The sequence below is a fragment of the Nitrososphaerales archaeon genome (assembly GCA_032906765.1).
Classification (GTDB): domain Archaea; phylum Thermoproteota; class Nitrososphaeria; order Nitrososphaerales; family Gagatemarchaeaceae; genus DASPPF01.
On sequence record JAJTZB010000005.1, the window covers coordinates 56539 to 114209 of the forward strand.

The 57671-nt window shown below is 57.1% G+C and carries 55 protein-coding genes and 3 tRNA genes (2 of these 58 only partly in view); 32 read left to right on the top strand and 26 right to left on the bottom strand.

From position 1 onward, the window contains the following. The 5 genes from LYZ69_06560 to LYZ69_06580 all read left to right on the top strand — a co-directional run. Positions 1 to 483: the 3' portion of an amino acid permease gene (locus LYZ69_06560; GenBank protein ID MDV3278112.1), read on the top strand. Its footprint begins 1107 nt before the window's first position; the window shows 483 of its 1590 coding nt (coding positions 1108–1590); the start codon falls outside the window, past its left edge; its stop codon occupies positions 481 to 483. Between the two features lie 2 nt (positions 484 to 485). Next, positions 486 to 830, top strand: a complete 345-nt coding sequence (locus LYZ69_06565; protein ID MDV3278113.1) for a Rieske 2Fe-2S domain-containing protein — start codon at positions 486 to 488, stop codon at positions 828 to 830. A 138-nt stretch (positions 831 to 968) separates the two neighbouring features. Next, the gene (locus LYZ69_06570) at positions 969 to 1466 is read left to right on the top strand and encodes a hypothetical protein (protein ID MDV3278114.1); all 498 of its coding nucleotides are present in this window, start codon (positions 969 to 971) and stop codon (positions 1464 to 1466) included. A 58-nt stretch (positions 1467 to 1524) separates the two neighbouring features. Then, a complete protein-coding gene (locus LYZ69_06575) occupies positions 1525 to 3156 on the top strand; it encodes a molybdopterin-dependent oxidoreductase (protein MDV3278115.1) in 1632 nt (543 codons plus the stop codon). A 40-nt stretch (positions 3157 to 3196) separates the two neighbouring features. Next, positions 3197 to 3784 carry a nitroreductase family protein gene (locus tag LYZ69_06580; GenBank protein ID MDV3278116.1) on the top strand — a complete coding sequence of 196 codons (588 nt, stop codon included), beginning with the start codon at positions 3197 to 3199 and terminating at the stop codon, positions 3782 to 3784. Between the two features lie 21 nt (positions 3785 to 3805). Here the strand turns inward: LYZ69_06580 and LYZ69_06585 are convergent. Then, positions 3806 to 3895 (bottom strand) — tRNA-Thr (locus LYZ69_06585). Between the two features lie 89 nt (positions 3896 to 3984). On the opposite strand from LYZ69_06585, the gene LYZ69_06590 reads away from it, so the two are divergent. After that, positions 3985 to 4069, top strand: a tRNA-Leu gene (locus LYZ69_06590). Positions 4070 to 4077: 8 nt separating this feature from the next. Here LYZ69_06590 and LYZ69_06595 read toward each other — a convergent pair. Beyond that, positions 4078 to 4605 (bottom strand): hypothetical protein, encoded by a 528-nt coding sequence (locus LYZ69_06595; protein MDV3278117.1) that lies wholly within the window; start codon positions 4603 to 4605, stop codon positions 4078 to 4080. A 67-nt stretch (positions 4606 to 4672) separates the two neighbouring features. Between LYZ69_06595 and LYZ69_06600 the strand changes: the two genes are divergently transcribed. Next, positions 4673 to 4855: a hypothetical protein gene (locus LYZ69_06600; protein ID MDV3278118.1), complete on the top strand. Its 183-nt coding sequence runs from the start codon at positions 4673 to 4675 to the stop codon at positions 4853 to 4855. A 592-nt stretch (positions 4856 to 5447) separates the two neighbouring features. Here the strand turns inward: LYZ69_06600 and LYZ69_06605 are convergent. Together LYZ69_06605 and LYZ69_06610 are read right to left on the bottom strand one after the other, a co-directional pair. After that, positions 5448 to 5864 carry a type II toxin-antitoxin system death-on-curing family toxin gene (locus tag LYZ69_06605; protein ID MDV3278119.1) on the bottom strand — a complete coding sequence of 139 codons (417 nt, stop codon included), beginning with the start codon at positions 5862 to 5864 and terminating at the stop codon, positions 5448 to 5450. 209 nt (positions 5865 to 6073) lie between these two features. Then, positions 6074 to 7099, bottom strand: coding sequence for a prenyltransferase (locus LYZ69_06610; GenBank protein ID MDV3278120.1), 1026 nt, complete (start codon positions 7097 to 7099; stop codon positions 6074 to 6076). Positions 7100 to 7896: 797 nt separating this feature from the next. On the opposite strand from LYZ69_06610, the gene LYZ69_06615 reads away from it, so the two are divergent. The 3 genes from LYZ69_06615 (at position 7897) to LYZ69_06625 (ending at position 12315) form a co-directional block, all read left to right on the top strand. Beyond that, the gene (locus LYZ69_06615) at positions 7897 to 8445 is read left to right on the top strand and encodes a Fic family protein (protein ID MDV3278121.1); all 549 of its coding nucleotides are present in this window, start codon (positions 7897 to 7899) and stop codon (positions 8443 to 8445) included. A gap of 297 nt (positions 8446 to 8742) precedes the next feature. Continuing rightward, positions 8743 to 9339: a class I SAM-dependent methyltransferase gene (locus LYZ69_06620; GenBank protein ID MDV3278122.1), complete on the top strand. Its 597-nt coding sequence runs from the start codon at positions 8743 to 8745 to the stop codon at positions 9337 to 9339. 222 nt (positions 9340 to 9561) lie between these two features. Continuing rightward, entirely contained in the window at positions 9562 to 12315 is a 2754-nt protein-coding gene (locus LYZ69_06625) for a hypothetical protein (protein MDV3278123.1), read from the top strand. A gap of 15 nt (positions 12316 to 12330) precedes the next feature. Here the strand turns inward: LYZ69_06625 and LYZ69_06630 are convergent, their stop codons facing one another. Together LYZ69_06630 and LYZ69_06635 are read right to left on the bottom strand one after the other, a co-directional pair. Next, a complete protein-coding gene (locus LYZ69_06630; protein MDV3278124.1) occupies positions 12331 to 12618 on the bottom strand; it encodes a hypothetical protein in 288 nt (95 codons plus the stop codon). 422 nt (positions 12619 to 13040) lie between these two features. Then, positions 13041 to 13943 (bottom strand): hypothetical protein, encoded by a 903-nt coding sequence (locus LYZ69_06635; GenBank protein ID MDV3278125.1) that lies wholly within the window; start codon positions 13941 to 13943, stop codon positions 13041 to 13043. A 532-nt stretch (positions 13944 to 14475) separates the two neighbouring features. On the opposite strand from LYZ69_06635, the gene LYZ69_06640 reads away from it, so the two are divergent. After that, positions 14476 to 15048 carry a hypothetical protein gene (locus LYZ69_06640; protein MDV3278126.1) on the top strand — a complete coding sequence of 191 codons (573 nt, stop codon included), beginning with the start codon at positions 14476 to 14478 and terminating at the stop codon, positions 15046 to 15048. A 196-nt stretch (positions 15049 to 15244) separates the two neighbouring features. On the opposite strand, the gene LYZ69_06645 is transcribed toward LYZ69_06640, so the two are convergent. Continuing rightward, a complete protein-coding gene (locus tag LYZ69_06645) occupies positions 15245 to 15991 on the bottom strand; it encodes a hypothetical protein (GenBank protein ID MDV3278127.1) in 747 nt (248 codons plus the stop codon). 2 nt (positions 15992 to 15993) lie between these two features. Further along, positions 15994 to 16284: a hypothetical protein gene (locus tag LYZ69_06650; protein ID MDV3278128.1), complete on the bottom strand. Its 291-nt coding sequence runs from the start codon at positions 16282 to 16284 to the stop codon at positions 15994 to 15996. A 189-nt stretch (positions 16285 to 16473) separates the two neighbouring features. Between LYZ69_06650 and LYZ69_06655 the strand changes: the two genes are divergently transcribed. Beyond that, complete coding sequence (locus LYZ69_06655) at positions 16474 to 16647, top strand: hypothetical protein (protein ID MDV3278129.1); 174 nt, start codon at positions 16474 to 16476, stop codon at positions 16645 to 16647. Between the two features lie 190 nt (positions 16648 to 16837). Here the strand turns inward: LYZ69_06655 and LYZ69_06660 are convergent, their stop codons facing one another. After that, complete coding sequence (locus LYZ69_06660) at positions 16838 to 17149, bottom strand: winged helix-turn-helix domain-containing protein (protein MDV3278130.1); 312 nt, start codon at positions 17147 to 17149, stop codon at positions 16838 to 16840. A 102-nt stretch (positions 17150 to 17251) separates the two neighbouring features. Here LYZ69_06660 and LYZ69_06665 point away from each other — a divergent pair, with 102 nt between their 5' ends. From LYZ69_06665 to LYZ69_06695, 7 genes are all read left to right on the top strand, one after another. Further along, the gene (locus LYZ69_06665; GenBank protein ID MDV3278131.1) at positions 17252 to 17533 is read left to right on the top strand and encodes a hypothetical protein; all 282 of its coding nucleotides are present in this window, start codon (positions 17252 to 17254) and stop codon (positions 17531 to 17533) included. Positions 17534 to 17538: 5 nt separating this feature from the next. Further along, positions 17539 to 18462 (top strand): glycosyltransferase, encoded by a 924-nt coding sequence (locus LYZ69_06670; protein ID MDV3278132.1) that lies wholly within the window; start codon positions 17539 to 17541, stop codon positions 18460 to 18462. Between the two features lie 95 nt (positions 18463 to 18557). Beyond that, positions 18558 to 19382 carry a hypothetical protein gene (locus LYZ69_06675; GenBank protein MDV3278133.1) on the top strand — a complete coding sequence of 275 codons (825 nt, stop codon included), beginning with the start codon at positions 18558 to 18560 and terminating at the stop codon, positions 19380 to 19382. Positions 19383 to 19501: 119 nt separating this feature from the next. Then, complete coding sequence (locus tag LYZ69_06680) at positions 19502 to 21067, top strand: glycosyltransferase (protein ID MDV3278134.1); 1566 nt, start codon at positions 19502 to 19504, stop codon at positions 21065 to 21067. A gap of 106 nt (positions 21068 to 21173) precedes the next feature. Then, a complete protein-coding gene (locus LYZ69_06685) occupies positions 21174 to 22403 on the top strand; it encodes a methyltransferase domain-containing protein (GenBank protein ID MDV3278135.1) in 1230 nt (409 codons plus the stop codon). 116 nt (positions 22404 to 22519) lie between these two features. Further along, positions 22520 to 23713 carry a hypothetical protein gene (locus LYZ69_06690; protein ID MDV3278136.1) on the top strand — a complete coding sequence of 398 codons (1194 nt, stop codon included), beginning with the start codon at positions 22520 to 22522 and terminating at the stop codon, positions 23711 to 23713. 115 nt (positions 23714 to 23828) lie between these two features. Continuing rightward, complete coding sequence (locus LYZ69_06695) at positions 23829 to 25169, top strand: hypothetical protein (protein ID MDV3278137.1); 1341 nt, start codon at positions 23829 to 23831, stop codon at positions 25167 to 25169. Here the strand turns inward: LYZ69_06695 and LYZ69_06700 are convergent. The 4 genes from LYZ69_06700 to LYZ69_06715 form a co-directional block, all read right to left on the bottom strand. Then, positions 25122 to 26147, bottom strand: coding sequence for a hypothetical protein (locus tag LYZ69_06700; GenBank protein MDV3278138.1), 1026 nt, complete (start codon positions 26145 to 26147; stop codon positions 25122 to 25124). The two genes, LYZ69_06695 and LYZ69_06700, sit on opposite strands and share 48 nt — an antisense overlap. A 6-nt stretch (positions 26148 to 26153) precedes the next feature. Continuing rightward, positions 26154 to 26825 (bottom strand): hypothetical protein, encoded by a 672-nt coding sequence (locus LYZ69_06705; protein ID MDV3278139.1) that lies wholly within the window; start codon positions 26823 to 26825, stop codon positions 26154 to 26156. A 109-nt stretch (positions 26826 to 26934) separates the two neighbouring features. Further along, positions 26935 to 27450, bottom strand: coding sequence for a dual specificity protein phosphatase family protein (locus LYZ69_06710; GenBank protein ID MDV3278140.1), 516 nt, complete (start codon positions 27448 to 27450; stop codon positions 26935 to 26937). A gap of 47 nt (positions 27451 to 27497) precedes the next feature. Next, positions 27498 to 27785, bottom strand: a complete 288-nt coding sequence (locus LYZ69_06715) for an OB-fold nucleic acid binding domain-containing protein (protein ID MDV3278141.1) — start codon at positions 27783 to 27785, stop codon at positions 27498 to 27500. A 269-nt stretch (positions 27786 to 28054) separates the two neighbouring features. Between LYZ69_06715 and LYZ69_06720 the strand changes: the two genes are divergently transcribed. The 3 genes from LYZ69_06720 (at position 28055) to LYZ69_06730 (ending at position 30360) form a co-directional block, all read left to right on the top strand. After that, positions 28055 to 29011 carry a hypothetical protein gene (locus LYZ69_06720; GenBank protein MDV3278142.1) on the top strand — a complete coding sequence of 319 codons (957 nt, stop codon included), beginning with the start codon at positions 28055 to 28057 and terminating at the stop codon, positions 29009 to 29011. A 61-nt stretch (positions 29012 to 29072) separates the two neighbouring features. Beyond that, complete coding sequence (locus LYZ69_06725; GenBank protein MDV3278143.1) at positions 29073 to 30107, top strand: hypothetical protein; 1035 nt, start codon at positions 29073 to 29075, stop codon at positions 30105 to 30107. Position 30108: 1 nt separating this feature from the next. Further along, positions 30109 to 30360 carry a hypothetical protein gene (locus LYZ69_06730; GenBank protein ID MDV3278144.1) on the top strand — a complete coding sequence of 84 codons (252 nt, stop codon included), beginning with the start codon at positions 30109 to 30111 and terminating at the stop codon, positions 30358 to 30360. On the opposite strand, the gene LYZ69_06735 is transcribed toward LYZ69_06730, so the two are convergent. The 9 genes from LYZ69_06735 to LYZ69_06775 form a co-directional block, all read right to left on the bottom strand. Next, positions 30323 to 30817, bottom strand: coding sequence for an N-acetyltransferase (locus tag LYZ69_06735; protein MDV3278145.1), 495 nt, complete (start codon positions 30815 to 30817; stop codon positions 30323 to 30325). The genes LYZ69_06730 and LYZ69_06735 overlap by 38 nt on opposite strands. Further along, positions 30814 to 31335, bottom strand: coding sequence for a hypothetical protein (locus tag LYZ69_06740; GenBank protein MDV3278146.1), 522 nt, complete (start codon positions 31333 to 31335; stop codon positions 30814 to 30816). Before LYZ69_06740 ends, LYZ69_06735 begins: the two co-directional genes overlap by 4 nt. A gap of 246 nt (positions 31336 to 31581) precedes the next feature. Continuing rightward, positions 31582 to 32514: a Gfo/Idh/MocA family oxidoreductase gene (locus tag LYZ69_06745; GenBank protein ID MDV3278147.1), complete on the bottom strand. Its 933-nt coding sequence runs from the start codon at positions 32512 to 32514 to the stop codon at positions 31582 to 31584. A 44-nt stretch (positions 32515 to 32558) separates the two neighbouring features. Beyond that, on the bottom strand, positions 32559 to 33701 hold the full coding sequence (locus LYZ69_06750) for a hypothetical protein (protein ID MDV3278148.1): 1143 nt from the start codon (positions 33699 to 33701) through the stop codon (positions 32559 to 32561). A gap of 467 nt (positions 33702 to 34168) precedes the next feature. Further along, positions 34169 to 35311, bottom strand: coding sequence for an Lrp/AsnC family transcriptional regulator (locus LYZ69_06755; protein MDV3278149.1), 1143 nt, complete (start codon positions 35309 to 35311; stop codon positions 34169 to 34171). 419 nt (positions 35312 to 35730) lie between these two features. Beyond that, positions 35731 to 37083, bottom strand: coding sequence for an FAD-binding oxidoreductase (locus LYZ69_06760; GenBank protein MDV3278150.1), 1353 nt, complete (start codon positions 37081 to 37083; stop codon positions 35731 to 35733). Continuing rightward, positions 37026 to 38414, bottom strand: a complete 1389-nt coding sequence (locus LYZ69_06765; protein ID MDV3278151.1) for a hypothetical protein — start codon at positions 38412 to 38414, stop codon at positions 37026 to 37028. The genes LYZ69_06760 and LYZ69_06765 overlap by 58 nt, the downstream gene beginning before the upstream one ends. Further along, complete coding sequence (locus tag LYZ69_06770; GenBank protein MDV3278152.1) at positions 38411 to 39502, bottom strand: FAD-dependent oxidoreductase; 1092 nt, start codon at positions 39500 to 39502, stop codon at positions 38411 to 38413. Before LYZ69_06770 ends, LYZ69_06765 begins: the two co-directional genes overlap by 4 nt. Before the next feature lie 8 nt (positions 39503 to 39510). Next, the gene (locus LYZ69_06775; protein MDV3278153.1) at positions 39511 to 40692 is read right to left on the bottom strand and encodes a hypothetical protein; all 1182 of its coding nucleotides are present in this window, start codon (positions 40690 to 40692) and stop codon (positions 39511 to 39513) included. Positions 40693 to 40912: 220 nt separating this feature from the next. On the opposite strand from LYZ69_06775, the gene LYZ69_06780 reads away from it, so the two are divergent. The 3 genes from LYZ69_06780 to ade all read left to right on the top strand — a co-directional run bounded on the left by LYZ69_06780 (position 40913) and on the right by ade (position 43971). Further along, the gene (locus LYZ69_06780; protein ID MDV3278154.1) at positions 40913 to 41965 is read left to right on the top strand and encodes a DUF354 domain-containing protein; all 1053 of its coding nucleotides are present in this window, start codon (positions 40913 to 40915) and stop codon (positions 41963 to 41965) included. A gap of 38 nt (positions 41966 to 42003) precedes the next feature. Further along, positions 42004 to 42097 (top strand) — tRNA-Gln (locus tag LYZ69_06785). A gap of 101 nt (positions 42098 to 42198) precedes the next feature. Further along, complete coding sequence (gene ade, locus LYZ69_06790; protein MDV3278155.1) at positions 42199 to 43971, top strand: adenine deaminase; 1773 nt, start codon at positions 42199 to 42201, stop codon at positions 43969 to 43971. A gap of 176 nt (positions 43972 to 44147) precedes the next feature. Here ade and LYZ69_06795 read toward each other — a convergent pair whose 3' ends face one another. Genes LYZ69_06795 through LYZ69_06805 form a run of 3 tightly spaced genes read right to left on the bottom strand, consistent with a single transcriptional unit; the run spans position 44148 to position 47849 of the window. Beyond that, positions 44148 to 46496, bottom strand: coding sequence for a xanthine dehydrogenase family protein molybdopterin-binding subunit (locus tag LYZ69_06795; GenBank protein MDV3278156.1), 2349 nt, complete (start codon positions 46494 to 46496; stop codon positions 44148 to 44150). Next, entirely contained in the window at positions 46493 to 46948 is a 456-nt protein-coding gene (locus LYZ69_06800) for a (2Fe-2S)-binding protein (protein ID MDV3278157.1), read from the bottom strand. The genes LYZ69_06795 and LYZ69_06800 overlap by 4 nt, the downstream gene beginning before the upstream one ends. Before the next feature lie 22 nt (positions 46949 to 46970). Then, on the bottom strand, positions 46971 to 47849 hold the full coding sequence (locus tag LYZ69_06805) for an FAD binding domain-containing protein (protein ID MDV3278158.1): 879 nt from the start codon (positions 47847 to 47849) through the stop codon (positions 46971 to 46973). Positions 47850 to 48184: 335 nt separating this feature from the next. Between LYZ69_06805 and LYZ69_06810 the strand changes: the two genes are divergently transcribed. The 7 genes from LYZ69_06810 (at position 48185) to LYZ69_06840 (ending at position 56696) form a co-directional block, all read left to right on the top strand. Next, on the top strand, positions 48185 to 49249 hold the full coding sequence (locus LYZ69_06810) for a hypothetical protein (GenBank protein ID MDV3278159.1): 1065 nt from the start codon (positions 48185 to 48187) through the stop codon (positions 49247 to 49249). A 19-nt stretch (positions 49250 to 49268) separates the two neighbouring features. Further along, on the top strand, positions 49269 to 50303 hold the full coding sequence (cysK, locus tag LYZ69_06815) for a cysteine synthase A (GenBank protein MDV3278160.1): 1035 nt from the start codon (positions 49269 to 49271) through the stop codon (positions 50301 to 50303). Between the two features lie 60 nt (positions 50304 to 50363). Next, on the top strand, positions 50364 to 51575 hold the full coding sequence (gene thrC, locus LYZ69_06820; protein MDV3278161.1) for a threonine synthase: 1212 nt from the start codon (positions 50364 to 50366) through the stop codon (positions 51573 to 51575). A 100-nt stretch (positions 51576 to 51675) separates the two neighbouring features. Continuing rightward, on the top strand, positions 51676 to 52143 hold the full coding sequence (locus LYZ69_06825; protein MDV3278162.1) for a (2Fe-2S)-binding protein: 468 nt from the start codon (positions 51676 to 51678) through the stop codon (positions 52141 to 52143). Further along, positions 52140 to 53018: a xanthine dehydrogenase family protein subunit M gene (locus tag LYZ69_06830; protein MDV3278163.1), complete on the top strand. Its 879-nt coding sequence runs from the start codon at positions 52140 to 52142 to the stop codon at positions 53016 to 53018. Before LYZ69_06825 ends, LYZ69_06830 begins: the two co-directional genes overlap by 4 nt. Further along, the gene (locus tag LYZ69_06835; protein ID MDV3278164.1) at positions 53015 to 55378 is read left to right on the top strand and encodes a xanthine dehydrogenase family protein molybdopterin-binding subunit; all 2364 of its coding nucleotides are present in this window, start codon (positions 53015 to 53017) and stop codon (positions 55376 to 55378) included. The genes LYZ69_06830 and LYZ69_06835 overlap by 4 nt, the downstream gene beginning before the upstream one ends. A 322-nt stretch (positions 55379 to 55700) precedes the next feature. Beyond that, a complete protein-coding gene (locus LYZ69_06840) occupies positions 55701 to 56696 on the top strand; it encodes a hypothetical protein (GenBank protein ID MDV3278165.1) in 996 nt (331 codons plus the stop codon). 136 nt (positions 56697 to 56832) lie between these two features. Here LYZ69_06840 and LYZ69_06845 read toward each other — a convergent pair whose 3' ends face one another. Next, positions 56833 to 57671, bottom strand: the 3' portion of a protein-coding gene (locus tag LYZ69_06845) for an APC family permease (protein ID MDV3278166.1). It continues 757 nt past the right edge of the window; the window shows 839 of its 1596 coding nt (coding positions 758–1596); its start codon lies off the right edge, out of view — the gene reads right to left on this strand; it ends in the stop codon at positions 56833 to 56835.

Here is a 57671-nt window from a genome sequence, read left to right on the forward strand (position 1 = left end):
ATATCGAGGTACCTGCTCGCTCAGTCCTTCGACAGATTCCTCCCCTCAAGAATTTCGAACGTGAGCCCGAGGTTCGGGTCGCCTGTCACAGCGTTGGGAATCTCTCTCATCCTGACAGTCATCCTGGTGGCTCTGGCCGCGTTCTACTACGCCGGTACTGCGAGCCTCTTCGGAGCGATACTGGCCTCCATGGTCTACTTCATGTTCGTCGGCCTCGCGGCCGCCGTTTGGGGCGTCAGGAAGGAGAAGGGCGGAATCAAGGCGATACTCGTTGCAGCCGGAATCATCAACTTCTTCGTGTTCGGGTTCCTCTCGTACCAGTTCCTCGCCAACCCCGGTGTCTGGTCGCTGAACAGCCTGACGTTCACGTTCATCGGGCTCTCGGTTGTGTCGGGAGCCGTGATCTACTTCGCCTCGAAGGCCTACAACAAGCGCAGGGGAGTAGACATATCCCTGGCGTACAAAGAAGTGCCGCCAGAGTAGCGATGAGCTCTCCGCTACAGATAGACCCGATCGTCTTCAACGACTGGCACGTCGTCGCGCACTCCTCCTCCCTGCGGGAGAGAGAAATCTCGAAGGCGAGGGTTCTCGGGGAGGACCTCGTACTATGGCGCACGGGAGGGAAGGCCAAAGTCTGGAAGGACCTGTGCGTCCACAGAGGTTCCAAGCTTTCACTTGGCTGGTTCAACGAAGGGATGCTCACATGTTCCTATCACGGCTGGACCTACAACTCGGAAGGGCAATGCGTCCGTTTCCCAGCCCACCCCGTACAGAAACCACCGCCTACAGCCCATGTCAAGACGTACAGTTCCCACGAGAAGTACGGGTAGGTCTGGGTCAGCCTCGGCGAACCCTCTAGAGGAATCCCTGGATTCAAGGAGTGGGACGACCCGCGCTACAGGAAGATCTTCTGCGGACCCTACACCTATCACGCAAGCGCAACGAGGGCAGTCGAGAACTTCCTCGATGTGGCCCACTTCCCATTCGTCCACGCAGGCCTCCTCGGCGACCAGGCCCACCCCGAGATAGAAGACTACGAGGTCGAGACCAGCGATGAGGGGGTCGTGACAAGGAACGTGAGGGTCTGGCAGCCCGACCCGGACGGAACCGGCAAGGGAAAGAACGTGAACTACACCTACAGGGTGCTCAGACCATTCACCGCCTACTTCCTGAAGAGCACTAACGAGGGCAACTTCGCCATCCAGCTGAACGTCACACCGGTGGACGACACCAACTGCGTTGGCTGGATGTGTATAGCCCTCGACTACGCCCGTGACGTTCCAGACGCGGAGCTCCGCGCGTATCAGGACAAGATAACGGGACAGGACGTTCCCGTCGTCGAGTCTCAGAGGCCGGAGCTGCTCCCGCTCGACCTTCAGGCAGAACTCCACCTCCGCTCGGACAGAATCGCGGTCGCCTACAGGAAGTGGCTCAGGGACCTCGGCCTGACCTTCGGGACGTCCTGAAGAGGCCGTCTGAGGCAGCGCGCATTTTTTAAAGCGGAATCGAACGTCTTCAATCCGTTTGCAGAATACTCGGAAGAGGGCCTGGTCGCTGTTCTACGCAGGCTTCGTCGCTGGGTTGGCCGCCCTGGCTTTCAATTTCTTCCTCAGGATCGAGAGCCTCGCCCCCTTCCCTCCCGAGTCGGCCATTGCCGCGTTCATCAGCGTTGTTCCAGCCTCGATTGAAGAGCCCATGGTCCAGCACTTCGGAGAGCTGGCAGGGGAGCTTGGCCTCGGTGTCGCAACCGTCATCGCGGCGGCTGTCTACGGGGTCCTGTTCGTACTGTTCGATAGATATGTGGCACCTAGGTTGAAGTCGCTGCCGCTGTCGTCCTTCGAGGTTCTCCTCTCCCTGTCGCTCATGCCGTGGGTCCTATTCGGGATCGTGCTCTTCCCACTGACCGGTGGCTCCCTCTTCGGCAGTTCCGTCGCCTCCGCAACCGCGTCGAGCATCTGGACCTATCCGCTGACTCTTCTGCTCGTCCAAGGGGTCTTTGCCCTCGTACTCGCGCCGAGGTTCAAAGCGGAATTCCGCGCCCCATCTCCCATGGCCGCCGGTCCTGCTCCCGTCTTCGGCAAAACGAGAAGGGAGTTCATTGAGAAGGGAACGATAGGTTTCCTCGCGGTCATTGCTGGTTTGCTCGGCCTGTCGAACCTCGGGTCCATCTTCTCGAGTCAGATTCAGCCTTCGGGCGGCAGCCTTCCTATAGACCTCCAGAACTCTCCCGCGATATTCAGCGACCCGCGACTGAAGCTGTTGGTCGACTCGGAGGTAACGCCCAACGACAGCTTCTACAGGGTCGCCATTGACATCATAGACCCAGCCGTCGACGTCGCAGGCTGGTCGCTGGCTGTCGACGGGCTCGTCAACGCTCCCAAGAAGTACGGCCTGCAGGACATCCAGGCGTTGCCTGTGTCAAGTCGGTACACCACTCTGGAGTGCGTCAGCAACCAGATCAACGGGGCCCTGATCAGCAACGCGAACTGGAAGGGGGTGAAGCTCTCGGACCTCTTCGCGGATGCAGGCAGCGTGAAGGCAGGCGCGCAGTACGTCGTGTTCTATTCAGTCGACGGATACAGCGTGGGGATACCGCTAGAGAGGGCGATGTTGCCCGACAGCATCATCGCATACGGGATGAACGACCAGCCTCTGCCCGTGAAGCACGGCTACCCCCTGCGTGGCGTCATCCCCGGCCTATACGGCATGATGAGCGCGAAGTGGGTCAATCGGATATCCATCCTGGGCTCTGACTACCTTGGCTACTGGCAGACGCGCGGGTGGACGAACGACGCGGAGGTGAACACGGTCGCCTTCATAGTGATACCCGAGACAGGGAGCCAAGTGAGCGTATCCAATGGCGGAGGCTCGATACTCCTGGCAGGTTACGCGTTCGCGGGCGACAGGGGCATTTCTAAGGTCGAGTTGAGCTTCGACGACGGCAAGACGTGGCAGCAGGCCCAACTGAAGAAACCCCTGTCGAACCTGACGTGGGCGCTCTGGGCTTACGAGTGGAGCCCCCCGACCAAGGGCGAGGCCTTCATCTACGTGCGCGCCACCGACGGGAACGGACAGCCCCAGACCTCGGACGTCTCCGACACCTTCCCCAACGGCGCGACCGGCTACGCTTTCGTGACAATCAACGTCGCCGACTGACCCATAACACTAACAAGCGGCGCTTTCGCCTCTCGGCGGGTTGGAGTTCGAGAAGGCTGTCCTCCGCCGCCGGATGGTCAGGCACTTCACTGGTGGACCGGTCTCCGCTAAGACCGTCGGCCGCATCCTGCAGCTGGCCCAGCACGCACCGAGCGCCGGCTTCAGCCAAGGGAGCGCTTACGTCGTTGTGACTAGGCCCGAGATGAAGAGGAACGTAGCCGAGATTCAAGGCGAGAAGGAGTACGCGGCCGGCGGCTTCCACAAGTGGATTTCAGAGGCGCCTCTCGACATAGTTGCGTGTGTGAGCGAGAAGCTCTATCATGACAGGTACAACGAGCCCGACAAGCTCGACAACGGGAAGGAGATTGAGTGGCCCACCCCCTACTGGTTCTTCGACATAGGCGCTGGATGCATGATCATACTCCTCGCGGCCATGGACGCTGGCTTGGCGGCCGCCTTTACGGGTGTGCCGAACCCGAAGGCGATGCGGGACCTGCTGGGAATCCCCCCACACTTCCATCCCGTCGGCGTCATCTCGATAGGCCATCCTGCGAAGGACAAGCGCTCACCGTCGCTCAAGCGGGGAAGGCGACCTGTCGGAGACGTTGTCCACTACGAGAGATGGTAATTCCCACGGAAAGGTGAGGAGAGCCGGCGGCGAGCATCGATCTCGCGGCCCCTTGCTTACGAGGCAACTGAGCCCATAGTGGAGTGCTCTACCAGGCTGAGCTACGCCGGCACGAAGCAAGCCAGCGCAAGACGGGCGTTAAATCCTTGTTCCCCCACAAAAGGGTTTTAGGATTCCCGAAGACGGGCTGTCGATTGCGCGCGGGGGTCGCCCAGCATGGTCAAAGGCGTGGGACTGAGGCTCCCATCCCTTAGGGGTTCGTGGGTTCAAATCCCACCCCCCGCACTTGGTCTTTAGGCAGTAGTCACTTCAAAGGAAGAATGGAAGACTATCCCTTCAACCGTCACAGTTGCCTGGAAAGTTCCTGGCGTTGAGTTGCCGCCGATTGTCCATGAAGCCGAACACGAACCATCAGGATTGGTCACGCAAACGAAGTCCTTGGTCGTCTGACCCGAGGCATAAAGCACATGGATTGACACTTGGGTGTTGGAGACAGGACCATCAGAATCGCTTACCCCTACATAGATGGTCTGGGTCGAACCTCGTGAGATCGGGTTGTTCGCATATGAAATTGAGACATTGAGACCGTAGGCAGTTTGAGTCGAAGTGTAGGTGACAGTGGTTTCTGAGGAGATTGCCCATGAAGTTACAGGATGAATTTCCCAGCAAGTGTCTCCATGCCAACTCTCGGACTGGTGATAAGTGTCGCAGTAGGGAACCCCTGTCTCGTCTATGGTTGAACCCACCGATGGTTTGCTGACCGTGGATTGGTAGGTTGGCGTAATTTCCGTGATGAACACGCTGACCTGCCCGTCAGTCACCGCAACATGCCAATCCCCATCGCTTTCATCACGAACGTATAGAACCAGCAGGTTGTGGACTGTGACAATGACACCTCCTGTCCCCTGTTTGTCCGTGGCGCTCGGGGATTTTCCAGCAATTATGTCTTCAAGTGTGACGCCTGAAACTGAGGTCGTCGAAATTGAGGAACTTGATGATGTGATGGGCGCAGTTGACGTTGTGGTAGAAGAGGATGAACTCGTCATGCTGGAAGAGGAGCTCGATGGCTGAGATGTTGACGGAGAGGAAGCGGTGCTGGAGAACTCTGATGATGCGAACGACGATGACTCCGAAGCCGAGGACGTTGATGAATTTGTTGTCGGTTGATTTTGAGCAGGAAGTAACAGGCTCCCAACCGCGCCCAGACCGATCAGAACCAGAAAGGCAACCCCGACAGCAACGATTACTCTCTTGGTTCTCACAAACCGCCCATCTCCTAGTCAGATGCTAATAAGGACATAACTTCCGCCAAGTATGCTAGGTTGAATTGCCGCTTCTAGGCCAAGATTCTAATCCACTTATGTGTCAGCGAATCCCACCCCCTGCACCAATAATCGCATCTCATGGTTGGATGAAGCAGATAGTCCCCCACCCGGCTTCCCATCACATTGTTTCTTGTCCATCCCTCCTGTCCTGAATCTCAGAGATTCGAACTTTTGATTTCGAATATGACTTCTGCGAAATTGATACGGACGCCTTCTGGCCCGCGCGGAATCTATCGACTCCGGCTCAGGCTTGGAGCTTCGCTCTGCTTTCAGAGCCGATGTAGATCAAGAAGTCCCTGTTGGATTCCACGATCTCCTTGACCGTTTCCTCCCACTTCCTACGTTCGCTCTGTGACATTCTTGACCAGTCTCTTCATCACGTCGTGAACTTCATTTAAGGTTGCTCCTGCAACTCCTGCCTTGTCAGCGACCCGAACAAGCTCTTCGTCTGTTAGGGCGATGGTATAGCCATTCATCTTGAGGAACGCAGCCCCAGCCACCAGGGCGGTCCTCTTGTTGCCCTCGTGGAAGTGCTGCCCGCTGGCAATCCGGTAGACCAACAGGGATGCCTCCTGAATCACCGCCTCCTCGAAATCAACGTCGTTCGCCACGGACGCTACTTCCCTCACCAAATCCCTCAGCCTCTCATCATCGTACTCAGTGTGCTCATGGAGTTCTCCTGTCAGTGAAACAACCTCCTTGTTTATCATGACGAGCGTGGCGAAGTCTGGGTGCCGAATCTTCTTTCTCCGCAACGCCTACCTGATTCTAGGCTTCTGCTTTAAGCGGTTCCCGGTGCTTGTAGGGACTTCTCCAAGAGGTTCAGGGGAACGAGATTCGAACCCTCGGCCACGTTGGGCTGGAGCAGATTTGAACCCGAAGGTCCCTATTCCTGCCCCCGCGCTTCATTCTAGAGTTGTATTCCCGGCTACCCCACACTTTGAATCCCTACGTGAAGTCGAGTCTAGGCCAGCGGCAGGTAGTAGGGGAAGAGAACGCCAAGCAGCAGCCCAAAGACGAAGAGCGTCCCGAACCGCCTGTTGTGCGCGAAGACGAAACCAAGGTACCAGATGGGCCACATGACGTACCCCGCCGGAGGCTCATTGGGCTTCGGCTCGGAGAGATTGCGGAAGAGCTGATTGGCCTTCGGCAGTGCGAGGAGGCTGAGAAGCGACCAGACGGGCAGTAGCCTGATGAGCACCAGTCCGACCACTGCCGCGTAGGCGATGACAATTAGCGCCTTCAGGACGCTTTTCGTGGTCTTCTCGCCAAGGATCACCGGGAGAGTCTTCACTCCGATTTTGGCGTCGTAGTCTATCTTGTCGATGTGCTTTCCGAACAGCACAGTGGTGACGGAGACGGCGTATGGTATGGAGGCTATGATGATCCAGGCGGGCAGCGCGCCAGTGAGGACGTAGTAGCTTCCGCCGACCATCAGCGGCCCCCAGACAAGGAAGACGGCCGGCTCGCCGAGGCCGATGCGCTTGAGCGGCTTCGGGCCTCCCGCATAGAGCGTCAGGGATACCACGCCGAGACCAGCGAAGAGGATGACGAGTGGGCCCCTGACCACGACAAAGTATGATGCGATGGCAACCATGGCGACAAGGTGGACCAGGCCGAGGGAGAAGAGGCCCTTCTGGCTCATCATGCCGGAGATGGATGGGTGCGGGAGATAGGCGGGTCTGAAGTAGCCCTCGGTGGTGTCAATGCCGTGCTTTGCGTCCCAGTAGTCGTTGAACAGGTTGCTGGTGGCGTGCGCAAAGGTCAGGCCGAGCGCAAGAAGTATGAAGTATGGAAGCAGAACGGACGTCACGCCCACGGCGGTGACAGCAAGCAGGGTCCCAATTATCACAGAGTTGACAGTCATGACGAAGACGACCGACCTGGTGGCGACTAGCCAGCGGCTGAGAGCGTCAAGGCCTTGGACGGGCTGGGTCTTCGGGTTGTAGGTCCCGTTCAGAATCGAGTACCAGGTCCCGAGGGTGCCCATCGACTGACGCCCTTCTCTCAGGTCAAGTTCGTATTTAAGAAGCGAGAGAACGCCAGCGGCTCACACGCAGGTCTTCATGCATTCTTGCAAGACCATCTGCTATCGTCTAGGAGCGGAAACTTTGCCCTTTCGGCACAATGAATTGTGTTCTCGTCCCGGTGACCACACTGCAATCTGGGCTCAGAAAGGTCTCGCCTTGAACACAGCGTGCATAATCCGGGTCCCACCCCACGCACCAGAATCCGATAATCTACTGGTAAGCCGAAACAATTTCGGGTCTGATTCCCGCCTAGCCTACCATCTGCCCAATCCGACACGGATCCACGTAGTCACCCAGCGGTCAGCGACTTATTAGGGCGTAGTCACCAGATTGATAACCTTAAGTGCGTGTAGTCACCTATACGCAGAGGATGAATGTCGAAGTCCGGTTGTTGAGTGGAAGGAAGAAATACTATCTGGCTCATTCGTACAGACGAGCGGGCAGGCCAGAAAAGGTAAGGGTGTTCCTCGGGTACGACCTTTCGAGCGAGGAACTGCGGAACCGGTTGAAGACCGCACGCGTCCGTCTCAAGAACCAAGCAGATGCGCTCAAGCAGATTCGCGACCCGTACACGGTTAGCCTAGACAGTTACGAAACTGTGGAGCTGCGCGGTCTGGCTTCCGATGCCAAGATCAGGATGGTCCATTTGAGCGAGGAGGGCTGGCAAAGGTTCACCGAGGCTTTTGCTTACAATACCAACGCAATCGAAGGTTCCACAGTTACTGGCGACGAGGTCAAGGCGGTGCTCGCGGGAGGCATGTGGCCTGACCGGCCGAAACAAGAGATAGCCGAAACCTTAGGCGTCGCGGAAGCGGTGGAATACATTCGGAACACCTCGGAACACGTTTCGATTCTTCTCATCAAAGAGCTACACAAAATCGTGTTCGGGAATTCGAAGGAGTTTGCCGGGAAATTCAGACAGAAGGGCGTAGAGGTTTCTGTCGTTGACCCACTCGGCAACGTTGTCCACAGGGGAGCTCCTTCGACACAGGTCGTTCCTCTACTCCGGCGACTCGTGAGGTGGTACGAGGCGAACAAGGGCTCCTATCAACCGCTCGTCTTAGCGGCCGTGGTCCATAACCAGTTCGAGGCCATTCATCCTTTCAAAGACGGTAACGGAAGGGTCGGCAGACTCCTACTGATCAACGTCTTACTCAAACATGGTCTCCCGCCGGTGAACATCGACCTGCGGAACCGTGGGCAGTACTATCATGCGTTGAAGGAGTATCAGGTGAGGGGAGACATCAGACCAACAATCGAACTGTTGTTGAAAGAGTACGGAAGGCTCAGGGGCATCGTGGAATGATTCTCCGGTACGGCACATGTGAACTTGCTACTGACGCCAGAGTGCTTTTGCTTACAGGCCCAAGCCCCCGGACCCACCCCTTTGTTCCCTCGCGATTCTTGCCAGTAAATTAATGCGCGAATCCCGCCCCCCGCACCAAGATTCGATGATTTCCTGGTAGTGTTTTCCTGATTGCGATCATCCGACTAACAGACAATCCATTCTCACTCTGTAAGACATTTCACCCGAGGGTAGAATCGCAATCTCCTGCACGTTAGTTTATTTGGTGGACTAAGCGGCGAGCAGTTAGAGTAGACGATGTACCGGCTGGGTCCCGAAGACTATCAAAGCGACAGATATATTCGGAAAATACTGCGTCTCGCGCGGGCGTCGAAGGGGGATGTATTCTATGACCTCGGATGCGGGCGAGGTCGGCTCTGCATTGCTGCAGTTACTGAGTTTGGCTTGAAAAAGGCAGTTGGAATCGAGCTACACAAGGGTCGGGCGGCCAAGACGACAGAATCCATTCAAGAACTGGGATTGGCCGACCGGATAGAAATCCGGAATGAGGACTTCATGGAGTCGGACCTGGATGATGCAACGGTCGTGTATTCAGGTCTTGGGGAGATTGAAGAGGACGTCGAATTTTTCGAGAGGAAACTGAGGACCGGCTGCAGGCTTGTCAGCCTTTTCCTCCCTCTCGTCGGAGTCCTGCCGACGGCAGCGGATTATCCTTTCTATCTCATGGAGATGCCCTTCCGGAAGACGAGGGATGTTTCTCTCTGGATGTCAAGAGTACTCTTCAGGAAGGCCTCGATGGACGAATTTTACCGAGAGCTGGACACGGATAGAGAATATCGTTATGACAAGCGAACTTTCAAGCGCATGATGAAAGAAAGGTTCCCAAGTCTGTAACCAGACGCATGGGTTGGACCTTCAAATCCGCTACTCGAAATGTGAATCGGCCAAGTTTGGCGCCGGAATTCCGCAACATGCTGGGTCAAACTCCCACCCCCCGCACCAACCTAACTGACGGAACAGAACACTACTTGAATGGCGAAGTAACTCATTGATAGAGCACAATCTTCGACCCCCATACCAAGCGTAAATAGCACTGCCTCTTGCCGTTCCGAATGAATGGGCTCCGATGAATCCGAAGGTCGATTTAGGCTCGGCAGGAGGCTCGCCTGGGTACTCCTGGGCCTCATCGCCGTAATGGTTGTCCTCTCCGTTGTCTGGGTGATACTCCAATGGTCGATCGCAGAATCGGTGTACTCGGCCAAGGCCGGGCTCGACTGGTTCGGCATAACGTTCTACCACGGCGACCTCTTTGTCGCGGCCGCCCTCTTCTCGCTCCTGCTGGTCTATCCGAAGGTGGGAGGGAGCGACCTTCGGCGGTTCATCGGTGCGGTCGGTAGGTACGCCAGGCCCTACAACCCCGAGCAGGAGACGGAGCCGAAGGGCAAAGGCGGGATGAACGTCTGGCTATGGGCCCTCTGGCAGACGCTCAAGTGGGCAATCGGATTCTACGCGTTCGTGGCTACGCACGCCTTCGCCTTCCTGGGCGAGACGATGAACTCGATAATGATGCTGACGACGGGCCTCGGGAGCTGGGGAAGCGTGCCGAGGGTCTTCGTCCTTCCGCTGGTCCCCGCCTCAGGGCAGGAGCTCGTTGGGCTCATGCCGTCGATGTCGATTCAATACAACGTGCTCTCATACGCCGCCTCTGCCTTTCTCGTGGTCTTTACCGCGAGGATGGCTCTCCGTCTCGCCGCTAACCTGACGACAAGGAGGAGCGACGTGTGGCTGAGGAACATGCTCGCCATAGCCGCTGCGGTCATCTTCGAGATAATACTCGGAGCCCCATACTGGCTGATGAACATAGCCACTCCCTACGTGTACGGGCTGTTCTGGACTTCGTTCGTCCTCGCTTTGGTGGGCATCCTCTACGTTTCAAGAAGGAACGTCCAGGTACCGAGGTCGAACCTCTTCAAGGGGGTCGCAGTCGCGCTCGCCTTCATGTTCGTGATACAGGCAGGGGCAGGCGCGTACCTCTTCTTCAACTGGAACAACAACTATCTGGCGTATCAGTGGTACCCCCAGTCGCAGAAACAGATAACGGTGACGAGGTGGTCCGCGGGCCTGAACGGCATCAATGTAAGCAACGCCACCAACCTGCCCACGAGCAACCCCTCTACAACCCTCAACCTCGTCAGGCAGTGGGACCAGCAGGCGGCCGCGGTGACGAATACGAAGGAAATCGGGGCCTACAACTGGATGGGCCTCGCGAGTTCAGAGATTGTCTTCTACCACAACACGGAGTACTGGGTTTCTCCGACGACCCCCACCTTCCCGTCGACTGACTGGATAAGCGAGCACCTCATCTACACACATGCAGCCAAAGTCCTCGTGATAAACACCCACAACGGGTCCGTGATACCTACGACCAGTGCCTTCGGGATCCCTTCGGAACCCCTGATCTACTACGGTGAGGGAGCGGGGTTCGGCCAGAACGTGTACGTGCACGTCCCCGGCTATGACGAGGTCCAGAAAGTCTCCTATCCTGGAACGTCCGATTACTTGCTGAGCGGGTGGCAGAAGACCATGTGGTTCACCTTCGCCGAGGGACAGCTCGGCTTCGCCTTTTCAGGCCAATCTATAGACATGCTCTGGAACAGAAACATCTTCTCGAGAGTCGGGGACATACTCATCCCCGGCCTCACCATCGACCCATCGGCCTACCTGGTATCGGACGGGAAGAACCTCTACTACGCGGCGCAAGTGTACATTGACTACCCGCTCCAGTCGGGTTTCGCCGCCAGCCCGTACCTCAGATTCTTCGGCGTTGTCCTCGTCAATATCCAGGACGGGACGATGCAGGGCTATACGGTCTCCAACCTGATGGGGGCCACCAACAGCTCTGACTTCCTCACGAAGTACTACCAGAGCTACTACAGCAGCTGGACCTCTCCTCCCTCCTGGCTGGTGCCCCAGCTGAGGTATCCCGAGCAGCTTCTCGGAACCCCTACCGTCGCAGGCCAACTGGACTACAACTTCATCTTCCACGTGAGCGACCCGTTCGTCTTCAGGTCAGGCACACAGTACTACGAGCGCCCGACCAACAATACGGTGCAGTACATACCGTTTGCCGTGGGTAACGAGACGTACTTTGTCGGTTTGCAGCTCGTTCAGTACCAGGGCGTGGTGAGCAAGAACCTTGGCGCGCTTTACATAGCCTACGGCGGGGACAAACTCGGACAGATCTTTCTCTACCAGAACCCGTCAGCGTCCGCGCTGATAATCGGCCCCTCGGCCGCAGAAAATGCGCTCACCACTAACAGCCAGGTGAGGACGCAGCTGACTCTCCTCCCCAACTACCGGTTTGGTTCCTACCTTCTTTACTCGGTCGGAGGACAGCTCACCTACTTCGTGGCAGTCTACACCAATCCTGGGACGTCCGGGGTGGTCACCCAGCTCCCCTTCATGACCGCGGTCAACCCGAACACGGGCACGGTGGGAGTCGGCGCCAACGCCGTGGCGGCGTTTCAGAGCCTGGGCCTGAGCAAGAACCAAACGGAAGTGCTCAGCGTAGACAGGGGAACAATGATCCGCGAGGTGACGAGCCTGATCGCATCGCAGGGCTACAGCCTGGCGAACGTCACGTCTGTCAACCCGACGGTCTGGGTCAATGTGGGCACTATATCCTTCAGCGGTGCGGGGGCGAACCAAACAGTCGCTCTGGTTGCCAGTCTGTTTCAGAACTATGGGAAGGGAAGCGTCGGCAACACAGTCTACGCTTGGGCGGACAGCTCGGGGAACCTCAACTACGGCGTGTTCAGAGTTCCGGCCCAAGGCGTGACCGAGCTGTACTACGTCACCATCAAACCATAGCGGCTAGGAACCTGGCTAGCGCCTGGCAAGCAGTATGACGACCGCGAGGATGAGCGCTATGAGCGCCAAGACGATTACTCGAAGAGTTCCGTTCCGCTCCCAGATCATGACGCTGGCGTTGATCTGCGCGAACGGGTTTCTCGAGTTCAGCATTTTCACCAGCTGCAACGCCTCCTCGTAGACGAACTTCCCCCTGTCGACCAGGACGATTTCGTCATCCCTCATCACGAACGAGTGCCCCCTGACTGCGAGAGGCAGGCGCGACCTCTTGTTCACCCATTGACGAAACTGCTCTTCGCTCATCGCGCTGTCGCCACTGTCGGGAGGAGGTTCCTCTTCTTCCTTTCCTCTCCTTAATGATGGGAGGCTTTGGCATGCTCTCTGAAGCGAGGGAACCAGCCCGACATCGTCAGAAAGAGTGAAATCCACAGTCAGCGACTGAGATGGACGCCCATGCTCAATCCAAGTCCATCCGAAATGAGGTCCACGAGGCTGGTAGCCGACGGAATCTTTCGAGCATATGGCAAACCAAAGCTCGCAGTGCATGGGTCCAAGTCCCTTCGGGCCCGCCTTCCGCCAAAGTTGGGACCCACACCTGGACACCTGTACGTTTCGACTCCAGTCGGGCCCGCAGTCGGAACCCAGGAACACGTCCTGCTCATTCATGGTGCAGGACTGAAGGCGAACTTCGAGAGTAGATTCAGTACCGGCTGCTGAATCGTCTTTCATTGAGGTGTGGGTTCTTGTGAGCCCTCTTCCACCGTCGGTGCCTCTCCAGGGACAGGTTCACCCTCGGTCTTTTCAGCCCTCCTCGGCCTCCTCCTGCGAGCTTTTGAAGCACGCTTAGCACCCGGCCTCACCGCCTTGGAAACTTTTGCCTCAATCTTGGACACGCTCTTCTCAATCCTCGAAATCTTGCGCTCCGTCTTCGCAATCCTGGAGAGGCTCCCTTCAATCTTGGAGACGCTCCGTTCAATCTTCGAAATCCTTTCCTGAATCTTTGCGACTAGGGCTACCCTTCTCTCTATCTCAGACGAGCTCTTCTCCAGACCCACCACCTTTCTGTCTATCCCCGAAGTCGTCTCCTCCACCTCAGTGATTTTCTCCTGTAATTCGTTCAGACCCTCCTCTGCCTTCGAAACCCTCACTCCCACGCCCTCCAGCTTCCCATGAATCTCCGACTCTGTCGCCTCGATTCTTGAGAGCGCCTCTCCAAGGCCCGTCACTCCGCCCTCGATCTTTGACACCCTCTCCTCCACCTCTCCCAGTTTTCTTTCGACCTCTGATTCTATGTCGCTTATCCTGACCAGGGTCTTCTCATTGCCTGCGACTGCTACCTGAATGGTTGATACCTTCGCCCCGAGTTCCTCGACTCTCCCTCCCATATCCGACATCCCCTTCTCAATCTTCGACATCAGCCTCAGAACATCTTCGTCATTAGCCTCTGCCTTTGCAGATTCGTACGACACGTAGAGAAACAATCCTATCAGAATGGCGGAGCCGAGCCCGACGCTTGACGTCACTCCCAAGCCCCCGAACACCGGCAGAGGCAGGAAGAGGCCCAGAGTGTCTAGAGCAAAGAGCGCCAACAGGGCATAGAAGACCCAACTGATGCCGATGGTTCTCACCTCTTTGAGCCGGGCGAATACCGAGTCTGCAACCTAGTTCACGCTCGTCCCATCAGCAATGTACTATAAGTTAATTCACTGATTGTCAATCACAGGTTTTTGTCGAGGCTCTCAAGCCAACACATGTTGTATCGTTACCGAAGGCTTGCAAGGGATTGGAAGGAATACCAGTCTTCCGACTCGGTTTACGTCGAAGGAGACTTGAACTAACGAATCTCGATACTGCTTCCAGCACCAAGAACGTATCGAATCCCTTCCGGCCCATCTGTCCGGTCAGGCATTGTCAAGCTTGGTTCGAAGTCCACTGTCGCTCGCGCCTGTACTAAACTGAAAGCTCACCGAGAGCGCGGCGCTAGATAAACCGAAGAGTCTCCGGAAGGCTCTGGTAACTTAGCGTCATCCGAGGCAGATTCAGGTTCCCATTAACTCTCGTCAGCTCGGGTCGTTCTTGACTCCCTTCTATAAGCTGAAATGAGAGGAATCGGCCTCTCACGGGGGTGCATCCACTCTGGGAATCTTCGAAGAATGGGGGTTGACTCTGAGCGAGCTTGAGGAGATAATCAATGAACGACCAAGCCTAAGGGGAATCATCTCAGGGTTCTTGGCCGAATACAAGGTCAAGAAGATGTGGTTCTCCGACCCGAGAATAACCGAAGTCGGGAGGTTCAGCGATCATGACAGGGAACACAAGAGCGATCTCGTGGTGACCTACGGGGGTCATCCCATCACCGTCCAAGTCAAATCGCTCCAGTCCAATAGCGTCAAGTCCGATGGTGAGACATGGACTGGAAAGTTCCAATGCGATGCAAGCGACAAAAGAAATGTGAGGTTGCCAAACGGTAGCACCCTCGAAACGACCTGCTTAGTGATCGGCGGATTCGACCTCCTCGCCGTTAACTTGTTCGAGTTTGGGCGTGAATGGAGATTCGCATTCGCCCGCAACAAGGATTTGCCACGATCTACGTTCAAGAAATACCCGCCCCGACAAAGGAAGTATCTGCTTGCAACCTTGATGGATGTCTCTTGGCCTCTTGAGGAACCATACGAACCTGAGCCTTATCATCTGCTTGATGAGATAATTGGGGAGAAAAGAGGCAAAACCTGACTACGGGAAATTCTATCGGGTAGTATCTACTCGTAAAGTCGGAGGCCAAATCCACCAACTCGTTAAGTTCAGGATGCCTAAGGTGGGAAGAGACAAAAGACGAAGAATCATAGATAGTGCCTTCGAGAAGAGCGGGGCAGATGCCTTTGTGGAATGCTTCTGGACAAGAGGGAGTATTATCTACAAGAACAAGTGGTCATTCGACGCGATTCTGATTTTTGATCGAAGCGACCTTCCTAAAGACAAGAAAGTATGAGTGGTTCTTTCTCGCATGACGTTGCTTCACTATCCTGCTGACGCTCGGTTTGTTGGTTCTGACCACGACGAACAAGTCCTCGGTAACAAATCCCATGCTCTCGTATTTGTTGATGATCTGGACATGGGTAAGATGTTGCTTGTTCGCGCTCACCTCATCTTGGCATTTTACAATCAAGATGCCATCCTTCCGTAACACCCTGTTGGCTGCAGCGCCAGCCTTGAAGTAGAGGGCGGTCACTGCATCGTGCCACTTGGGACCTTCCTCAAGTGTGGCCTTGCCGTTGGAGTAATACTCCCTAAACGCGACGTGGCTTCCAGAGCCAGCCAAGTGTTCTGCTTGTTTTCGGTAGAGTCCTTCCATGTATGGCGGGTCTAAGACCAGACAATCAATCGCGCCGTCTTCATAGGGCAAGTTACGACAATCAACTCCCGTTTCGATATCTGTCGCCCTGAGCTTGTAAGCGCCTTTTGGAACCTGCCTCCAGAAGACCCCCTTCCCGTATGTCACATCTGCCACCACCGAACCCTGAGGCACAAACAGCTTCAGAATCTTCGGGAATACCTCGTCGTTATTCCCCACATAAGCCGAGAAGGTAAGGTCAGAGGTTGTCCTCCCTCCTTGCCTTCGCTTCCCCTTTACAGGATGTGCAGGACTCACGATGGTTAGCCCTCGATCATCCATCATCTTTAGCCCTTCCTCGAAGCATTCTGTATCAGCGTTCTCCACTTGTCCTCGCCCTCGACCCTGATTCCAGCCTTATCTGCGGGGGTCTCCCCCTTCAGCCCTTCATGCCGTCGGATGTAGTTGTGGTATATCTGCACCCCCTTCAGAATGGGTGTATCCATCCGCTTCAGCCCGTGCATGACCTTCCCTCTGTCGCGGACTTTGTAGGAGAACCCGTCTACCCTGCGAACCCATCTTGACTCGTGGACGATTGATTCGTCCCTCGCCTCTCGGAAGTCGGATGCGGGATTCATTTGTCCATTCCTTCACGCCAGCTCTGTAGGGCTCCGAGTCTCTCGAAGTATTCCCTGTCGCCCATTTCTGCGCGGAGTTCGTCTGGTTGCATGGCATACCATTATCTACGTAGATATATTAGGATAGCGGTATCTACGGAGATACCGTGGAGGCATAGCGTTATATACGTAGATAGCACGCGTCCCACCATGCCAAAGTGGCAGAAAGATGCTACGGAGTTCACGGTGGGAGTCAACTACCGCGAGGATAGGGGAGCGCAGTGTTCGATTCCGAAGCCAGTGTTCGAGACACTCGGCAAGCCTGATCGGATTACCTACGTGCTGAAGAGGAAGCGCGTGGAGGTGAAGCCTTCCCCAGACTGAGAGGGCGATAGCACAACGCGCAGGCCTATCGCAACTTCCTGAAATTCGAGCTCGACGCGCGCACATAACCTACTGAGCGCGACGCAACGAACCCTGTACATGGCAAATTGAAAGTTGCGTGCGAAATGATTTACCCGTAGATTGTCACCGAAATCCCATTCACCACTCCACTCTTTTTGCATCTACAACGCTATGTTGGTTCCAATTTGAATCGGAGGGAGTTGCAAACCTCGACAAGAATTTCGATTCCAGCCTCCAATCTTGGGCTGATGAAGTACATCGCGCCATACTTCTCCCCGCGGGTGACGACGAGCGAGTTCGACGCGAGCACCCCGACGTGGTGCATTATCGTCCTGTAGTCTACCGAGAGCTTCTCTGCCAGCTGGTTCATGTTCATGGGCCTCTTCCTCAGCTCGTTGATTATCCTCGCCCTGTTCTCCCCTCCCCTCGAGCCGCCCAGGACGTACCAGAGAACTCGCTTGAGCTCAGGGTCGTCTGGCAACGGGGTCAAGGGTGTGCCCTCGGCGATTTAGCCCTTGAAACTGAACAGATTCTGGCGAGATTCTGAAATACGCTTAAACCGCTTCAGCGAGAATGAAGGTCAATGAACCCGCTCCTCGTCTTCTCAATCCTCCTATACACCGTGAACGCCGTCCTGTTCACTGTTCTCGCCTACGTCTACGGCAGGACCGCGCTCTCGACCAAGGCGAAGTATCCTCTTGGCCTCTTCATCTTCGCCGTCCTCCTGCTGATTCACAGCGCCGGCACGGCGGGTGCCTACCTCTTCTTGGCTCCATACTTCGGCGACGAGGCAGTCCCCTTCATGTCAATCATGGGCGGGGCCGAGCTGGTCGGCGTCGCAGCGCTCCTGAGAATAACACTGTGATCGGAATGCAAGTCTCCAGACCTGCCTTAGGGTTCAGTATAGGCGTCTGCGCCTCCGACTCCTCGCCGAACCTTCCCTCCTTACTTTCCTTCCTCCTCGCGGAAGACTTTGGTGGCTTCGTGCTTCAGAGTTTGGTGGTAGTGGCCAGCGGCTGCGACAAGAACGTCGTCTCCGAAGCCCGAAAGATGGCCGACTCTGACTCCAGAATCCTCCTGATAACCGAGCCCGAGAGAAGGGGAAAGGCCGAGGCGATAAACAGGATAGTCGAGAACACAGTCGGAGAGTTCCTCGTCATGGTCAACTCCGACGCAGTCCCTGAGGCCGGCTCCGTCCGGAAGCTCCTCTCTGTGGCCTCAGAAGATGAGAGCGTCGGATGCGTATCTGCGATGCCCATCTTCGACTCAAGAGCCAATATGACCTCGTCGCTGATTGACCTGGTGTGGACGGCTCACAACGAATCCTCTCTGGCGCTGAATCACATGAACTTGTCCAACCACGCAAGCGACGAGCTCATTGTTATCAGGTCCTCGATAGTGACGAGGCTCCCTGCGGGCGTTGTGAACGATGGCGCTTTCATCGCTGGAACAGCCCGCCTGCGCGGATACAAGGTCAAGTTCTGTCCCCCGGCCAGGGTTCACATCGAGACACCCGGCAGGGTGGCAGACGTGATTGGTCAGAGAAGAAGGATCCTATTCGGCCACGCGCAGGTCTGGCGTCGCCTCGGGACGCCCCCGAGGACCATCGAGTCCTTGATACTCATTGCTCCCCTGACTGCCCTGCGCCTTCTCGCCAGAACGGTCGCGAGAAACCCGAGATCCATCCTTGTTCTGCCTGTGGCGTTGGTCACTGAAGTCTCGGCAGCAGTGCTCTCCATCTGGGACAGCCTGAGGTCTTCGAAGCGTCACACCGTTTGGAGGCGGTACACCTGACCATCTCGACACAGAGCGTGGAACGAATTTGCCTCTTGTACGAGGTGGCGAAGAGCAACGGTTCCCTCCTCTCGCTTCACGAGTTGCTTCCACTATTGCCTGAAAGGACGTCTGAACCCGAACTGGTCGAAGCCATCAACTCGGCCCCTTTCCTCCGGTCGAAGTTCGAGCTCCGGTCCGGATACCTGACCGAGAGAACCGCCGAATCCGAGAGTCCTGTCCTCTCCACCGAGCTCGGGAGCAGGAGAAGGGCAAAGACAAACCTGTCGTACGCGGAACGTTTCGCTCCTCTTCTAGGGCGGGAGGTGATGCAGGTGGTGGCGGTGAGCGGCTCCACGTCGTACCGGTCGGCCTCGAGGTCTTCGGACCTCGACCTGTTCTGCATCGCTAGCCGTGGAACGATGTGGCTCTCGCTGGCGAAATCGCTCCTGCTGGCCCGGGCCTTTCGACTGGCCAACCCGGAGTCGCCCCAAATCTGCTTCAGCTGCATCATGGACGAGAGCTTCGCCGTGAGCCTGTTCTCGGAGAAGCGCGACTCGCTCTTCGCCCGCGACGCCCTCGTGACTCTCGTACTGAAGGGGGAGAGAACGTACCATGACCTGCTCGGGAGGGCGCGTTGGATTTCGCTCTACTACCCCGCCCTCTACTCCTCCAAACTGGAATCAGGTAATGGCCTTCGCGGGACCGCTGCGCAGCCTTCGTGGGCCACAGCAGTGCTCGACAGGTTCCTGCACATTACGGTAGGCGCTTACATCAAGGTGAAGTCGAACCTCCTAAACAGGAAGCTGGCCAAACAGAGGCGCCAAGACGATGCCTTCGACCTCCGTATGGGATTGGACCATCTCATAGTCGAGTCGAACAGGTACACCAGGCTCAGGCGGGCGTACGCCACGCTCAAGGCCAGCCCCGGAGTTCAATGACGATGTCTCATGGCAGAGGCAACATCATTCGCTCTGAGACTGGCAAGAACCGGGACGAGATGGCCCAGGTTCCCCTCCGCTGAACCGAAGCCGGCGTTCCTAGTTCGGAGGGGACAGCGGTGCTGATCAGCTTCCCGGTCGGAGGCGTGCTCCTCGCGGTTTCAATCTGCTTGAGCGGGGCCTTCTTCGTGTACGGATTCAACACCCTGCACCTCACCATAAGGGCGAGGCGCTACAGGCCATCCCGAGCGGGGCCGATGTTGGACCGACCTACGGTCGCCGTTCACCTTCCCATCTACAACGAGCTCTATGTCGTCGGCAGGCTCTTGGCCGTATGCGTAGTGCTCGCGGAGACCTATGGCAGGGACCTGGTCAAGGTCTACGTCATCGACGACTCGACCGACGAGACGAGCTCGGTCATCGATGGACTGGTCGCAGAATACCGGGCCAAGGGCCTGGGGTTCGAGGTGATCAGGCGAGGGAGCAGGTCGGGGTTCAAGGCGGGGGCGCTGCAGGCCGCCCTAAACGCGACGAAGGAGAAGTATGTCGCAGTGCTCGACGCCGACTTCGTCCCTCCGCCCGACTTCTTGGACAGGTCAATCCCCCTTCTGGAGCAGGACCAAACCGTGGGGTTCGTCCAGAGCAGGTGGGGCCATCTGGACAGGCACTACAACACCGTCACAGAGTCCCTCGCCATAGGAGTGGACGCCCACTTCCTCCTCGAGCAGCGTGGAAGAAACGGGAGCGGGTATCTCATGAACTTCAACGGGAGCGCAGGGGTTCTGAGGGCGGAGGCCATCAGGGAGGCCGGGGGTTGGGCCGCGGATACGCTGGCGGAGGACTTGGACCTGAGCTACAGACTGCAGTTGACCAGCTACAGGGGGGTCTACCTCAACGACCTGGAGGTTCCGGGAGAGCTCCCCCCTACCATCGCCAGTCTCAAGCGCCAACAGGGGAGGTGGGCTAGGGGCTCGCTCCAGACTGCCAAGAAGCTCTTCAGTCAAATCGCAAGTTCGAAGAGGCTTTCGTTGGGCCAGAAGACTCAGGCCGCGGTCCACCTGACCTACTACCTCGTCCACCCCCTGATGATCGCCTCCTTTCTGATTGCTGTGGCCGCTGACTTCCTTTCCATTGACGTCATCAAGTACAGCGTGAACATCACCATACCCTCGGTCGTGCAGGGTAGCTCGTCCATCGGGCTCGTGATGGTCGGCCTCCAGGTTGCGCCCTGGGTTGTATTCTCCATACTCATCGCCATGTCGACATTCGCAGTTCTCTTCTACTGCGTTGAGGCGGTGAGGGTGCAGAAACTGGGGATTCTCGAGAACGCCAAGAAGATAATACTGCTCGTGATCCTCGGGTACGGGATCAGCATCAGCAACTCAGTCCAAGCTCTCAGCGGCCTCTTCTCGAGCGAGACGGGCACGTTCTCGCGGACTCCGAAGTACGCCATCAGCCGTTCCGGAGAGACCTGGCAAGACAAGAAGTACCAACTTTCCCTGAACACCACCACCGCTCTCGAAGCGGGAGCAGTGGTCCTCGCCTCCACCGCCTCAGTGTGGGCGCTCATTACCAAGAACCTGGGAATCCTTCCAATCCTTCTGGTCTACCTCACCGGTTACTCATTCGTGCTATATCTGACGCTGAGGGAGAAGATTGGCTCCGGGGGTCGGCTAGATGCTTAAGTTGTCGGACATTGTGGACGGTTCAGGGCGAGGACCGCTGCGTCTACGAGTCCGTCAGGCACGCCAAGATGAGGACAATGTACGACTACCTGAAAGTGAAGTAGGCATGCTCGAAGAGATTCCTGCGTTCGAATCGCCACCGACCATCAAAGTGGTGACCACCGGTAGGACGAGCAAACTGCCTCACGTGGTCGAGGTGAGGTTCATGGGTTCGAGCCGAGGATTCTACGTTTTCGGTGCAGCTCCGCGGAGCGACTGGGTGCTCAACGCCCTCTCGTCAGGCCAGGCCAGGGTCAGGGTGGGCGAACTCTCCTTCCCATGCAGTGTCCGGAGAGCCAGCCCCCAGGAGGCCGAGTCCACATACGACCTCTTCAAGAAGAAGTATGGCGACCGAATCGTGAACCGCTGGTACGGTGACGCAACGGCATGTCTCCTCCTCGAGTTTGCCGGCCGACCCGAGCGCAAAGGCGCAGGTTCAGGAGAATCGGACACCAAGGTGGACTACCGCAGTTGGAAATCTCTAGGGCGGGACTACTACACCGACGTCGCAGCAGCCTTCGACTCGGCCTCTGAAGAGTACGACTTCACGATATCGCGCAACTTCATCAACACCTGGATCAGGAGGCGCTCCCTCGAGGTCCTCGACAGATACCTCAGGAAAGAAGACGCCGCCCTGGAGATAGGTTGCGGCACCGGCGCCGAGACTCTTCAGATAGCCAAGTCGGTCCGCACCGTAGTGGCCACCGACATCTCCGAGAGGATGGTCTCCCTCCTCGGGACCAAAGTGCGGGCGAGGAAGGCCACCAACGTCATCCCTCTCAGGCTCGGGGCTGCCGAGATAGCTCTCGCGGCATCCTATCTCGAAGGTGGAAGGGCTTCCGTGGCTTATTCGCTAAACGGCGCTCTGAATTGCGAACCAAAGCTGGACTCCTTCGTGGCGGGCCTCGCAGAACTGCTCCCTCCTGGGGGTCACTTCATCTGCTCTGTGCGGAACATTCTGTGCCTCTCAGAGGTCGCCATCCACGCCTTCCTCCTCCAGTTCGACAGGGCGATGCTGAGGGTGCGGCAGCCCACGATGGTCTCTGTCGGCGGCATGGACATACCCTCGACGTACTACTCACCGTCGGATTTTGCGAGCCATTTCGAGCCCTTCTTCAGGGTCAGGGAGATGATGGCCCTGCCCGCCCTCCTTCCTCCCGCTTACCTGAGCAACTACTACGTCAGGCTCAGGGCCGTGCTCTCCCCCTTGGAGGCTCTCGAAAAGGTCCTCGCCGGGAGGCCACCCTTCAACAGGCTCGGAGATCAAACGCTTTTCGTCTTCCAGAAGCTAGCCTGAGGCGAGCTGACAGCCCCCTGTTCAGAATCTCGTTCCGCGCAGCCCTCGCTCTGGGCGTCGCCATCAGGGAAGCCTTCTCGTTCTGGACCGCCCACCCGTACGACTTCGAAATCTGGGTGAGGCTGGGCTACTACGTCTCAATGGGGAAGGACCCCTACGCCCTCGCCACGCAGCCCATCAACGGCCTGAGTATACCCGGCACGGGCATCCTGCCTTCGATAGGATACCCTCCCCTCTGGGCTTTGATCCAAGCTGCAGTCTACAGGCTCTACCTCCTCATCGGGGTCGACAACAGGTTCCTCTACTACTTCCTGATCAAGCAGGAGACGATCATAGGAGACCTCGTCGCAGCCTTCCTCCTCTACAAGATCATCCGACTACGATCCTCGGAGGGGGACGCCACCGCGGCCTTCGCTTTCTGGATGCTCTGTCCGATCACCATCGTCCTCTCCTCCATCTGGGGCATCTTCGACCAGCTCACCCTCGCCCTGGTGCTCTTCTCCCTCCTCGCGTTGTCCAGCACGACGAGAAGCTCGCTGTCCGAGGGGATGGGCGTCCTTCTGAAGGGAATACCGTTGATATTCCTCCCAGGGCTCGCCGCGGGCCAGAAGTCCACTTCGAGGCGGTTGGCATACCTCTCGATTGCCGTCATTGTGGCTGTCACGCTTTCGCTGGCCCCATACCTGGTCTTCCAGAACTGGAGCCTCGCGAGACTCTTCGCCACGGGGTTCAGCACGGTAAACAAGATATCCAACAGCGCCAACTTCTGGGTGATAGCCTACGTCTGGTCCCAATTCCTGCCGATCTCGCCCTCGGTCGCCCTTGCGATGACTTGGTTTGGATACGCCTGGATAGTCGGGATACTCGCAGGTTACGCATTCTGCTTGCTAGGGGTCGGCCGTGACAGGATAAACCAGCAATACCTGGTTATCGTCCTCCTCTTCTCGACGCTCATCTTCTATCTGACCAGAATAAGCATAAACGAGCAGTACGTCGTCTACTTCCTCGGTCTCGGGCTCATAGACAGGTACTGGAACGGGCCCAAGCGGTGGAGGCTCTTCAACGGTCTGTGGCTGACCGTGTTCGTCTTCTTCGTGTTCAACAACATCTACTTCACTAGGTTCCTGTCGCCACTCTCAGTCTACTACACCTACCTCAACAACACTCTCACATCGGGGCTCTCCGGGGATGTCAGGTACGGAGCCATGATAGCCTGCGGCCTTGCCTTCACCTCCTTCTGCCTGCTCTACCTCAGGTCGCTCTACTCCGAGATACGGGCGTACAAGGGCCAACGGGCGCTAAAGGCTTGAAGGTTGCACGGGCAACGGCACGCCAACGTCCCGTGACAGGCCGGCGGTCTTCGTATTCCAGAAGCATGAACTGGTCGGTGTCTGCACGGTGAGAAGAGCTGGGCTATGTCTCGCGTTGGTCCTACTCCTCGCCCCCCAGCTGGGCGTCTTCGACATGAACCCGTCAACTGGTACGGCCACGCCCATCAAGCACGTGATAGTCATCATGCAGGAGAACCATTCCTTCGACAACTACTTCGGGACCTATCCCACTGCGAACGGCACTCTTGTCAACAACGTCACGTCGAAACTCGAACCCGTAAATGGAATACCTGACCACGTCTGCGTCCAATACGGGAGAGGTTGTCTCTCGCCCCGTCTGACGAACACCACGTCTCCAGCAAACCCAGTCGAGGGTCAGCTGGCGTACGAGAACGACTACGCAAGCGGTTCTGGTTTCCCGAACACTTCGGGACCTCAGTCGATGGTCTACTTCGACTATCACTCAATCCCAGCCTACTGGGATTACGCTGAAGAGTACGGCCTCGCAGACAACTACTACGCCGCTGTACTCAGCGAGACCACGCCAAACCGCCTAATCACGTTCTCAGGAGACACCGCAGTTTCCGAAAACTACGGCCCCCCTCCGTACCTGGCGTACAACAGCACCATCATGAACCAGCTGACCACCGCCGGCCTGACGTGGGGCTACTATGACTTGTTGAACGTTCCAGCGGGGTCTCCTTCGGTGTACCCCATGAACTACATATCCGGTCTACCTGTCCCGGAACCGGGAATACGCAACATCTCCTCCCTGCTAAGCGAACTTGACGCAGGTTCGGGCCTGCCTTCGGTCAGCTTCGTCAACTCGCTCGGCAATTCAAACCTGACCGAGCATCCTCCCTTCAACCCAACCACTGGCGAAACGTGGGTCGTCTCCATCGTGAACAGGGTCATGCAGAGCCCGTACTGGGACACCACTGCCGTCTTCATCGCCTGGGACGAAGGGGGCGGGTTTTACGACCACGTGACCCCACCCGTGGAGTTCACGATAGACCACAACTTCTCCAGGGAGCTCGTCGGGCTTGGACAGAGGGTGCTTCTCCTCGCAATCTCCCCATACAGCAAGACCAACTACGTCTCGCACCTCCTGCTCAGCCACCTTTCTCTCCTGCATTTCATCGATTACAACTGGAACTTGGCCCCTCTCAACGACAGAGTGGCCAGCTCGAACCTGCCCCTTGATTTCTTCGACTTTGGCCAGCAGCCAAGGCTGGGAGTGCAGCTCACTGCGAGCGGACCGTTTTCAGAGTCTTCGTATCCCGTCCCGCTCCGGACCGCCGGCGGGAAACACACCGCGGAACCGAACGGAGCCCAACTCGTCCTCATCGTTGTAGCCTCTGCCGCTGTCGCCGCGCTATTGGGTTCGTTACTTCTTCTGCTGGTCGAGAGAAGGCGAGCTCGCAACTCTCCTTGACAATCGGTAGTACATCCAGACGACGCTCGCTGCCACGACCGCACCTGCGAAGACGTACAGGAGTCCCGGAGCCCCGGCTTGACCGCCCTGCGACGGTGCCATGACGCCCAACCACCAGAGCGTCGAATCCCACCTCACGTTGTAACCCTCGACGTTCAGATAGACGTAGGATATGACAGGCGGCTCTGACCCTTGCGTCGTCAGGCCCAAGCTCTGTAGAGTGTCCCTGAGGTAAGCAGACATGTCCAAGGTGACCGTCAGGTTGCCACTCTGAGAGAGCTGTAGAGGATGATACGTGACCAGGTTAGGGGGCGACACAGCCCTGGAAACTCCATCTGGGTAGGGTTTCACCACCGAGGAGCTGTTGGGGTCCATCCAGAAGTTCACTTCAGTGTAGGCCAGTTTCCCCGGGAGGCTCGGCACATATTGTGTTGCAACGATACCGACCGCGGCCCACTCGTTGCCTCTGTTCAGGAGGATGGGCTCCGTCCAGTTGAGGGCAAGACTGACTGTCCAGTTCCAGTCGGTCCTCAGGCCTACGTACGCAGGAACCCCGAAGTTTGTCGTGTAGTTCTGGACGTTGACGCCGGGAGGACCGAAGCCCGCCCTGACGTAGTAGTAGTCTCCCCATGCCGGCAGCCTGAATTGCTGGGTGTGGGGCACCTCGAAGAAATTGCAGCACTGCGGCCCCACGGCGAGATGAGGAATGGTGGATTCTGAGCGTGCCCAGGGCCCGACGGAATACCCTATCTTTGCGTATCCGTTTCCTGTCCTCCAGCCTATCGAGACGTTCTGCAGCCCCATCTCGAAACCTGGGATGAAGTTCGGGTCGTAGATTTGGTTGTTGAGGGGGGAGTTGATGTTTGGGTCGAGGTTCGAAGCCTGAAACCCGGAAGGAGGGGTCAGAGTAGCTCCGGGGGTTGCGTAAGCATAGACCGCCCCAGAAAGCAGCAGGTACCCAAGCAACACGCCTATCATGCGGGTTCAGCTCCTAGTTAGGCTCTGAACCGTCAGCGTCAGGTTTCCACCCAGGTACGATGACCCTGGGAGGCCGTAGAGGTAGAAGTCTGCGAGCGAGGCCCACGCGATTGGATAGTCAGAAACGACGGTCGTCCCTCCGACCGTTATCGTCAGGTTCCCGTTGGGCCGCGGTGCAATGGACGGGTTTATCGCCGAGGGCTGACCGAAGCTCACGAACCGAAGCGTTACGTTGGTTCCTCCACTCCAACTCTGAGACGTCGAATTGTAGAGGACCAACCCAAACGAGTTCGGCCAGCTCTGAGCGTAATACTCGACGCGGAGCAGGCCATCAGCTCGTTCTTGGACTATGATCGTCGGAATGGAAAGGTTCTCCGAAGGATAGGGTGGTGCGAAGGCAATTTGAGCCTCCATCGAGCGGCTCGGAGAAGAAGCAAGGAGCGTATTCTGCACCGTAACGAGCCACGAGCCGTTGAGACTTGACTTCAGTTCTTGCTCCGTGTCGTTCGAGATCGGCTGGTTGAACAGCCCGAACTGGAACGAGTGGGTTTCGGGGCTCCCCGCCTTGTACTGGACAGGCCTGCTGCCGAGGGACTGGACTAACGGAAATGAGATGAACGCCGACTCGATAACGACGACGACAGCCAGCGCAACCACCAAGAGCCGAAGTCTGTCCAATATCTCGGAAACGCCAGTCGAGCCATTAATGTGCTTTCTTCATGAAGTCTTCAGAATCAGCTGTTGAACCTCTTCACCGCCCGTTTGTGGCAGAGATGATCTAGTCCGGCTATCCGGTTTTCGAAGTTCTGACCACACTCTCTCCGAGGTGAGAAGCAAACTCGCGCAGGGACACCTCCTGGCGCCTCTCCACAGCTCCCGGCCTGATTCGCCTGAGAAAAGTAATCGCGTCGTCCGCGTTCATTCCCTTGCTTCTGATCAGGTAGGCCGCGACCGCACACATCGTTCTTCCGTTTCCAGCGAGGCAGTGCACAAGTATCCTCTTTCCTGCCCGGACGCTCTCGTCGATGTACGCTGACGCTTCGAGCAATGAAGCGTCGCTCGGAGGCTTGTGGTCTTTCATGGGCACGTGCTTCACTTCGAAGTCGGCGACCCACTCGCTCGGGAGAGGAAACTCGGTAAGTGTCAAGATTCTTTGGATTCCCTGTCCGCCAACCCAGGCGACCTGCCTCTTGGAGGCAAGGTATCCCGAAGCTGCCAATGCGTCTTGGACCCACACGAAGCCAGTCGGTCTGTCCGCTACTCCTGCCCGAATTCTGCGCAGTATGTACCCTGTAGTACCCATGTGCTCACGACCAGCAGAAAACGAGAATGCGGCTTTGCCTTTTAGCCTTACAGCACTTCTAGCTTTCCGTAGCGTCCGACGTTCAGGCGCAGGTCTCCCCTGAAGCTGTTGGTGTAGCCGTTCGTTATCCTCACCTTCGCGCCCACCCTGACCTGGTCGATCTGGTCGTCCCACAGCGAGAGCTTAATCTGCCCGCTTTCGTCCTTCAGCGTGCAGTCTGCAACCCTCGCCTGGTCCCCGCTCTTCAGGTTCACTGAACGCGGCTCGGCCATCTCGGCTATCTCGCCCTCTGCGTCTACCCTTCTCATGCCGTCGCGTAGGTCCTTGATGTTCATCTGTCTCTCCTCGGTCGGCCCGGTGGCATATTTAACGTTGAGCGACTTGAAGACGCGAGGTCATGTCAAGTCTCTGGGCGGTGGCCCGGATTGTGCTCCCAAATGATTGAACGAAATCTCAAATCATTGCCGACCGTGGCCAAAGACGGATGAGATTCCCGGCCTAAGCGCAGTGAACCCTATACACAGCTACCACTATCTTGCAACGCGGTAGATTCTGACACACCCACGTCGAAAGGTCAAATAGCTTCGCATGTGTCAACTCGGAGATGAAGTCGTCCAAGGGGGCCGCGGCCGTACTGTTCGCTGCGTCCCTCTTACTGGGGGCCGTGCTGGGCTTTCTCGGGCAGTATGAGATTGTTCAACACCTCGCCTATTCCACCCATTTGGCCATTGACTGGGCTATGCTGGCTGTGACCTATCCTCTGACTCTTCTTGTATTCTATTCATTGGGAAGGCGGCATCTCTTGCCGTTCGGGGTCGGCTTGAGCGTACTCGCGATATACGGCGGTGCGCTCCTCGGCAATGCCTTGGGTCGGACACTTTCCTTCGCCTTTCCACCGAACCACAGCTTCACCATCCCTTTCTCATTCGTCTACGTCCTGTCTGTGTTAAGCAGCTTCAGCTTCCTCTTCGTCGCATTCAGCGGGCTCGCACTCCCGAGCCTTTCACGGGCCGTTGCCCGTCCTCCGAAAACCCAAAGCAGAGGAAGCATCGCTGTCACGCTCGTGGCGCTTGGCTTCAGTCTGGTGGGGGGCTTCTCCTTCGGCGCCTTCCCGCTTTATTTTTTCTCGTTCCCCGGACTTCAGGTACCGACTCTCTTCTTCCTCCTGGAGGTGTCTGCGTCCCCCCCGGTCCAACTCGCCGTCTTCTATTATCTTGGTCGCAGGATTCCGGTCGACGGTCGGCCCTTCCGGTATCTCGGCTTGCTTTTTGTGGGCGCCTATGTCGGGTCGATAGCAGGGGTGGTCATGTCGGTAGCGCTCTTCGGCCAGTCTTTCTGGACCCTTCCTGCGGGGCAGACGGGAGTCACCATTTCCAATGGCGTCGTCTACCAGAACACGCCGTATTCGCTGCTCTTCATACTGGAGTCCATGAACCCAATCCAATCACTGGCCTTCCTGTTCTCTTCTTTCTTTGCGATGTCAATTTCCCGCGTGCACGCGCATGCCGGCGAAGTGCCGGATGAAACCAAGATCACCGACGGCCAGAAGCCGTGGACCTGACTGAACCGAGGCGCAAACGCTCGAAACGACTTAAGTAGAAAACACTGGCGGGTGGTCAAGTTTGCCCTTCAGCGGCGCTGACCTCGGCCTCCTCGCCCTGTCCTTCCTGGCACCCTTCGTCCTGATGCTGCTCGTCATGCCTTCCTACATTCGTTACCTCATCCGCAGGGGGAAGGTTGTCGACGACGTCCACAAGCAGCCTGCGACCAAGGTCCCGTCCCCAGTCGGACCGGTAGTCTTTGCAGCGGCCATCATCGGAGAGGCGGTCGTCTACCTGGCATACGGGTCGGTAGTCCCGCTCGCGATAATGGGTGTCGCGGCTGTCGCGTTCGCAGTGGGTATCTGGGACGACCTCTCTGAACTCGGCGGCATGGCGAAGCCGCTTCTCCTCCTGTTCGCCGCGGCCCCGCTGGTTGTATCCGTCATACTCAAACCCGACCTGTACGAGGCGAGGCTCACCCTCCCCATCCTCGGCCCGACCGGCGAGCACTTCACCATCTACACACTGCTCGTCATAGCTGCGTTCCCGATTGTAGCAAACGCGTTCAACATGATGGATGCGTTCAACGGAGAGGTGTCCGGGTTCGCCTTCCTGTCCACGCTCGCACTGACCTTCGGAGTCGTCCTCCACGCTTACTTCACGTCTGGCTTCTCTCTGGCCCGAGTAGCAGCGACCCTGCCTCTCCTAGCCATCGCAGCGGGGTTCTATGTCTTCAACAGGTATCCCTCGCGCGCCTTCGACGGGAACAGTGGAAGCCTTGTCTTTGGCGCGATGTTTGCAGCCCTCGCCATCACGGGCGGCGTCGAGGTGGCTGCCGTCGTAGCCATGATTCCGGCGATACTGAACTCGTTCTACATCCTCTCCAGCGTCCGCGGCTTCGTCGAGAGGAGGAAGATGGCAGCCAGGCCGACGTTCATGGGGAAAGACGGAAGACTCTACGCCACGCCCGATTCCTCGGCTCCGATCACGCTCGCGCGCATGATGCTCCTCGCAGGTCCCTTGTCAGAGAAGAAGCTCGTCGGCGAAGTATTGCAGCTCACAGCTGCGGCCTGCGTCCTGTCGGTGATGACCTCGATACTGACGTGGGTGTTCTGAATTGAGACTAGCGCTTGTAGGGATCGCCGTCGTGGCCTGGCTGCTCATCATCGCCGAGACGTACGTGTTCTTCGGTGTGATACTGCCGCTAGGGCCTCCCATCCACAGTCTCGGCGTCTTCACTGCAATCGCACTACTGAAGCTGGGTCTCACATTCGGCCTCGGCGTGCTCTGGTTCGTAGTGATAATCTCCCTGACAGAGCTCTACGTCAGGGCTATGACGAAGCGCCTTTCTCCCACTTCTTCATCTTAGCGTCGAACTCGCGCCGGGTGTACACCACCCTGGCCGGGACGCCCACGACGACCATTCCCGGGGGGACGTCCTTGGTGACCACGGCTCCCATGGCCACGACGCTCCCCTTGCCCACAGTCACTCCTGCCTTGATCACAGCTCGGGCCCCGATTACCGCGTTGTCCTCTATGGTTACTCCGATCATCCGCTTGCTCGGAGGGTACGGGTCGTTGGTTAGCACGGCTGCAGGCCCTATGAACACGTTCCGGCCGATTCTAGAGAGAGGCGGGATGTAAACGCTCCCCTCTATCTTCGACCCGCTCCCGACCCTGACGTCGTAGTCGATGTGCGCGAGCGACCCTATCTTCACGTTGTCGCCGATTACCGTCTTTGGGCCAACGTAAGTCAGATTCCAAATGATTACGTTCTTCCCTATCCTAGCCTTCTTTGAGACGACAGACCCCTCTCCTCCCCTCATTTCATTCCACCAAAAGCCACGAATTTCTTGGGCTCGGAAGAGACAAATGATTTCCTATATCTGTATTTCTTGAGAAGATACAATGCCTTTTCCCTTTTCTCTCCTGCTAGGTAAGGTAACACCAGTTTTAGAAGGTCATAAGCCTTCGTGCCGTGGACGCATACCTTCCACACATCGTTTCCCACAGAACTCTTCTGACAGAAATTCACTCGAGCGCCCCACATCCGGGCTAGCCGGTCCAATGATGCCTTGTCTTCCATCGATACTTGGACCTGGGGCATCGTGTAGTATCTATTTGGTCGAACTCCTCCCCCTTCAAGCTTGCTTCTGACACTCCCGGCGGAAATCCAACTCTCAATGACACTTCCATCTGCTATGATCATTCCAGCTGAGAATCCCACATCACCTGTGCGGAAAAGCGAGCTTGAAATGGGTTCTTTTTCGGGTCTTCTTAGACCCAACTGTCTTGCTCTGCCTTCAATTGACCACCAAGTCCTGCCCGGAAACAATTTCATCATTTCACGTCGAGACTCCCGCGGAAAGGTCTTTCCTAACTTCGTAATCTCTCGCTCAGTCCACCTGACGTTAGGAGCACCCCCTAGTTTGCTGCGAAGTCTTCCTGACTGATAGTAGTACCTTCTCGTCGGCTAGTCACTGGACGCAAAACACGACCATTACTTTTAGCTACCAATCTAATGTCTCAAATCCCGACGTTCTTTCCCAGCTTCGCATCAGGTGCGACGTAGTTTGTTGGTTTCAAACTCTCATCTTAGGTAGATTGGCGTCCCAGAAGTGCTGGACGCGAGTACCGCCTCAGCTATCCGCGTAGCCTTCAGCCCGTCCTCCCCTGTGACCAGCGGTTTCCTCTTCTCGCTCACTGCGGACGTGAACTCTTTGAGCTCAAGCGTCAGCGGCTCCTGGAACGCTCTCGTGGGCACGCGCGTCCCGCCCTCCTCGTGGATGCTGGTCTGCTGGCTCACGAAGTCGACATCGACCACCCCTCCGGAGAAGACTGCCGAGAGCGTCCTCACCCTGTTCGGGGTGACCCAGTTGGTCGCGATGAACGCCGTCTTCTGGCCGGAGAACCCGAGCACTATCGTGGCGAAGTCCTCGTTCTTCGACTTCACGGTCCCCACGCGCGCGAAGACCAGCTTGGGCTCTTCGTCGAAGAGCCACATCGCAGTGTCGATGTCGTGGACGGAGGCGTCCTTCACTATCCCCACGTCGAAGATGTTCTCGCCCCTCCTGTTCTCCCTGTGGAACTCAAGGAGTATCAGCTCCCCTAGCTCCCGCTTCGTAATCATCTTCTTCAGGTCGGCGATCGGCGGGTTGAACCTCTCGATGTAGCCGACGGTCAGCGTCCTGTTCGCCTTCTTCGCGACCTCGATCAGCTTTCCGGCCTCCTCCGAGTTGGTAGTCATCGGCTTCTCCACGAACGTGTGCAGGCCCGCCCCCAAAGTCTTGGAAGCCAAGGCGAAGTGAGTCGAAGCCGGCGTGCAGATTGTCGCCGCGTCCAACTTCTCCTTGCCTATCATCTCGTCCAGCGAGCTGTAGCCGGGGACCCTGTACTTTCTCGAGTACGTCTCCATCTTGGCCTTGTCCGTATCACATACGGCAGCGAGGCAGTCCAGCTCGTTCAGTACCCTGACGTGGTTCTTACCCCAACCACCCGTGCCGACGACGCCTACCCTGGGCAACTTCTATCGTTCGTCTCCCTCGGACTGGTTATAGGGATATTCAATCACTCCCTCTTCAGGCTCGGCGTCGCAAGCAGTGACGTCATCTCCACGTTCCTGCGCCCCTTCTTCACCTGCTTCAGGAACTCCCTGTCACCCGCGGAGCACACTACGACCAGGTTGTACTTCATCGGGTCGAGCACCTCCGAGCTCCCCACCAACTTGGAGCCCGGAACCAGCTCCACATCCGTCACGTAGTCCCTGAGCCTTTGCTGGATGCTCTCAGCCATCTGGAGCCTGTCGGACCTCATCTCGTACTTGTCGAGAGTCCAGAGCAAGTTGATCTTCGTCCTGCTCGCCTTCAGCTCCTTCTCCTTCAGGAACTCCCTCGCCTCGTCCACCACGTACCTCCCGAAGTTCTCCAGGCTCTTCACAGTCGCGCCCGCGAGGTACGATATCGACTCGCCCGTCTCCTCCCTCGCCTGGATTGCCTTGAGGTCGTAGAGGTATCTGGCGAAGTCGTCGATGTACACGTCCCTCCCCCTCTGCATGGCCACCCTCCCCTCCCTCGCCTTCTTCGCAAGCTCAATGTCGGTCACAGACTGGAGCCCTAGCTCGAGCACTGAGGCGACGTACTCCAGCTCCGCAGAGAAGATGTTCTGCGAACTCTGGGCGAACCCGAGGGCGCCCAAGGGCGACTTCTCCCCTCCCCCTGCTATCGAGACGGCGGCGGGCTTCGGGTCCGCCGGCCTCAGCGGCATGTACGCGTAAACGAACGAATCGCCTACCTTCAGCCCGGTCTGCTTCTCGAGCATGACGATGTTCTCAGAATTCCCACCCGGGCCCGTCGGCAGGGTGTTGACAAAGGTCACGCCCTTGGAGAGGTACTTCGAGAGGTCCCGAAGCTTCGAGGCGGCCTCAACGATTGATTCATCCGAGGGCCTTCGCAGCCGGGGCGTGAAGAAGATGAGCTGAGCGTCGCCCAGGACGCGTTCCAACGGCCTTACGTCGAGGAGGGGCTCCTCGCTCATCAACTGCTCCAAGTTCGGGTTCTTCTTGAGGAAGGCAGCGTCCATGTTCGTGGCCGTTTGGAGCGTCTCGTCTACTATCGTGACTTGAGACCTGTCTACAAGGTCGGAAGCGAGCTTGTAGGCCTCGCTCGTCAGGCCGTACATCGCGACCTTGGGTTTGGGCAAGAGAATCGGCAATGGTGACTGTTCGGCTCTTCGTAATTATACTTTGGTTCTGTTACCTCGGCTGGACACGATGGTAGTTCGTAGTTGTGGATGTCCAGTCAACTTAACTGGGCCGTCTCGAACGACAGCAGTTCGCCGCGAACTAACGGCGGATTCTAAGATACGTTTGAGATGGGAAGGTTGGCCCTCGCAGCCACGCAGGCGACGACCACCGCGACCGCGATGGTGGCCACCGTCAAAGCGAGCACTTTCCTGACCGTGACTACCAGCGTGTCACGAAGATGTTAGAAAACGCATAGAGGCTTAAGCTTAAACACTTCGCTATTGTACCAATCCGCTATGACCCTAGACGAAAAGATCCGATACGGCATGTTGGCCCTGACCGGAGCCAGCATTGTATTCGCCGCTCTTGGCATCCACTTGGGGCCGCTCGACGTGAAGGGTGGAGCTGGACAGTAGAACGCAAGGGGGTCTGCCGTTCAGTCCCCCTTCTCCTTTATTTTCAAGATTAACTCGTCGAATCTTGTCAGAAGAGTTGGTCTGTCGAATGTCCATCTCTTCGATTCCTGATCGTACAGCTTGTACGAAATGGTGAACGACAGCGCATTAGTTTGGTCCATGAAGTACAATTCGGCCCTTTCCCTCACCGGGCCTAACATCCCCTCGAGGCGCTGCATGGCCTCAGTGAAGAAATCGACTGGGAAGGCCAGCTGGGCAAAGTAATCCTTTCCACCTGCTTCACACCACACGAACGGCAACCCGTCAATCTTCGACATCAACTCCATCCTTTCCACCATACTCAAGTCTCTGACGATTACGTCCGCCCAGAAATATCTGTGCTGCCTGTGCAACGCCCTGTCAATCGTGTAGTCGTACTTGGTTCCCGGCCAGCGCACGGTGTAACCCTTGATTAGACCAGAGTCGATGACGTGTGTGTTATGGTGCCAGGCCAGTTTCTTGTAATTCACCCTGAGTTTCTTAGAGATTTCCACCAGCGGTCTGGAAGCGTCGATGTCGAGTTCCTTCAGAATGAGCAAATCGATGAGGTCGAAATTCGCCCTCTGGGACGGGGAGTATGCTGCCATGCTGGTTGCCCTGCTGCTCCGCGTTGACCAATCGAAGTTCCACCTTCCGGTGTTGAAGTCGTAGAACTCCGCTCGCATAGGGAACCTCCTGAACCAATCGAACACACGAATCTCGATATTGGAGAATAGACCCTTGCGTTGGAGTTCATTCATGAAGCGGGCTAATTCCTCGACGAATTCATTCGGAACTGCAGCGCCAACTAGATAGTTCCCCTTCGGGAAGAGCTTCTCGAAGCTGGTAACGTAGCAGAGCTCACTCATCGCAGTAAGTATTGGCTGGGCATATTCCCTGGAATCCCCTGGGAAGTCAATAATCATTTCCAGTTGCCGCAGTCCAAGTTTCTCGTTATCGACTAGCGCTTGGACTGCGAATCCCCTTTCGACAATCTTCTCCTTGTACCTGTACCTCACCGACTCCTTGTACTGCCCGAGCCTCCTCGCTATCTCTGGTATGTCGGGCCCAATCTCTGAGATGAGCTGGACCAGTTGAACGGTCCTCGCGTTCACGTCTTTCTTGGCGCTCTCTAGGCGTGACAATGTGGGTGTTGCTTGGGTTAGCAGGGTCGTGGTCATTCTTTCTTAAATCTATGGGATTTCCGAAAACGGGTGCGATTCTCCCCAGTGGCCGAAACGCATACCTACATGTATGAAATACCGTCTCTCGCGACAGGTGGGTGGCGCGATTTGTGTAATCGCTGTCAGAACTTCAAGCGCGATTCACGCAGGCTCGGCGAGATGGTGCTGAAGAAGGGATTCGTAAACTGTCCTTGTAGGAAGGGCTGCTCGCGATTGATGGAGGGCGTCTGCGTCGACTGCGGACATCATGTTGGAGGGTCTGGACTTTAGGGCAAGGGCTTCGCTACGCTCAAGAGAGGAGGGAGAGAGGAGAGCCGAACAGCTCACTGCGGCGACGCGGCGCCAGGTTGAGGTCAGAGTCGTAGCCCCAGCGACCGCAATCATGGCATTCTGTCGGGGGAGAGTATACCCTCGGGGTCTGTGGCCCGCTTAATCTTCTCCAACAGCTTCGTCTGGACCTCGTCCTTTGCGTAGACCCTCTTCAGGATCCCGACACCGTGATGGTGCGAGAGAGTCGCGTCGTGTGTCCCCGCGACCTTGGCCAGCGCCCCCCAGACCTTCCAGTACACCTCCTTGCTGGGTTCGAAGATGACTGTGAAGTAGATGCAGGCTCCTTGGTCGTAGAGGTGGGAGACGTGGGCCCCGACGCCCGAGACCCCCTTGAGCTTCTCCAGTGATTCTACGGCATCGACGTAGAGCCCGTAGAGCCTTGTCCACTTCGCACCCATCTCGATGGTGTCGAGGGTGTAGCCCATCTTCCGCACCGTCTCAATCTCCTCTCTGAAGTTGAACCTCCTCTCGAGCCATCTGTCTACAAGCTCTGAGTTCGCGACTGTGGAGACCTGCTCCAACATCGCTGAGACCTCCTCTCTCACCGTCCCGAAGACCGCCTCGGAGTTGAAGTGGTAGACCAGGAGCATTATGCACGACTGCTCGCCGAACTGGAAGACGGCCTCGACCTCGTTGTAGGTCCTGCAGACGGCGGGCCTGACGTCCATGTCCATCAGCGCCTTCGACGCGTTGATTGCGGCTTCGAAGCTCGAGAAGCTGTATGCTGCCTTCCACACATGCTTGGGAAGCTTGCGGATCTTCAGCTCAGCCGCCGAGATTATGCCGAACGAGCCCTCGGCTCCGAGGAAGAGCTTCGCGAGGTCGGGGCCCATGGACGAACGCGGCGCCCCCCTCTTCCTGGTCCAGACGACCTCACCAGTTGGAAGGACCACCTCCAGCCGCAGCACGGAATCTTCAATCCCACCGTACTTGGTGCTGTACTGCCCCGTCCCCATCGTGGACACGTATCCTCCGACGGTCGCGAGTTCGAGCGACTGCGGGATTTGCGAGAGGGTGAAACCTGTCGCGTTGAGCTTGGCTTCCACGTCCTTGAGCCTGACTCCGGCTTGGACGGTCGCCGTCCTGTTCGCTTCGTCGAGGTCAAGTATCTGGTTCATGCCACTCATGTCCACGACCACTCCGCCCGAGGGGATGGAAGCACCAGTTACCGAGCTCCCTCCTCCACGGATGTACAGGGCCACTCGGTTGGAGGATGCGAAGTTGACGAGCGCGACCAGCTCGTCGATGCTGACCGGCCTCACCGCTGCGACAGCCTTACCCTGCGCCTCGCTGTCTAGCCAGAGGAGGGGCCACCAGTCCTTCAGGTACGCTGATACGTTCTTGGTCACTCGGTTAGGAAGAACCCCTTCGAGCTCCTCAACAAGCCTATCAGTCTCAGCCATCTCTCGTATTCTTCCTGCTGGCCTGGTGTGGCCTTTCTGCTAAAAACGTCTGCCTCGCCTCTGACCTTCGTCAGCTCTTCCAGCGAGCCCTTGCCCTCCGCGGCCATCTGCAAGATCGCCAATCCCCTGGAAGTGGCCTCCACGTCCCTGTTCCTCTCGACCGCCATCCCGGTGGCAGCCGAGATTCTCCTCAGGAGTTCGTCAGACTTCGACAGTGCGCCGTCGGCCCTGAGGGTTCTCACCTCCTCCTCGGCCTGCTCCAGCACGAGCTTCACGTGGAAGGCTATCGACTTCAGCAGCCCGGAGACCAGGGCCCGTTTGTCGGATCGGAGGTCGAGGCCTGCGATCAGCCCCTTAGCGGAAGGGACGCGCGGAACCTGCAGGCCGGAGAGAGCGGGGAGAAAGAGGACGCCCCCATCCGTCTCCACCTCCAAGTCGCCGTAGTCCTTCAGGATTCCCATCCCCTTCATCATATCCACGGCCACGCCGGTCGTCGGGAGGTAGCCCTCGACCCCGAAGAAGACCTTGCCCCTGTGCTTGAGGAGGACGAGCGGAATGAGGTCGCCCTTCCTGCGGAAGCCGTCGGTGGGCACGTCGACGAACGTCCCCGTCCCGTTGGTGACCTTCGCGATTCCCCCCTCTGTCGCGCCTTCGGCCACGCTCGCGGCCTGCTGGTCAGCTATCAGGCAGTCGAGGTCGAGGCCGTCGAACGACCCGATTCTCTGGGTGTTCTCGACGAGTTCTGGCACCTCGGTCTTGAATCCGAAGAGGGACGTCACTGTGCCTATGGGCTTCATAGTCCTCGGGTCGATTATTCCAGTGAGGCAGGCGTTGGTGGCGTCCGAGACGAACCTACCTGTGAGCCTGTAGGCGAGGTAGGCGTCCAGCGTCCACTCCATGTGACCCTCCCCCATCGAAGGGTTCAGCTCCCTGAGCCTCAGGAACTTCATCACAGGGGAGTAGGCTGAGATGACAAGGTCGAACGGGGGCACCCTTCCCAGAAGCTTCAGGTGCGCAGGCAGCTTCCTGAACGTCGAGAACACAGACCTGTCTGTCCAGGTCACGATAGGTGTGAGTGGCTTCCCTTCCTTGTCCCAGGCCACGGTGGACGCTCTGTACGTGGCCAGGCCTGCGGACTTGGCTCCCAATTCCTTACTCTTGAGGAGGAGGTGCTTCACTGCTGAGAAGAGTTGCTCTGCGTCTTGGAGCCCCTCGGTGACCGGCACTGCCACACTCTCCGAGTGGACCCTTCTGAGTTCAGAGTCGTACACGTTCAGCTTGATCCTAGTCGTTCCAACGTCGACGCAGGCGTACAGGTCTTTGCCGCTCAACTGGTCGCTCCTGAGACCGCGTCTTCTACAAGCTCGGCGAGCGCAGGGGCGGCTGTCAGCCCGGGGGACTCGATTCCGACAAGGTTCACGACCCGCCTCCTCCTGTCGATGTCGATGACGAAGTCCTTCGTGGGCGAGAGCGGCCTGACGCCCGTGTAGACTCGAACAAGCTTCCCTGCGTCGGCGAGGAGGGGACCGAACTTCTGCGTCAGCAGTTTCACGTCCTCATCCGTAAACGTGTTGTCGTCCTTGGACCGGGTGACTCTCAGGGTAGGGCCGAAGATTGTGGTGCCGTCCACAGCGGGGATTATCGCGCCCCCCTTGGTCCTGGAGCCGACGCTGACAGGCAGGGGAGCGATTATGGTCTTCAGGCTCAGGCCGGAGTAGACGGCCATCACGCCGAGGCCCGGCTCCAGCCTGCCCAGGTCCCTGCCCAGCAGCTTCGCGATGTCGTCCGAATGCAGTCCTGCGGCGTTCACCACGTACCTCGCCATGAAGTCCCCCTTGCTCGTTCTGAGCAACGTCGAGCTCTCGCCGACCTCCGCTCCAGTCACTTCGCAACCAAACTCGAGTACCACTCCCCTGCCCTCGAGAGCCTGCTTCAGCCTGGCCACCAAGGACGCCGCGTCCACTGTGCCGTAGCCGTGGACGACGACTCCCGCGGTCACGGACTCCGCAAGCGAGGGCTCGAGCTTCCTGAGGCTGGAACCGCGCATCAGCTGGGTTCTGAATTGCCCGCGGAGGTTTGCGAGGAGGTAGACGTACGCGAAGAACAGGACGGGAAGCCTCAGCCATCCCCTCACGACGAGCAGGGCCGGCATCCTGAGGAGCTTGACGTCCAGCTCACTGCAGAGGCTGTCGTACATCGCGTTTCCCTTTCTGGCCAGCTTGCTCTTTACCGAACCGAAGGGTAGCTGCACCACGTGAATCACGTTCGCCTGGCCCGACGTGACTCCCATTCCGGCGTCGCCATTCTTCTCGAGCAAGCACACGCGCATCTGCCTTCCGGAGAGCCTGTACGTCACCATGAGGCCGACAATCCCCGCCCCTATGACTGCGACGTCGAAGACGCTCCCACTCTTATCCAAGGGGACGTTCAACCACCCAAGCATCCACAGGATGGCCCAAGCTCGATTGCCCACACCGGGTGAATCTCTGCCCCGTAGCCGTGGTCTGTGTCAAGCACGAGGGCGCCCGTGATCGTGATTCTGTCTCCAGGCTTCATCAGGTTGAGCTGGGAGGCGAGCGACGGCTGCTGAGACGGGACCACCTCAGCGTGCATGAGACCGGCTTCGAGCACCAAGTTCCCGATCGAGAGCGTCTGGGCATATGGCTGGTCGAGCCTGATGTCAATCCCGAAGTCGTTGTCGTTGGACGGGCCGTACTGGGGCGTGATGCCCTCGACCACCCCGCTGACCGTCACGCAGGTGCTCAGGACCCGGAGCCTCTGTGGTCCCCACACGCCGCTCTGGACAGTGCCGGCTCCGGCGATGTTCCCCTGCATGCAGGAGGACGAGGAGTTCGTCTGCATCCACTGGGACGCAATGAGCGAGTCGGGATAGAGGGGGTAGAATGCATTGCGCGTGTTGTAGGAGAGTGCGAGGGTGTTGCTCGCCAGCGAAACAGGCAAGAGGACGACGGCAGCGACCAAGGTGAGCGCGAGGATTCGCCTTGAAGCCTCCGCCTTCAGGCCGGCCCAAGTGGAAGCCAGAAGGACTGCGAGGCCGACGACCGTGGCCACCGGAATCCAGAACGGGCTAGCGGACAAGAAGACGCCGAAGGTGGATGTCAGCGCAGCCCCAGCCAGGAGCAACCCCCCCGGCTTGCCCCCGCTGACTCCTCTGGCGATGATGTAAGCTGGAAGTATGAACGCGCCGTCGAAGAAAGTCATGGGCGTGCTCGCCGCGTCGCCGCCGTAAAAGACCAAGCCGAGGACTGTAGCCAGGGCTGTGCCGAGGAGGACCACGCCCATAGATGCACCGAGGGGACCGATGCGCCGCTTCAACTTCGCAAGGGCGAAGACCTGCAGGGGCCTCACTAGGGCCGCACCAACGACGAGCAGGGTGAATGCGGAGTGAGTGTACGCGACCAAGCCCAGGGCCGCGGTGTTGGCTACTAGGAAGACAGCAGTCGCGGGGACGGGGTCCATCAAGAGGCCTGCGGTCAGCATTCCCAGGGCGCTAGCGCCGTAGCCGAAGAACAGGTACGCGACATTGCCAACGGTCAGCGACGTGACGAAGGTGAGGATGGCGGTGAACGCGTACGTCTTGTCCTTCATCCGATCACTGATTCGCCCTCACGGCCTCTCAGTCATATAACCTCTCTATGGTAGACAATCGTGGGTCGGCGAGCGCCTTTTTCCTTCTATTGAAGGACGGAAGCTGCCATCGTCTCACGCCGCACGAGTCACATTCGGGCAGTGGCAAATCCATAGATAACCTGGGGAGGGGTCAGATTGCCGCGAGTGTGATAGAGGCTTGTCACCCAGAGGAACAAGATTGAGGGTCTGGCTTGATGTACTCACGCCAAAACAAGTCCTCTTCTTCGCCCCTGTCGTAGAGGCGCTCCGGAAGAGAGGATGCGAGGTCCTGGCTACGTCGAGGAAGTACAGAGAGGTCGAACCCGTCGCCAGGATGCAGGGCTTGGACCTGAAGTATGTGGGCGAGAGGGGCGGAAAGGATCCGGTCGATCAACTGCTGGCTGCCACGAAGCGCCAGGCGGAAATCATTCCCATCGTCAAGAGGTTCAGGCCGGACGTGGCCTTGTCCGTGGCCTCCGCAGTCTGTGCGCGTGTCTCGTTCGGATTGCGCGTGAAGCACATCGCAGTCAACGACTCGCCTCATTCACAAGTTGCTGGGCGCCTCTCCCTGCCACTGACTCACCACCTCCTCTGCCCCTGGGTCGTCCCCTACGAGGCGTGGTCCCAATACGGCCTCACCCGCTCGATGATAACCCGCTACCGGGCGCTCGACCCCGCGGCTTGGCTGAAGCGCAGGGCGAAGGAGGGCCCGTTCCCCGATCTTGACCCCGCCAGGAGGACAATCACAGTCAGGCTCGAGGAGAGCTACGCGCCCTACATGGCCGGCACAGACAAGACCATCTCCGACGCAGTGCTCCTAGGCATCGCCGAAGCTTTCCCAAACCAGAACCTTGTCGCGCTCTGCCGCTATGGCGACCAGCTCGGTCGTGTGAAGGCGAGGTTCGGCACAAGATACGTGGTGCCCGAAGAGGTCGTCGACGGGAGGGCGCTGCTGGCGAGGACGGACGTCTTCGTCGGGATGGGCGGGACCATGACGGCCGAATCAGCCCTGATGGGCGTGCCGACCGTGTCCATGTTCCAGGGTTCGCTCTACACTGAGAAGTACCTAGAGTCCGTCGGGCTCCTTGCGAAGGCGTCCAAACCAGAACAGCTGGTCCGCCAGGTGAAGCGGCTCTTGGACGAGAGGCAAAGGCGCGAAATCTCGACGAAGGCCGCGAAGGTGCTAGACTCCATGGATGACCCTGTGCCGATAGTCGCCCGCCAGATAATCAAGGCGGCCAAGCAAGGCTAAATCACCTGCCTGACCCAGCGTGAATCGGTAGCCCGAGCAGCCCGGTGGAGGAGCAATCCGCTGAGTGTAGTCGGTCAAGCATAGGGGCCTTTGGAGCCCTTGACAGAGGTTCGAATCCTCTCCGGGCTACCACTATTCAGGGGCTAGAACAAACCAGGTTAATACGACCACCCGTAGACTAAACAGAACCATCAAGTGTCGGATTTATTAGAAAGCTACGAAAAAACGTCATAATGTCCGTTCCCTCAAGCGAATACGTTTCAGCCGCATTGGGCACGAGGGGCCTGACGCTCCTGATTCGGAACGCCACATTGCTGAACGTCTTCACAGGGGAAACATACGAGACTTCGATAGGCGTGTATCAAGACAGAATAGTCTACGTCGGCACAGCCTCGGAGGGTCTTACGGCAACCGAGACGATAGATGCAAAAGGCATGATAGCCATACCGGGCTTGATAGACTCTCATCTGCATGTCGAGAGCAGCATGGTCACTCCGTCGAAGTTTGCGGAAGCAACGCTCCCCCACGGATTGACAACAGCATTCGCCGATCCACACGAGATTGCAAACGTCATGGGGAAACAAGGTGTGAGAGCAATGATAGAGGACAGCAGAGGTCTACCGTTGAAGTTATACTTCTATGTTCCAACATGCGTTCCTGAGTCGAAAGCAGTCACAGCCGGAGCAGAACTGACATCCAGTGACATCGAAGAAATGCTTGGCTGGCCGGGGATATGGGGATTGGGCGAAGTCATGGACTATCCGGCCGTTCTGAGAGGAGAACAAAAGATGGTGAACATTCTCAAATCGGGGATTGAACACGACGCTGTGGTAGACGGTCACGCTCCTCTTCTGTCCGGCCGCGAACTTAACGCGTACATTGCGTCTGGGGTCGAGGCTGATCACGAGATTTTCACAGTTCAGACCATGCTAGAGAAGTTCAGGCTTGGCATGTACGTGAAGCTAAGGGGTCCATACGTTCTTGACACGAAGAAGTTCGTAAAAGGACTAAAGCGCATTCTCCATCCGTACAACTTGATTCTTTGTACTGATGACGTCATGCCGGACAATCTCGCAAATTTGGGACATCTCGACTACGTCTGCAGGACATTCATTGAAGAAGGTATGGACCCTGTGGAAGTAGTAAGGAGCGCCACTTTGAGGCCGGCCCTGCACATGAGAATGCATCGACTGGGCGCCATCTCGCCCGGTCGAGTAGCTGACATAGTGCTGCTCAAGAGCCTCAAGAAATTCGCTGTCGAGCTCGTCGTAGCCAACGGAGTGCCGGTGGCCAAGCAGGGGAAGATGCTGGTCGATTTAGAAAAGAGGACCTTTGACAGCTCGGCAAGGAATACGATGAAGCTCAAGCCTCTCAAATTGGAGGATTTCGATGTGCATCCTCCTCTCGTGAACGGTTCTGTCTACGTCAACGCCATAGACTTCCGCAATTCCAAGAAGCACAAGGATGAAGGAGAAAGATTCTTCGAGATGGTTCTCACAAAGCTGAACAAAGTGAGGGTGGACATCAAGAATGGCCAGCTCTCTCTCGGGAATGTCGCGCTTGTGTTCGTCTTCGAAAGACATGGGAAGAACGGAGGAAAGGCCTTCGGCTTTGTGAGAAACCTCATAGGCAGTGGGGCTGTGGCAACTACCGTGGCGCACGACGCCCATAACCTTCTGGTCGTGGGAACAGATGCTAGAGATATGCAAGCGGCTGCCAATCTTGTTATAGAAAGCAAAGGTGGCATTGCCGCAGTGAAGGGGCTGAAGACCCTGGCCCGGATAAAACTGCCAATTGCTGGTCTGATGTCAGATCAGCCTCTTGAGCAAGTCTCCAAGGAAATGCAAGCGCTGCGCAACGCATTCAAGAAGATAGGTGTCCTCGATCATCCCTACATGCCACTACCGTGTCTTCTCGCACTCTCTGTGATTCCTCACGCCAGGATAACTGACAAAGGCATTTTTGATGTGGATAAGCAGAGATTTGTAGTGCCTTTTGTCGCTTGAGCAGTTGGTAGTGCGAGGATTTTTCAAACGAGTGAAGAGCAAAAACGAGTTCAGTCTAGGGCTGATCCTCTCGAGTCCAAGAGTGCAAAGAAGCCAGGTCAGTGTATGAAAAGTTGCAGCTCCTCTCGCTCAGAAACTCTGAGAATTCATTGGCGCGAACACGCTCAGGCTGAGGATCAGAGAGATGGCTGGGTCTGTTTCTGCTTCGCTCCCATCAGGACTTTCTCAGAAGTTACTGGGAGGTCGTCCACAGAGACTCCCGTCGCGTTGAGGACTGCGTTCCGTATTGCGGGTGCGGGGAGGACTATGGGGGGCTCCGCGATGATCTTCGCGCCGAAGGGGCCTAGCGGCCCGGGAACCTCCACGATGTACGCCTTGAATTCAGGGGGGATGTCCATCGACGTGGGAATGTAGTAATCGCCCAAGTTGGGGTTGATCACGAACCCTTCCTTCTGCACGAGCTCCTCCATGGTGGCATAGCCTATACCCTGGACCGTGCCGCCGTAGATCTGGCCCAGAACCCCGCCGGGATTGACCGCCCTGCCCACGTCGTAGGCGGTGTGGACCCCTAGAACCCTATACCATCCCGTTTCGGTGTCCACCTCCACCTCGGCCACCAGCGCTCCCCAAGTGTACTGCAGGTAGGGCGTTCCCTGTCCAGTCTCCGGGTCCCAAGGAGCGGGCGGAGCCATGTAGAACCCATCTTCATCCATCTTGATGCCCCTCCTGTAGGACTCGGCCACAAGGGCTTCCCAGGAGACCGAAGTAGATGGGTTGCGGCGGTCGAAGGCTATTCCGTCGACTATGGCCAAGCTCGCGCCGCTCACCTTCAGCATTTCCGCTGCCACCGCGTCAAGCCGACTTCTCAGCTTCCCTGCGGCCAACAGGGCCGCGTTTCCGCCAATCACCACCACCCTAGACGCGACCGTGGGACCGCTCTCTCGATGTTTGGACGTGTCGGGCCGTTCCATCTTGAAACGACTCAGCGGCACGCCCAGGACGCTGGAGGCCACCTGCATCATGCCGGACACGGCGCCAGTGCCGTACTCCGTCAGGCCGGTGCCAAATGATATCGTGCCGTCCTTCTCGATTTCAATGTGGACGGCGCCGTAGTCGTTCCCCTCCGGACCTAGGGAGTTCCCGTGCATCAAGAGGGAGATGCCCAGCCCCCTCCTGACGGTCCCCGTCTGAGCCTTGTACCGGGAGTTCTTCTCCCAGTAGTTGCTGGAGGCAACCACCTTTTCGAGGCACTGAGGAAGCCCGCAGCTGTCGTCCATAAGAGCCCCCGTGGCGTTTCTTTTCCCAGGGACCAGCATGTTCTTCAGCCGAAACTCCAGAGGGTCGATGCCCAGCTTGTGGGCCAGCTCCTCGATTTGGCTCTCGATTGCGAAGATGGCCTGGGGGCCGCCGAAACCCCTCAAGCTCCCGGCATAGGTGTTGTCTGTGTACACTAGATAGGAGTCGGCCTTCACACTGGGCACTTCGTAGGCACCGGTGCAGTGAAAGGTTGCCCGCATTATCACAAGGACGCCCAGAGATGCGTAGGCTCCCGTGTCGCTCACGAGCCTCGCCTCGTCGGCGAGGAGCAAGCCATCGGAGGTCACTCCAGTCTTGTGTCTGATGATGAAAGGATGCCTCTTGGTATGCATGATCATGGAATCTTCTCTGTCGAGGCTGCAAAAGACGGGCTTGCCGTACTTGACTGCTGCCAGTGAAGCGGTGGAGCAAACGTCGAAGGGTGTTTCGTCGGACTTGGGGCCGAAGGCGCCGCCCGTGACCGCCTGGATGACGCGGACCTTTCCTAGGGGCAGGTTGAGAACCTTCGCGACAGCGGCCTGAGTGTGATGAGGGCTCTGCATGGAGCCAATTACGGTAACACCACCATCTCCGGATGGGATTGCCATGCCCATTTCTGGCTCCAGGGGCGCGGCGTCTTGGAACTGGGTTCTGTACGTCTTCTCCAGAACTAGATCGGACTGGGAGAAGCCCTTCTCCACGTCGCCCTTCCTGATTCTCATCTGCTTGGCGACGTTGCCGTTGGGATGTAACTTGATTGCGTCAGGCTTCAGTGCTTCGAGGGGATCGAAGACAGCAGGCAGAGATTCGTATTCGACTTTGATGCTCGCAGCGGCGTCAGCAGCAGCCGGCCAAGTCTCGGCCACGACTGCGCCTATGATGTCGCCAGTGGAGCGCACTTCGGATTTCGCGAACAGCTGCCTATCCGGCAGGATGCAGCTGGACTCGTTGACGCCGGGGATGTCCCTCCACGTCAAGACGCCCAGGACCCCAGGGTGCGCCTTCGCTGCTGCCAGCTCCATCCCTCTGATTACTCCGTGGGGGATAGATGAGTGAAAGAGTTTGGCGTATGCTGTGCCTCGGGGTACGAGGTCAGCCGTGTAGACAGGCTTGCCGAGAACCTTCTCCAGGGAATCTACTCTGGCAACGTTCTCCCCAATGTAGAGTAGGCGCCCCTTCTCTGCCTTCTCCTCAATTGACTCGAGGAACTCGGAGACCTGTTCAGTCATGGCCTCGCCTCCTTCCTGCACCCCTCCCGGATCGAATCTAGGATTGGGTAGTAGCCCGTGCACCGACATAGTATCCCGCTGATTGCCGTCTTGATTTCACCAGTCGAAGGATTGGACGAGTGCTTTGCTAGGTCCCAGGCGGCCAAGAGCATGGCGGGGGTGCAGAAGCCACACTGAGCGGCGTTGTTGGCAACAAAACTGCCTTGAAACCTCTTCATGACGGGGTCGTCGAGCAACCCCTCCAAGGTCACGACTCTTCTTCCATCGCACTGCGCAGCCAACATGAGACAGCTGTTCACCAGCTTCCCCTCCACTAGAACAGCGCAGATGCCGCAGTCCCCAGTCCCGCATCCTTCTTTGACCGACTTGAGCCCCATCCGCTCTCTGAGGACGTCTATGAGCCTGTCGGTGGAATCTACGTGGAAAGAGTGTTCGGCCCCGTTGACGTTCAACGTAACGGGATGCTTCGTCGTCTCAGGCCAACCCCCTGATCTTTTCGGAGCAGCGTCGAATCAACCTCTTCAGATAGACCTGCGCCACCTCGGCGCGGTAAGCAGCTGATCCCCTGAAGTCGCTGGTCAGATCTAGTTCCGAAGCCAACATCCTCTGAGCTTCCGCGATGGTCTCCTCGGAGAGCCTGCGCCCAGCGAGGAACGTCCCAGTCTTTGCTGCCAGTGCGGGGACGCGACCAGCCACCCTGTTGAGGGCTATTCTCGCCGAGTGGACTGTAAGCAGGTCATCTTCCAAGCTCAGAGAAAGGGCCTCGTTCACCATGGAGAGGATGAGCATGTTTCGACGGCCCAGCTTCTCGAACGCAGACCAGCTGCGCCCATTGGGAGATTCGAAATAGATCTCGGAGAGGATTTCCGAAGGCTTCATGGCTGTTGCCCTTTTTCCGACGACGAAGTCCTTCAAGGGGATAGAACGCTCCCCTTTGGCGCTGATTAGCTTCAGCTGGGCATCCAGCGCCATGAAGACCGGAATCAGGTCTTCGGAGGATGCGGCCGAGCAGATGTTCCCGCCAACGGTGGCAACATTGCGAACCTGCGGGGCCCCGAATAGCTCGGCGGCCTCATGCACAATCGAAAGCTTCTCGCCAAAAAGGGGGGACTCCAACAGGTCAGTAACAGTGGTGAGAGCCCCCAGCCGGACCACTCCGTCTGACTGACGGATGTATCTAAAGTCACTCTGAAAGGAGGAGATGTCAAGCAAGACTGCAGGGGCAATCCGCCTCTTTCTGATACGGGGGAGTAGGTCCGTCCCGCTTGCAAGCACGGCTACATTCCTATCTTCAGGTTCTAGGAACTTCAGCGCGTCGTGCAAGTTCGGTGGTGAGTAAAGCTCGGGGTGCAACCCTACCCACCTCTAATCTGGGGCGGCTTCAGAAGAGTGTCTCCGAGCCTCTTCGAGGTCCCCTGGAGTGATGCTTCGAGACTGGCATCTTCAGCTTCCACTTCCACCTCGCCTCCCATCACCACATGTCCGGGGCGATCCTGCCAAATCTCTGATGAGAGCAGTCCTTCGAGTTAAAAGCCCTTCGTGTCGGGCGGGAATGAAGTGGCTCTCTCCCAGGTCGGACGTGCGTCTATGACGGGAGGTTGTGGGAGATTCTACTGCGCGGAAAGTTCTGTCCAGGCCTACTGCGAATGGAACTCTGTATAAATCAGGAAATCGAGGGTTTTCCCGTCATGAAGGCTCCATCATACGTAGGCTCAATGGCCGGAAAGGATTTCCTGAATACTAACGACCATACGCAAGAAGGGATCGCAGCGATTCTCAGAGCAGCGGAAGACCTGAAGGTCAAGTTCAGAAAAAGAGCGCTCACCCATTATCTGCCCGGCAGAACTTTGTTCATGCTCTTCTACAATCGCTCCTTGAGGACTAGGAACTCCTTCGAGGGAGGCATCTATCAACTGGGCGGGCACGCCCATTTCATGAGTTCCAGCGATGTCTACACCCCGACACTACCCGAGGACATGGTCCCCTACCAGACAGAGGCAATTGCCGACGTGGGAAGGGTGCTTTCTAGGTATGGGGACGCGATAGCCATTAGGATTTACGGGGATGCCGCAAAGTGGGTGATAGGAAGAGGCCACAAAGTCATTCAGGAATTCGCACGCTGGAGCGATATTCCCGTGCTGAACATGGAGGACGACATGTACCACCCGTTCCAAGCCCTAGCAGACGTGAAGGCAATCGTTGACGTAAAGCCCAAGCCGAAGAAAAAGAAGTTTGTCGTATCATATGCCTACTCAGGAGGTCTGAAGCCTCTCGCTGTCCCTCAGAGCTGTGTGCTGATAGGAACCCAGTTCGGCATGGATGTCGTGTTGGCTCATCCAAAGGGGTTTGAGCTGGAGGACAGCGTAATCAAGGCATGCGAGGATAACGCCGATAGATACGGCGGAAGCTTCGAGGTGGTGAATGACATGAAACAGGCCTTCGAGGGCGCTGACTTCGTCTACCCCAAGGCCTGGTCGCCGAAGACCTTCGTTCCACCATACAGTCAAACTGTGAACAAAGACGGCGCCTCGGAGTATCAGAACAAGTTCAAAGATTGGATATGCACGCAGGAAATGATGGACCTAACGAACAAAGGAAAATACATGCACTGTGGGCCTGCAGACAGGGGGCAGGAAGCAACCGACGAGGTCATCGACAGCAAGACCTACTCCCTCTACTTTGAACAGGCAGAAAATCGGTTGCACGTCCAAAAGGCAGTCATGGCCATGGTTATGGGCCCAAAGAAAAGATGATTCCCAGGGGGCCACACAATTGACAAGTGGTAGCGGTGCCATCCTTGACGCCATCGGGAACACACCGATTGTAAAGCTCGCGAAGATACCTTCCGCAGAGGGAATAAGATCGGAAATCTATGCAAAGCTGGAGTTCTTCAACCCCACCGAAAGCCTGAAGGACAGAATCTACAAGGAAATGATCCAAGGAGCCATAAACAGAGGGGAACTCAGGCCCGGAATGGAGATTCTGGAGGCTTCGACTGGAAACGCCGGGATCGCGTGCACCTTTGTCGGCACTCTGCTCGGATACAAGGTGACCATCGTCATGCCCGAGGGGATGAGTGACGAACGGAAGAAACTCATCAAAGCCTTTGGTGGAGACCTGATTCTTACACCGGGCGGTGAAAGCGATGTGGACCTGTGCCTCAAGAAGGTAGAGGCGCTCATGAAAAGAAACAGTGGCAGGTACTGGTTTCCCGATCAGTTTTCCAATCCCGACAATCCTTCAGCCCACTACAAGACGACAGGGGCGGAAATCTGGAGCCAACTGGGCGGAAAGGTTGATTGTTTCATCGCGTCGCAGGGAACAGGTGGAGCACTGACAGGAGTCGGAAGGTTCCTCAGGGAGAGGAACCCGCAGGTCAGGCTCTACGCGGTCGAACCATCGGAGGCACCCATCCTTTCTCAACGCAAATGGGGAACCCACAAGATCGAGGGGATAGGCGATGGATTCGTTCCGAAGAATCTCGACCTAGGTCTGTTGAACGGCGTGATAACGGTGTCGTCCAGCGAGGCCATCGGGATGACCCGTCGGCTTACGAGAGAAGAGGGAATATTCTGCGGCATATCTTCGGGATGCAACGTGGCCGCGGCCATCAAGGTTCTCAAGAAGCATCCGGAGATACGGAGACTCGTAACCATGATAAACGACTCGGGTAGCAGGTATCTCTCCACAGAAGTATTCGGAGTAAAGAAGGAGAAACTTAGAGTAACTCGCAGAAAGCACGAGCTCGACCAATACAGCCTGGAACAGCTTGAGAGACACCAGTCAAGGTTTGAAATCGTAACCTAGATTGACAGTACCACTCGCGTCCCTGCCGAACCGTCGTTCTGTTCTGGACCGTGGAGATCTGTGTACGTAAAGAAGCTAGTCTGCTCGAGATGCGGCAAAGAGTACCGGCCAGAAGACAACCCTCTCCTGTGCGAAAGAAGAGATCTTGGGCGGCTGGACATAATCTACGACTACCGCGCCATCTCAGGCAAGGTGACTCGCGCCACGCTGGAATCAAGAAAGTTGAGAGATGTATGGCGTTATGAGGAGCTACTGCCTGTATCCTCAAAATTCGCCGTCAAGCTGGGAGAGGGCGGAACACCTCTCATCCACGCAAGGAGGCTTGGCGAGAAGCTTGCAATGGGAAACTTGTTCCTAAAAGACGAGACAAGAAACCCCACAGCCTCTTTCAAGGACAGGGCCATGGCCGTCGGCTTGGCAAAAGCGATCGAACTCCGGAAAGAGGACGTGGTGATAGCCTCAAGCGGCAACGCTGCGGCATCATTGGCCGCCTATTCTGCAGCCGCCGGCATAAGATGCCATGCCTTCGTCCCCCACGACGCATCCAAAGGCAAAGTGGCCCAGCTTCTCATGTATGGAGCGGCCATCGTTCGCTGCAAACAAGTGAAGGAGGGAGAGGATTCCACAGTGCAGTCGATGATCGAAGCCGCGGATAGATTCGGGTACTACCCATGCCCAAGCTTCGGGCCCTTCAATCCATATCAAGTAGAGGGGCCAAAGACGATAGTCTACGAACTCTACGAGCAGCGAGGGTGGGCGAATATCGACATAATCCTCGTCCCCACAGGGTCTGGCTGCCTTCTGACAGGCATATGGAAAGGCCTCGAAGATTTCAAGAGACTAGGCTTGATCGAATCCCTTCCGCGCCTCGTCGCGGTCCAGCCCGAAGGAAACAGCGCCCTTGTCAAGGCTATCGAGGGAGGCCTGGGATTCGGTCAAATAGTTCTGGAGGCCTATCCGAAGTCCATCGCGTCCGGCCTTCTAGACCCCTATCCATGGGATGGAGATGCGGCTATGGCGGCGGTCAAGAGCACGAACGGCGCGGGTGTCTTCGTGAGCGACGAAGAGATTATGCAGGCTATGAAGGACTTGGCAGCCTATGAGGGGGTATTCGCGGAGGCTTCGGGGGCCGCTGGTCTTGCAGGACTGAAAAAGATGATGACAGACAGGGTTGTCGAAAAGAATGGCAACGTAGTTGTCCTAGTCACAGGCTCGGGTCTGAAGGAACCAGACAGAATAATCGAGATGCACCCTGAGCCCCTCCTCGTCTAACCTGGCCGGAAAGTGACGTAGCCTAACGAATGAACTCCGATGACCGTTCCGTTGGGCTATGGCTTAAAATACTTCGAGGCGTCTTGCAGGTCTAACCGTCTTGGAATTGAAAGAATATTCTTTCAAACTCAACGACAAACCTGTTGTGGTAGAGGCGCCGCCCGCATACACGCTGCTTGAAGTCCTGAGGGGCATCCTCAATCTCACTGGAACCAAGAATGGTTGCAGCAAGGGAGAGTGTGGCGCTTGCACCGTGATGATAAACGGCAAGGCGGTTCATTCATGCCTCACAATAATGGAGCAGGTGCAGGGCGCCGAGGTAATCACAATCGAGGGCTTGGCCAAAGACCCACTGTCGGAAGCGATTCTGAGGAGGTTTGTGGAGGAGGGAGCTGTCCAGTGTGGCTATTGCACCCCTGGAATAGTAATGGCATCGAAGGCCCTGCTGGCCAAAAATCCACGACCAAGTGTTGACGAAACCAAGGAAGCTCTGAGGGGAAACCTATGCAGATGCACTGGGTATACCAAGGTCGTAAAGGCAGTCGCGAGAGGAGTTGAATTCGGTTGATTACCCTCTACGACATTGACGTGGAGAGCCCCAGAACGCTCGAAGAAGCGTTACAGAGGATAAACCAGACAAGACGCAGAGTCATCGCCGGAGGTACCGACGTTGTGATTCAGATGAAGGAGGGGGTCCTGGCGGAGAGGAAGCTGCTGAACATCTATCAGCTCGACGAGCTCAGATACATTCGACAGGATGGGGAGAGTCTTCGCATAGGCGCCCTTACCAGCCTCACAGACATAGCCGAGTCGCGGGAAGTAAGGAGATTCGCGCCGCCCCTCGCCCAAGCCGCGGGCACGATAGGATCGATACAGGTCACCAACAAGGGCACCATCGGAGGCAACCTGGGGAATGCCTCGCCCTCAGGCGACTGCATACCACCACTTTACGCGCTAGAAGGAAGGGTAGTCGTGGCCAGCCTGACGGGGAGACGGGAGGTACCGGTCAGGGATTTCTTCAGGGGTTACAAGCAGCTGAACCTGCGACAGAACGAACTGATCACCGAAATAAACTTCAAGAAAATGGGGGACGAAGAAGACGGTCTCTTTCTGAAACACACCCTCAGGCTCGGTGAGGCTTGCTCCGTAGTCAGCGTGTGTATGTGGCTCAGACGGGGTGGAAGGAGAGCAGAGTTCGTCGACGCCCGAATTGCCTTGGGGGCCGTGGCGCCGACTGTGGTAAGGGCGGACAGATCTGAGGAAATATTGAAGCATGGCATCCTCGACGAGCGTAGGATAGAGGATGCCTCACAGGCGGTGACCGGGTCCATTTCTCCGATAACGGATGTCAGGGGATCGGCCGAGTACAGGCGAGAGATGGCGGTCAACCTGACTTACCGAGGACTCCACGAAATCTTGGCCAGGAGCATCGACAGGAAATGAGCAAAGAAGAATTCAAGTGGGTAGGCAAGCCCGTTCCGAGAAGGGATGCCCACGAGAAGGCCAGTGGTGCGACTAAGTACGCGTCAGACATGTCGTTGCCGGGGATGCTCTGGGCAGGGGTGCTCAGAAGCAAGCATCCTCATGCGCTGATTAAGAGAATAGACACTTCAAAGGCCAAGGCCCTCGCCGGCGTCGCGGCCGTTCTGACTCACGAGGACGTTCCGGGAAGCAACAGGTATGGAGTGTTCCTCCGCGACAGGCCGGTCCTATGTGACGGCGAAGTTCGCTATGAAGGAGACGCGGTGGCACTAGTCGTAGCGGAGAGCGTGGAGAAGATGGATGAGGCGCTAGCCCTGATAGAGGTTGAATACGAACCTCTTCCGGCTGTTACAGACCCCCTCCAAGCTCTCAGACCCGACTCGGCAAAAGTCCATGAAAACGGTAACGTGTGCAGAAAGACGAGAATATCGATTGGGGACGTGGAAGCAGGCTCCAAGAGAGCTGCTGTGGTGGTCGAGAATACATACCGCGCAGGCTCGGCGATACATGCTTACCTAGAGCCTGAGGCAGGAGTGGCCTATCTCGATAAGGAAGGAAGGGTGAACCTGGTGGTAGGAGGGCAGGGGCCCTACAAGGACAGGTCTGAGATATGTGAAACCCTGGGCCTCCCCGAAGAACGTGTCAGAGTGGTGACACCGCCAGTGGGAGGCGGCTTCGGCGGAAAGGATGACGTCCTGGTACAGCTTCATCTTGCTCTGGCGGTCCTCAAGACGGGAAGACCCGTGAAGATGACCTGGACCCGCGAGGAATCTTGCATAGCAGGCCTGAAGAGGCATCCTGGTATAATCAAAATGAAGACCGCGGCAGAATCTGACGGCTCACTAATCGCAAACAAGGTAGAGATAGTCTATGATACCGGAGCCTACGCAGGACTCGGCCCGGCCGTTCTGGACGTGGCCATAGAAAATTGTTCGGGTCCGTACAGAATCCCGAATATCGACGTTGAAGCAACGCTGGTCTACACCAATAATCACGTCGCGAGTGCCTTCAGGGGGTTCGGTGCCCCGCAGGTCATGTTTGCCATAGAGAGCCAGATGGACATTCTAGCGGAAAGGCTGGGTTTGGACCCCATAGAACTCAGACTCAGAAATGCCCTAAGAAAAGGAGACATTGGCCCATTCAAGAACAAGCTCGAAGGAGGGGTCGGAATCTACGAAGCATTGGAGAAAGCTAGGAAGCACGAGCTGTGGTCAAACAAAACGAGGTATGGGTCTGGCGACCGACCTTGGGTAAGACGAGGCGTAGGCGTCGGGGCCGCAATCAAGGGATTCACCTTGGGTGCCGTTCCTGACAAAGGGTCTGCGAAGATAGAAGTTACAGGAGACGGTAGGTTCTTGGTCAAGGTCAGCACCGCGGAGATCGGCCAAGGCATGACGACAGTCTTTGCCCAAATAGCCGCGGAAGCCCTAGAGTGCAATCTCGACGATGTATCCGTCCTCTGCGCAGATACGCTCCAAACGCCAGACACCAGCGTGACCTCCGCATCTAGGTCGACGTACCTCGGCGGCAACGCAATCATCTTGGCAGCAAGAAAGATGCTGGACACTTTCGTCGAATTAGTCGGGGAAGAATTCAACGAGCCAACGGGAGACCTGCAAGCCGGGTCGTCCGAGGTGGTCTCGATGAAGACGGGCAGGAAGATTTCCTACACCAAGATAGCCGAGAAGATAAGGTCCAGAGCGCTCACCGCGGAGTTCGTTGGGACATTTGACGTCCCGCGTGTCGAGCCAATCCCTGGTTCGTTGGAGATACCCCACCTATTCTACATGTTCTCCTGCGCCCTGGCCCTTGTTGAAGTTGACACGCTGACAGGCGCGGTCAAAGTAATCAAGCTCGTCTGTCTTCCCGATGCAGGGAGAGTCATCAATCCGCAGACGTTCGAGGGGCAAATAGAAGGAGCTGCTGTTCAAGGGGTTGGGTACGCAATCATGGAGGAAGCCAAGATAGAGGGAGGGTTGCTCAAGACATCCAACTTCTCGACATACCTCATACCTACCGTAAAGGATGCTCCGGAAATCGAGGTGATTGCCGTGGAATCCGTGGAGAACACAGGACCATACGGGGCGAAGGGAGTGGGTGAAATCGGGCTTGTACCAATCGCACCAGCGATAATAAACGCCATCTACAACGCCACGGGAACAAGGCTGTACGAGATTCCAGCTACCCCGGAAAGAGTCTACTGGGCTCTGAAAAGAAAGGTAGTTCCCAGTGTCTTGACGCAAGGGTCGTCCGACACCCCAGTTGATTCCACGTACAACTCGTGCGTGGGGTCCGCGCCGCAGAGTCAGGGTCAAGCGTGACGAAAACCAGGTGGTTCTTCGTAAGACTCGAAATGGGACTCGGGTTCAACTGCAGATCGTGGCAGAGACGCTCGTGGGTAATCATCTCAAGTCTTTGGTATTACCAAAGACAACACGGCAGGATGTCCTGAACAGCGCGAATCAATGTCGGTCCGCTGGCTTCTGGACATTCACGAGAACAGATTCGTTGTAATGTCCGATTCTCCCCTTGCTACCTCTTATAAGTGGTGGCGCTCACATTGTCGATGTGCAATCCCCGGACCTGCATGGGAGGGATCTGATATCTACACAAGACTGGAGGAGAGAAGAGATCGATTACCTGATGGAATTTGCCAGAGACATAAAACAGAAGTATCGTTCTGGCAGCGTCCCGGAACTCTTCAAGAACAAGACCTTCTTCATGCTCTTCTACAACACCTCGACAAGGACTAGGTCGAGCTTCGAGGCCGCAGCGACTGTCCTTGGAGGTCACTCACAGTTCATCGACTTCGCCACTACAAGAGGCGCCGAAGGTGAATCGATCAAGGACATGGCGAAGATGTACGAGAGATTGGGACACGCGCTCGGAGTAAGAATCCTGGAGTCTGCCGTGGACTACGTGTATGGAAGGGGAAATGCGGTAATCAGGGAATACGCGAAGCACGCAGACATACCAGTGGTAAACATGGCCGACGATGTCTATCATCCCACCCAGGCAATAACCGACGTCTTCACCCTCAAAGAAAAGTTCGATGGGAAGCTGGCGAGGAAGAAGTACGTCATCATGTGGAGCTATAGTGACCACGTCAGAAGCTGGGGAAGCGTACAAGACGAGATGCTCATCGCTACGAAGTATGGCATGAACACGGTACTCGCCTACCCCGAGGGCTTTGACCTTGACGAGAACCTGGTTCGAGAGGCCAAGAATAATGCTAGACAGTCTGGCGGGGGGTTGGACATTAACCACAACCTCGAGGAGGCCATGAAAGGAGCCGACGTGGTCTTCCCCCGCAGTTGGGCGAGCCATGAATGCGTCACGACCGGCATAAACCGGTTCGGGAAGGAGAAGGAGGTCGAGCTTCACAACAGGTACAAGGACTGGCGCCTGACGACAAAGTTGACTGACGCCATGGACAAGAATGGAATTGTTACCCATGTGCTCCCTGTCTTCAGAGGTCAGGAAGCCGATGACGAGGTCATGGACGGTCCAAGAAGCGTCATCTACGACCAGGCAGAGAACCTCCTCTACGTAAGAGCGGCTGTGCTGGCCTTGTTGGCAGGCTTGGAAAAGCAGGAACTTCTCTCTCGGTCAACGACCGAATCGAATCCCACTTGTTGACGCCAGGTTAAGGCCAGAAGGGTCAGTTTTAGGTAGAAGAACCTCAAACCCACCCTGTCGTGGAGCCTGACTGGACAGTCTTCGTCCGGGGTGCCTCAGGCCCCGCAAAAACGTCTAACTTCTTAATATCTGCGCTCTATTCTGGCGGGATTTCCTTGTAAGCCAAGGAAATGTCCACGCCTCTGCGCTTATGATATGCCTTGGAAGCGAAGTAGATTACTGCCCCAGAAATGGTCGTGAGTATGACGAAGGTGTAGGTCAGGGAATTCAGGGACCACACTCCCGGATTGGCGAGGAATTGGTACGACAGGAAGCCGAAGACGAAGAAGTTGATGATTCCTGCGGCCACCAGAATCGCCTTGCTCATGCCGCTCTCCTTTCTTAGACCCCAGACCGCCGCCGCCAGCCCTACAAACATGAAGTAGATCATCGAGGCGATAATCGCTCCGAACAGACTTGACATGCCCGAGTAGTAGAATGATGCCAGCCCCACGAGCACGATCGTCAGGACCAGAGAGATAACTAAGGCAGTTACCGGTGAACCGAACCTCGGATGCACGTTCGATATCCGAGATGGAAGGAATCTATCGAATGATTGAGCCAGCAGATACCTCGAAATTACTATTACACCGTAGGCAAGCACACTCACGTTAGCGAGAATCCATCCGATGCCGATTAGACCTGCCACGATGTTGTTCCCGGAGACACCCATGGCCAAGGTCCAGAAGTTGAACGAGTAGTTGTAGACTAGGTTGGGATTGGCGTAGGCCCCGTTGGTGAACGCCTGACCGGCCACGAGGTACATAACGCCAAGCGACCCCGTGACAAAGACGAACACCAGAATCGCGGAAATGGGGACGTTCCACCTCAATGCGGACTTGCCCTTGATCTCACTGGCGACGGCCGGCGCTGCGTTGAGCCACGGGTATACGAAGGCGGCCATCAATGGAAGCAGAAAGAGCGTGTTTCCGAAAT

Coding starts and splice junctions, on each gene's coding strand:
- LYZ69_06565 (MDV3278113.1), top strand. CDS start 486: ATGAGCTCTCCGCTACAGATAGACCCGATCGTCTTCAACGACTGGCAC.
- LYZ69_06600 (MDV3278118.1), top strand. CDS start 4,673: ATGACACCTCCTGTCCCCTGTTTGTCCGTGGCGCTCGGGGATTTTCCA.
- LYZ69_06610 (MDV3278120.1), bottom strand. CDS start 7,099: ATGGGCACCCTCGGGACCTGGTACTCGATTCTGAACGGGACCTACAAC.
- LYZ69_06615 (MDV3278121.1), top strand. CDS start 7,897: ATGTGGCCTGACCGGCCGAAACAAGAGATAGCCGAAACCTTAGGCGTC.
- LYZ69_06620 (MDV3278122.1), top strand. CDS start 8,743: ATGTACCGGCTGGGTCCCGAAGACTATCAAAGCGACAGATATATTCGG.
- LYZ69_06625 (MDV3278123.1), top strand. CDS start 9,562: ATGGGCTCCGATGAATCCGAAGGTCGATTTAGGCTCGGCAGGAGGCTC.
- LYZ69_06630 (MDV3278124.1), bottom strand. CDS start 12,618: ATGAGCGAAGAGCAGTTTCGTCAATGGGTGAACAAGAGGTCGCGCCTG.
- LYZ69_06645 (MDV3278127.1), bottom strand. CDS start 15,991: ATGATGGATGATCGAGGGCTAACCATCGTGAGTCCTGCACATCCTGTA.
- LYZ69_06650 (MDV3278128.1), bottom strand. CDS start 16,284: ATGAATCCCGCATCCGACTTCCGAGAGGCGAGGGACGAATCAATCGTC.
- LYZ69_06655 (MDV3278129.1), top strand. CDS start 16,474: ATGCCAAAGTGGCAGAAAGATGCTACGGAGTTCACGGTGGGAGTCAAC.
- LYZ69_06665 (MDV3278131.1), top strand. CDS start 17,252: ATGAACCCGCTCCTCGTCTTCTCAATCCTCCTATACACCGTGAACGCC.
- LYZ69_06670 (MDV3278132.1), top strand. CDS start 17,539: ATGCAAGTCTCCAGACCTGCCTTAGGGTTCAGTATAGGCGTCTGCGCC.
- LYZ69_06685 (MDV3278135.1), top strand. CDS start 21,174: ATGCTCGAAGAGATTCCTGCGTTCGAATCGCCACCGACCATCAAAGTG.
- LYZ69_06700 (MDV3278138.1), bottom strand. CDS start 26,147: ATGATAGGCGTGTTGCTTGGGTACCTGCTGCTTTCTGGGGCGGTCTAT.
- LYZ69_06710 (MDV3278140.1), bottom strand. CDS start 27,450: ATGGGTACTACAGGGTACATACTGCGCAGAATTCGGGCAGGAGTAGCG.
- LYZ69_06715 (MDV3278141.1), bottom strand. CDS start 27,785: ATGAACATCAAGGACCTACGCGACGGCATGAGAAGGGTAGACGCAGAG.
- LYZ69_06720 (MDV3278142.1), top strand. CDS start 28,055: ATGAAGTCGTCCAAGGGGGCCGCGGCCGTACTGTTCGCTGCGTCCCTC.
- LYZ69_06735 (MDV3278145.1), bottom strand. CDS start 30,817: ATGAGGGGAGGAGAGGGGTCTGTCGTCTCAAAGAAGGCTAGGATAGGG.
- LYZ69_06740 (MDV3278146.1), bottom strand. CDS start 31,335: ATGATGAAATTGTTTCCGGGCAGGACTTGGTGGTCAATTGAAGGCAGA.
- LYZ69_06760 (MDV3278150.1), bottom strand. CDS start 37,083: ATGGCTGAGACTGATAGGCTTGTTGAGGAGCTCGAAGGGGTTCTTCCT.
- LYZ69_06775 (MDV3278153.1), bottom strand. CDS start 40,692: ATGAAGGACAAGACGTACGCGTTCACCGCCATCCTCACCTTCGTCACG.
- ade (MDV3278155.1), top strand. CDS start 42,199: ATGTCCGTTCCCTCAAGCGAATACGTTTCAGCCGCATTGGGCACGAGG.
- LYZ69_06795 (MDV3278156.1), bottom strand. CDS start 46,496: ATGACTGAACAGGTCTCCGAGTTCCTCGAGTCAATTGAGGAGAAGGCA.
- LYZ69_06810 (MDV3278159.1), top strand. CDS start 48,185: ATGAAGGCTCCATCATACGTAGGCTCAATGGCCGGAAAGGATTTCCTG.
- LYZ69_06835 (MDV3278164.1), top strand. CDS start 53,015: ATGAGCAAAGAAGAATTCAAGTGGGTAGGCAAGCCCGTTCCGAGAAGG.
- LYZ69_06840 (MDV3278165.1), top strand. CDS start 55,701: ATGGAATTTGCCAGAGACATAAAACAGAAGTATCGTTCTGGCAGCGTC.